Source organism: Enterococcus sp. 3H8_DIV0648 (assembly GCF_002140655.1).
GTDB classification, from domain to species: domain Bacteria; phylum Bacillota; class Bacilli; order Lactobacillales; family Enterococcaceae; genus Enterococcus_A; species Enterococcus_A hulanensis.
The window spans coordinates 1,308,566-1,359,886 of record NZ_NGLG01000002.1; the positions used below are offsets into that span (position 1 = coordinate 1,308,566).

Genomic DNA, 51,321 nt, shown 5'->3' on the forward strand with positions numbered 1-51,321 from the left:
AGTAATAAGGCAAAGGGGGAGAACATATGAAAGTAAAAGTCATCGAAAGAAGTTTAAAGTACCCGCCAAAGAGATGATAAAGGAGCATTGGGCATGGTCATTAAAATTAAAACAACCATTTTATTCTTTTTTTTCGTGGTTTTTCTCCTTTCTGGCAATGAAGCTATACATGCGGAAGCTTCATTGGATCTGGTAACTAATCATGAAGAAATCATTTCATTTAAAAATTTTCCAATCAATGATACGTCTAGCTATAAAGGTATTGAAACAAGTCAAAATGAAGAAACTATCTGCGTAAAGGATTACTTCATCCAAGAAGAAACCACTATTGGTAGAGATGATAGAGAAAAAATAATTAATACTAAAATTTTCCCTTATTCTGCATGCGTCTTTGTGACAGCCACTTATCGGAGTGGTGAGACTTATATTGGTTCAGGAAGCATGATCTCGCCCGATACAGTGTTAACAGCAGGTCATGTAATCTACAATAAGAAATTAAAACAATGGCCGAGATCTGTTACTGTATATCCTGGTGTTAATGGGTCCCATGCACCATTTGGACATTCAAGCAGTTCGAAGCTGGCTTCTTTGTTGGGGTGGACCAGAAGATTTGATCCCCAATATGATATTGGAATGATTAAATTAGATTGTCCATTAGGAATAAATACCGGATGGTTTGGTTTAACAAGTATAGCTAGAGCCGGTTTGAAAGTGACAAGTACTGGCTATCCTGGAGATAAGGCGCTACAAACGATGTGGACAAATTCTGGGGAAATTTCATCCGTAACACCCAATCATGTCTATTATCGACTCGATACATTTGGAGGACAAAGTGGGAGTGCGGTCTATAATTCAGCTAATCAAATCGTTGCAGTCCACGCTTATGCACAGGATCGTCAAAACTTTGGTACGAGAACAAATGCAGCAATCATTAATTGGATCAAGAACGATTTGAAAAATATGAGCTCTTTTCCTGGGACGTATGGTCCAATTTTGGATAAGTATTTTCGCGTAGAAAGAAACCCAAAACTGAAACTATTGACAGACTCTCCGATGTAGATGAAGGGACTGACAAGTATGTTAAATAATACTTCGACTAGACTTACCATTAATGAAAAGGTGGCTGTCAAAACTATTGACGGTGTATTTCGACTAGGCACAATTGCAGCGTTTGGTGAGCACACAGTGGTTATTTCGTGTGGTGCCTATCGGTATTTAGCAAGAAAAGAAGAGTTGCTGAAACTAGGTTATAAGCTGCCGCCATATAAGAAAAAGATGGGTGAAAAGATAACTAGAGGGATAATGTGGTATTAATACGGGAGTTTTAATCGGAAAGGGAAAAAATTATATTGCTAAAAAAGAATAAGCAGTGTTTAGTGGGTCTCATCATAACTCTAATGTTTATAAAACCCAATTTCATTACGAAGACTTTTAGACTTGATACAGATGAATTTGGGCCAGTAGAAATTGAAAAGTTAACGAATGGTACAACGGAACCAGAAATTGAAGCATCGGGTACTAAAGCGACTACTGCCAGAATTCCGGTCTATCATATTTTTAATTCGAACTCAGGAGATTCTCTTTATACAACGAATTCATATGAACGAGATAACTTAACGAGATTAGGCTGGAAGGATAAGAAACCCAATCTGTATTGTACAAATTCTGGTCAGAAATTGTTTAGGCTGTTTAATACAATTTCAGGAGAGCATTTTTACACACTAAATATAGATGAACGAGATACTTTAAAGAACTATAGTTGGCGGTATGAAGGGATTGCTTGGCTAACGCCTCAAAGCGGACAACCTGTATACAGATTGTATAATGGAAATCCAAAAGGTTCAGGAGCCCATCAGTTCACAACGTTAATAAGTGAACGTGATGCATTAATAAGAGATGGCTGGCGAGATGAAGGTATTGCTTGGTTTACAGAAACAACGAAAGATTCAACTCCTGCTAATTTAAATTTTTTAGGGATTAATAGACAGCTCATAATTGACGAACTAAGTAAACATGAACGTGATAGTTATTATCTGGGAACACCATATATAAAACTAGGTACTAATGATGCTTCTAAATATATGATTCCTGAAGTAGGCATGAATTGTACTGGATTTGTAGCAAAAGTGGTTCAAAATGCAGGAGGAGATTTAACTCAAATTACTAAAAGCTCTGATAATTGGGGCGGAGCAGCGAATGCTTATAATTGGAGAAATACTTTAAATTTAAAAGTTCGGTCGTATTCATTCAATAATGTATGGGAGCTGTTGAAAAGTAATAAAGTGAAGAAGGGGGACATCATTTATTTTGAAGCCGATTATTCAGAACGCAATCACGATTGTCATATCGGCTTTTTTTGGGGAGATAGCCCCACTGACAATCAGATGTGGCACTCAGCTCCTTCGGAAAATAAAATAGGGAAGCTATATTCTCCAGCTGGATATTCAAAAATAATTGTCTATAGTATATGAGAATTTAGACACTTGATTGTTGCTGCTGTAAAAGTTTGTCGTGGGTACATGGCTTGTTATTCTATCATTTAGAATAGGCCGAAAGAAAGGATGCGGTTAAGATGAAGGGGATTTTGTTAATTAGCCAAGGAAATTTAGCCGAAGGGATGAGAGACACTCTCGAGCTTTTTTCGGGAAAAGTAAATCAACTTGATGCAGTGACGCTATTTGCCGGACAAGATATTTCCGAATTTAGTGTAAATCTCGAAAGAAAAATAAACGGGATTGATACAGGTGAAGGGGTAGTAATTTTTTGCGATCTAGCTTTTGGTGCTCCAACAAGCATTGTTATAAAATTGTTGGTAAATCTCGAACATAGAGAAAAAATTCAAGTCATTACAGGCATGAATTTACCACTAGTTTTGGCATACAGCCAACTGAGATCAAAAAAAATTGATTTCAACGATATTGTTGAAGTGGGAAAATCAGGCATCATTAATTTAAATGAGAGCTTAATTAGCTAAGACAATTATTCACTTATTAGAAAGTGATGACCTCGGATTTAAGACTAAATAAAGGATGCTGTTAAAAAGAACTGCTGCAAAGAAAAAGCAATGTTTATTGGTGAATGATAAGTAAAAAAGGGTGATAACGATGGCAATTAAACACAACAAAACACTCGTTGCGGTGAATAGCTCAGAGCAATCGAGATTAACTTTACATGGATCGTTAGCAACGGAGTATAATAAAATTTTAGTTGCAGTGGATGGTTCAGAGCAGTCAAGGTTTGCAGCACACGAAGCGATCGCAATAGCCAAAAGAAACAAAGCAGAATTGACGATAGTCACTAGTATAGATCTTTCCGCAATTTCTCATGAACCGTTGATGGTAAGAGGAATTAGTAACGCTCTGACAATAGAAGCAAAGGGGATGCTGAAAGATTTCACCAAAATCGAGGTTAAAACTCCGATTGACAAAAGAGTTCTAATAGGAGTGGCTAAACATGAGATTATCAATCATGCCAAAGAGGAAGAAATTGATCTGATTGTCATGGGCGCAACCGGTAAAGGTGCAGTTGAAAAAGTATTTATCGGTTCAACGACAGATTATGTTTTAACTCATGCGCCCTGCAGCGTTTTGGCTGTGAGGTCTTTGTAAGAGTTATCACTTTAATTATCGTGAAAAGAGGATTATGGATTTGTAAAAAGAATCAAACGATCAATAATAAGCAGAAACGAAAAAGAAATTTTTGGCTACGCTGGCTTGATCGCTTACTATTACTTATCCCATAATTGGTTATTTTATCTAGTTCATGGTTAAAAAGCTAATCATCAAGATAGCGAGCAGTAACTTTTTTTCTTACAAAAATGGTGCGATTCCACAAGTTAATTAATGCTTTTTTAAAAGAATCAAACGATCAATAATAAGCAGAAACGAAAAAGAAATTTTTGGCTACGCTGGCTTGATCGCTTACTATTACTTATCCCATAATTGGTTATTTTATCTAGTTCATGGTTAAAAAGCTAATCATCAAGATAGCGAGCAGTAACTTTTTTTCTTACAAAAATGGTGCGATTCCACAAGTTAATTAATGCTTTTTTAAATATGTTTGAAAGGAAAAGCTGCGGAGAATTTCCGCAGCTTTTTGTATGAAGTCAATTAATAATAAATTGTTTTCGATAGGTTGAGGGTGAAATAGCGAGTTTTGAATGGAAAAACTTCGAAAAATAGGAGGAAGAGGAGAAGCCTGTTTCATAGGCGATCTCGGTAATGGTTAACGAGCTTTTTCGAAGTAAGGAGCAGGCCTTTTGAAGCTTCAGATTTTGAATATACTCGCTGGGCCCGATTCCTTTATGGGTTTGGAACAGCTTATAGAGATACGTGCGATCAATGCTGTTGGCTTCTGATATTTGATTGACACTGAGATTTTCTGACATATTGTCATCGATGTAATTCAGAATGTTTTTAAAGAGGTGCTCGCTTTGTGTCGTATCATCTGTTTTTAGATTCATTCTGTCGATGGTATCGAATAGAATGAAGGAAGAGGCCATCGTGCGAAAAAGATTTTCCTTTTTAAACGATTCGTAAATATCCTGAAAGAGAACGTCTATCCGATGATCAAAGGTGTGGCTGATGACACAATTTGATTTGTCCAATTTTAGTTTAGAAAAAAATTGATCCATTAGTTTTCCAGTAAAACCGACCCATCTGTACTGCCAAGGGTCTTCACGATTGGGATAATACACATTTTTACAATTCGAAGGAATGATGAAAAAATCGCCAGCGGTGATTTTTCTTTCCGGAAAAAAAGGCGTCGAGAAAAAGCCTTCTCCTTCGATACAGTAGTGGATCACCCAATAATCGATCGGAGCGTACTCCGTAGGCTTGGTTGAGCGACATTTCTCATAGCCAACCTCGCAAATATGGAACTCTGAGCTTAAATTTTCATTGTTGATTAAAATACTAATATCGTTTGGCACCGAGCTGTACATTCCATTCCTCCTTTTAAGTAATTAATGAAGAGTCAACATTATTACAAGTATTTGGAAACATTTCTTATTTTTTATATCATGAAAGCGCTATAAAATCAATGTGTAAATAAATATTGAAAGGATGTTTGAGATGGAAAATTCTAATTCAAGACAGCGCTTGGGGTCGGTGGCATTAATGCTGATGACCTTTTCGGCAGTATTCGCTTTTCCCAGCATTGTCAACAACAGTATCCAGATTGGGTTAGCGACAATTCCCGGTTATTTGTTCGGTAGTATCTTTTATTTTTTGCCGTTCATTCTAATGATCGCGGAGTTTGCTTCTGCTAACTCTGGAAAGGAGTCAGGTGTCCACAGCTGGCTGCAATCGGTTTTGGGAGAGAAATGGGCATTTTTAGGTGCCTGGTCCTATTTTTTTGTTAATTTATTTTACTTCTGCTCTTTGCTGCCGAATACCTTGATCTACGGTTCCTACGCTTTTGGCGGCCGTAATGTCTTTCAAGGCGGGAAGAGTACGATCATTATCGCAATTATTTCGATTCTGTTGTTTTGGCTGATGACGTGGGTTTGTATCAAAGGTGTTTCTTGGATCTCTAAGGTGACAAGCTTTGCCGGCAGCGCGCGTTTATTTATGGGAGTGGCTTTTGTCGTTTTAGCCTTTATCGTTGTTTTTGGTTTTGGCAACGAACCGGCACAGGACTTTACGATGCAATCAATTACGCCTAGCTTTAACTGGACCTTCTTCATGACGATGGCTTGGATTTTGCAGGCAGTCGGAGGCGGTGAAAGTATCGGAGTTTACATCAAGGACGTGAAGGGCGGCAACAGTACCTTCGTTCGGACGATGATCGGCGCTACGATCATTGTTGGGATCATGTATGTTTTAGGTGCTGTAGCAGTTGGATTTGTCGTACCTGTCGATGTGTTAAAGGGGAATTTCTCAAATGGGATCTTCGATATCTTTAAAATTTTGGGGACTCATTTCCATATTCCAAGTGGCGTGATGGTGCGGCTTGTGGGCTTGATCTTGTTTATCGGCAGTCTTGGATCGTTAGCTTTATGGACTGCAGCTCCTGTTAAAGTTTTTTTCTCAGAGATTCCAGAAGGGGTCTTTGGTAAGTGGCTGGTGAAAACAAATGAAGAAGGAAATCCTACTAACGCCTTGATCGTTCAAGGCTTTATCGTGACGCTGCTGTTGATTATTCCGGCGTTAGGTATCGGTAACATGGACAGCTTTCTTTCTACCTTGATCAATATGACAGCGTCTACATCCTTATTGCCAGTGCTATTTTTATTGATCGCCTACATCGGCTTGCGATTGAAAAAGGATGACATGACCCGCAGTTTCCGTTTCGGCAGTCGTTCATTTGGGATTTTTGCAGGGGTCGCATTACTGTTGATTTTCATTTTTGTCTTCTTTATGTCAACGGTTCCTGATCCGCAGCTGATCATGGCTGAGATAAACGGGACACTTCCGGCAGGAGAGGCAAGTCCGATCGGAATGCTGGTCTACAATATCGTCGGACTTGTGATCTTTATGGGCTTTGCTTGGATCTGCTGGATTCGCTATGAAAGAAAATCAAAAGGATTAAACAACGAAGAAACTAATGTTGAGGTGACAGGTAAATGAAAATTTGGGAAAACTATCAAGTAGATCAGATCAATCGTTTGGAAGGACGAGCACATTTTTTATCGTTTCCAACCAAAGAGCAGGCGTTGTTAAATGAAAACAAGTATACGCATGCCTTCAAAAACTTAAATGGCATCTGGAAGTTTATGCTAGTAGATGCGCCGGAATACAGTCCAAGCAAGTTTTATGAAGCGGACTTTGATACGGCTGAAATGGCGGATATCAAGGTTCCTGGCAATTGGCAGGTGCAGGGCTATGGCAAGATGCATTATTCCGATCTTTGGTATAACTTTCCAATTAATCCGCCGTATGTGCCAACGGAAAATCCAACGGGGATCTATAAGCGGCAATTCACGATCGATGAGAGCTTTAAAGGCAAGAAAATGATTTTACGTTTTTGCGGCGTTGATTCGGCTTTTCACGTTTGGATCAACGGGCATGAGGTTGGTTACAGCAAGGGTGCTAGAAATGAAGCCGAGTTTGATATTACCGAGTTTGTGCAGGAGGATGCCGCTAACGATTTGACGGTGCGTGTCTATCAATGGTCTGACGGCACTTATTTAGAGGATCAGGATATGTGGTGGCTCAGCGGCATCTTTAGAGATGTGGAATTACTGGGCGTACCTTATGCCGGGATCAATGATTTTACGGTAGTCGCTGATTTGGATGACGATTATAAAAATGGTCTGCTAGATCTATCATTCAAATTCCGCGAAGCAAAAGAACAGCAGATTGAAGTGTATCTGCTCGATCCGTCTGGCAAACAGGTATTGAGTCAGAAAATCACTAGCGAACAGGAAAGTCTTCATGCAGAGATTCCTGATGTTAGACATTGGACAGCGGAAACGCCTGAATTGTATCAATTGCTGATATCTGTGTACGATGGGGAACATTTGGTTGAAGTCATTCCGCAAAAGGTAGGCTTTAGAAATATCCGTTTAGCGGGCGAAGTCTTCCTAGTAAACGGTGTAGCGATCAAATTTAAAGGAGTCAATCGTCATGATTACAATCCTCGAAATGGCCGTGTCGTTTCGAAGGAAGAAATCGAAAAAGATATTCTTTTAATGAAGCAGTTCAATATCAATGCCATTCGAACCAGTCATTATCCTGCATCTTATTATTTGTACGATCTTTGTGACGAATACGGAATGTACGTGATTGATGAAACGGATCTGGAATGTCACGGCTTTGAGTTAACTGGAAAATACGATTGGATCAGTAACGATCCAGAGTGGGAAACCGCGTATGTTTCCAGAATGGTCAGAATGATCCAGCGGGATAAAAATCATCCGTCGATTATTATGTGGTCCTTGGGCAATGAATCGGCCTTTGGCACTAATTTTGTGAAAATGACCGAGGTCGCGAAAGAAATGGACCCTACACGACTAGTTCATTATGAGGGAGATTTTGACGTAGAGGCTGCTGATATTTATTCCACTATGTATACCTGGTTGGAGCATCCGAGCAAGAAACCATTGATGGAAACGATCATTCAAGAGTCGAAGAAACCGCATATTCTATGTGAATATTGTCATGCGATGGGAAATGGTCCGGGAAATCTAAAGGAATACCAAGATCTCTTTTATGCACATGACAAATTACAGGGCGGCTTCATTTGGGAATGGTTTGACCATGGGATCGAGTCCTATACCGAAGACGGTGAAAAATATTACCGCTATGGCGGCGACTTCGGCGATGATCCTTCCAATAAAGATTTCTGTATCGACGGTATGCTGATGCCGGATCGGACACCTTCGCCGAGCTTGTATGAATATAAAAAGGTGATCGAACCGATCCAGACAACAGCGATTGATCTAAAAATTGGCGAGATCGAGCTGCTAAGCCGTTTTGATTTCCAAAATCTGCAAATTTTTGATTTGTATTATTCCATTTTTGAAGACGAAACATTGATTGAAGACGGAACGATCTCGTTGCCTTCGATTCCAGCACGGGAGAAAGCAACGTTAACCTTGCCGTATAACTTGGATTTTGTGCCTAACCCTGCAAGCTATTTCTTGAACATTTCCTATCAATTAAAGGCAACAACGGCTTATGCACCAAGAGGATTTGAATTGGCTTCAGCGAATTTTGAGCTTCCGATCAAAACGGCAGGCGTAGAGATCACACCAAGCGGTCGTTTGCAGGTTGAAGAGGCTGACACTACGCTGAGTATTACAGGCACCAACTTCTTGGCAACCTTTGATACAGTTAGAGGAACGCTTCAAAAGCTGATAAAAGATGGTCAGACGATCATTGAACGGGGACCGAAATTCACCATGTGGCGGGCGCCAATCAGTAATGATATGGAGATTATTGACGAAATGAAGAAACAATACTTCCTTCATTTAGAACATGAAATCGTCAATTCGTTTGACTGGAAAGAAACAGATCAGGCGGTTCAGATCACCGTCAAAACGATCAACTCAACGACAAACAGCGCATGGCATTACAAGTGTACGTATACGTATACTATCTGCGGAAGCGGCGACATTCTGTTCAACTTAGCGGGGGTTCCTAGCGGGAAGATCGATACCGCGCCAAACATGCTGCCGCGTTTAGGTGTCACGATGCATGTAAATAAGGACATGAATCAAGTGAAATATTTAGGACGCGGACCAAGAGAAAACTATGTAGATTCAAAAGAAGCCGGTTATCTTGGTGTCTATCGTTCAACGGTTGCGGAGATGTTTACGAATTATGTTGTTCCGCAGGCGAATGGCAACAGAATGGATACAAGATGGGCTGCATGGATGGATGATCGCGGGCAGGGATTATTTGCGGAAGCTGCCAAAGGCTTCAATTTCAGTACTTCTTATTACGAGGAAAGTGATCTGGATAACGCGAAGCATACCTGTGATTTAGCAGAACGCGACTATGTTGTTGTGAATCTTGATTACAAACAAAACGCCTTAGGCAGCTATTCCTGCGGACAATGGCAGCTAGAAAAGTATCGAACAACTTTTGAAGAGTTTGAGCTGTCCTTACGCTTGACTGGATTTAATGCAAAGGAAGTGGATGCTGTAGCACTGTCTCATGAAGTTGTTAAAACATCTTTTTAGGAAATAAATAGAATAAGCCGCTCAGTTTGAAGTAGAAACTGGGCGGCTTAGTTTTAGTCGTGTGAGAACGAATGATTCACTATCCCTAGCTTTATTTTATAGTGTGGGTGTCTTTAAATTACTGATCAAATCCGAAAAAGTCTTCATATGGAGTACCGACATACTGAATATGATTTTTGGTTTTTAAGTATTCCAGCAGACCTTCTGTTCCGTCTTCACGACCGATCCCGCTGTTTTTGTTGCCTCCGAATGGAGTTTCGATATTTGATTTCGACACACAGTTCATCCAAACAGTACCGGCATCTAATTTTTCAGCAACCCAATATAGTGTTCGAATGTCTTCAGACATGATCGCAGCACCCAGACCAAAGCGGGTGTCGTTGGCTAATTCGATAGCTTCATCCATTGTTTCGTAACGAGTGACTGCCAAAACAGGACCGAAGACTTCCTCTTGGAAAATCTCCATATCTCGTGTCACATTTTCAATAATCGTTGGTTGGAAATAGAATCCTTTATCATAGTCGCCTCCTGTCAGACGTTTTCCACCGATCCGTACCTTGCCACCTTCAGTAATCGCCCGATCAACAAACCCTTGGACGCTGTTCAAATGTTTTTCACTGACAAGCGAACCCATTTGAGTTTTCTCATCTAAACAATCACCGATCCGCAGACGGCTGATTTTTTCAGTCATACTTATTAAAAAGTCTTCATATAAATCATTCGGTAAAAGCAGTCGAGAGGTGGAGACGCAGACTTCACCTTGGTTGGTACAAAAGCCTTGAATCGCGGAGTTGACTGCGGCATTGAAATCACAATTAGAATCCACGATCATCGCACTTTTTCCGCCTAATTCTAATGATAATTTTTTGATTCTTTTGGCCTCGGCAGAAGCGGTCATAAAACGGCGTCCGACGCCTTCGCTACCAGTCAAAGCCACCATATCGACACTATCATTGGCAAGCAGCTCCTCACCGACGATTCTGCCAGAGCCTGAAATAGAGTTATACACACCAGCAGGAACCCCAGCTTCCAAGAATATTTCGCCTAAGATTTGAGTGGTGACCGAGGTGATTTCTGCCGCTTTGCAGACAACCGTATTTCCAGCCGCCAAGGCCGCAGCAATGGAGCGTGTAAGTAAATGAAGGGGGAAATTCCATGGGGCGATCGAACCAACAACACCAAATGGTTCATATGTGACATAGTCAAATAGGTGTTTTCCTGGAACTTTAATCACTTGTCCTTTTAAAGATTTGATTCCATCTGCGTGAAAGCGAAAGGCTCTAATGGAGAGAGGAATATCGATACTTCTAGTTTCAGAAATCGGCTTTCCTGTATCCATCGCTTCCCATTTAGCAAGTTCTTCAAACCGTTCTTCCATAATATCTGCTACTTTGTGCAAATAAGCGGCGCGTTCGTCATAATCTAAATCTGACCAGCATCCAGAATCAAAAGCCTTGCGAGCAGCTTGGATCGCGGCTTTAGTATCCTCTGTAGTTCCTGAAAGTAATTCAGCGATTACTTCGCCATTGCAGGGATTGATAGCTTGAAATGATTTGTTTCCGGTACTGTCCATCCATTGATTCCCATAAAACAACTTAAACTTTTTCATTTTATATTCCTCCTAAAAATTTTTTCATAGTTATCGAAAGAAAACGCTTACTTAAAATTGAATGTATAGATTCAGAATCGGCACAACTGAATTCAAACGATGTTTTTTCCATAAATACTCGATCAGCAACTAAAATAAGCCTGCAATGCATCAACTTTGTCTGTTTGTTCCCAAGGCAGATCAATGTCAGTACGACCAAAATGACCATAGGCAGCGGTTTGTTTATAAATCGGGCGGCGCAAGTTCAACATGTCGATGATCCCAGCAGGGCGTAAGTCGAATAGTTCACGAATCGCTTCGATCAACTTGTTTTCTGTAACCTTGCCGGTACCAAAGGTGTTGAGAGAAATAGAGACGGGAGCGGATTTTCCAATGGCATAGGCTAATTGAACTTCTACTTTGCGGGCTAAGTTGGCAGCAACAATATTTTTGGCGATGTAACGGGCGGCGTAGCTTGCTGAACGATCCACTTTCGTAGCATCTTTCCCGGAAAAGGCACCTCCACCATGACGAGAGTAGCCTCCGTAAGTATCGACTATAATTTTTCTTCCTGTTAAACCGGCATCTCCTTGAGGCCCGCCCACAACGAAACGACCAGTAGGATTAATATAATAGTTTGTCTGGTCATCCAATAAGCGTTCATCGATGACTTCCTTGATGACTTTTTCAACGATGTCATTAAAGATCGTTTCATTATCAACTGTTTCGTCGTGTTGGGCGCTGATAATGATCGTGTCGATTCGTTTTGGCTGACCGGCTTCATCGTATTCGACTGTTACTTGTGATTTTGCATCAGGTCTTAGGTAGCTGATTTGATTTGTTTTGCGCAATTTGGTTAAGTATCGAACGAGTCGATGGCTTAATGAAATCGCTAGCGGCATCAATTCCGGCGTCTCATCAACGGCGAAACCGAACATCAAACCTTGGTCTCCTGCCCCAATTTTATCAAAATCCTCCACGGTTTGTCCTTTAGCTTCTAAAGAAGTATTGACTCCTTGGGCTATATCAGGTGATTGTTCATCAATTGCTACTAGAACAGCCGTTGTTTCACAATCAAATCCGAGCCGTGCATCGTTGTAGCCAATTTCTTTCAAGGTTTGGCGAACGATTTTTTGCATATCGATATACGCATCGGTAGTTATTTCACCAAAGACTAATACCAAACCAGTTGTTACAGAAGTTTCGCAAGCGACACGGGCCATTGGGTCTTTTTCCAAGATCGCGTCTAAAATCGCATCACTGATTTGATCAGCGATTTTGTCGGGGTGTCCCTCAGAAACAGATTCTGAAGTAAATAATTTCTTTTCTGTCACAATATCCCTACTTTCCTTAAAAACGTTTTCATTTATCTTTGTTTCCTTTGATTGTATTCAATCTGTCTCTTATACACATCTAGATGTGTATAAGAGACAGCCTCTATGCATTCAACAATTGTATACAATTAATAGAAAAAGAATACAATAACCAAAAATTATAGGAGTGTGTAGCGAGTTATGATGAAACGTGACGAGCTGTCTCTTATACACATCTAGATGTGTATAAGAGACAGTTATAGGAGTGTGTAGCGAGTTATGATGAAACGTGACGAGCTGTCTCTTATACACATCTAGATGTGTATAAGAGACAGGTATTAGAGTGTGTAGCGAGTTATGATGAAACGTGACGAGTATGTAGAAAGTCTCAAAGAAAAAAACATGGACGTGTATGTGATGGGAGAGAAAGTAGAAGATACGATCACCCATCCAATTATTGAACCTTCACTAAATTCAGTCGGAATGACTTATGAGATGGCTCAAGAGGAAGAATACGAAGAGTTAATGACTGCGACTTCATCATTGACTGGCAAAAAAATCAACCGTTTTACACACATCCATCAAAGCACCGATGATCTGATCAAGAAAGTAAAAATGCAGCGATTACTGGGTCAAAAAACAGCTTCATGCTTCCAGCGCTGTGTGGGGATGGATGCAGCTAACGCGATGTTCTCAACTACTTTTGAGTGTGACCAGGCTCACGGAACAAACTATCATGAACGGTTTACTAAGTATTGGGAAATGGTTCAAGAAAATGACTGGGTAGTTGACGGAGCCATGACTGATCCGAAAGGGGATCGTGGAAAATCACCTTCTCAGCAATCTGATCCAGATATGTATTTACGCGTTGTTGAGCGCAGAGAAGATGGCATCGTCGTTCGTGGAGCGAAGGCCCATCAAACAGGAATGGTCAACTCCCACGAAGTCATGGTGATGCCGACAGTTGCTATGAAGGAAGCAGATAAGGACTATGCCGTGGCCTTTTCAGTTTCAGTTGACACCCCTGGGATTCTAATGATCTACGGTCGACAAAGTTGTGATACGAGAAAGCTTGAACCAAATGCCGATATTGATTTAGGAAATAAGCAGTTTGGCGGACATGAAGCACTGGTAGTTTTTGAAGATGTCTTTGTTCCAAATGAACGGATCTTTATGGACGGCGAGTATGACTTTTCAGGAATGCTGGTTGAACGCTTTGCTTCTTATCATCGTCAAAGCTACGGTGGCTGTAAATGCGGTGTTGGTGATGTCTTGATCGGTGCGACTGCTTTATCCGCTGAATATAACGGCGTAGCAAAAGCCAGTCACATTAAGGATAAAATTATTGAGATGAATCATTTGAATGAAACACTTTATTCCTGCGGGATCGCTTGTTCCTGCCAAGGGAAGAAGACAGCATCAGGAAATTATTATGTAGATACATTACTAGCCAATGTTTGTAAACAAAATGTTACGCGTTTCCCTTATGAGATCAGCCGTTTAGCAGAAGATATTGCAGGTGGGTTGATGGTTACACTACCAAGTCAGCTTGATTTTGATAATCCTGAATTACGTCCTTACATTGATAAATATTTAAAAGGGATTGATGGTGTGTCTACTGAAGATCGGATGAGAATTTTACGCTTGATTGAAAACATGACACTTGGTGCTGCCGCTGTAGGCTATAGAACAGAATCGATGCATGGTGCAGGGTCACCGCAGGCTCAAAGAGTGATGATCGCTAGACAGGCAAATGTTGAACACAAAAAGGAATGTGCGAAGAAAATTGCAGGGATCAAGGAAGGTAGTTAATATCCATAAGGAGTGGAAAAAGTGATTGATGAGTATCAGGTGAATTATGTGACAGCGGCGGAAGCCATTTCAGCTGTAAAGAATGGAGATCGGATTGTTATTGGTCATGCTTGTGGGGAACCGCAAGCACTGACTAGTGCATTAGGGGAACGTGTAACTGAATTAAATGATATTCAAACCTATGCGATGATTGGGATGACAGAAAGCTGCTATTGTTCTGAAGCAGCTCAAGGGCATATGCGGCATAACTCGCTTTTTGTTGGTGGAAAGGAGCGGCATGCGGTAGCTGAAGGACGTGCGGATTATATTCCTTGTTACTTCTCTCGGATTCCTTCGCTGTTTCAGGAAGAGGAAGTGCCGGTCGATGTGGCATTAGTACAAGTTTCTCTTCCTGATAAACATGGGTATGTCAGCTTTGGCGTGTCAGTGGATTATACGATGATTGCTGCTAAAAAGGCGAAGGTTCGGATCGCTCAAGTAAATCGCTTCATGCCAAGAACGTTGGGCACTTGCTTCATGCATATTTCCGAATTTGATTATGTAACTAGAGCAGATGTTCCGATGATCGAGCTTGGTCGTTCTGAGATTGGTGAAACAGATCGTAAAATTGGAGAATATTGTGCGTCGATGATCCCTGATGGTGCGACATTGCAGTTGGGAATTGGTGTATTGCCGGATGCAGTGCTGCTAAGTCTAAAAGATAAGAAACATCTTGGAATCCATACGGAGATGTTTTCAGATGGTGTAATGGAATTAGTGAAAGCCGGTGTAGTCGATAATTCACAAAAGAATATCCATCAGGGCCAAATTGTCGCTACGTTTATTATGGGTAGTCAAGCATTGTACGACTTTATTGATGACAATCCGAATATCTACATGGCTCCGGCAACGTATGTGAATGATCCTTATGTGATTGCCCAAAATGATACGATGGTTTCCATTAATTCATGTGTACAAATTGATCTGATGGGTCAGGTTTGTGCAGAAAGCGTGGGACTCAAACAAATATCTGGAGTTGGCGGACAGGTGGACTTTATTCGCGGTGCTAACCTATCTAAAAATGGGCTGCCGATTATCGCCATGGAATCAACCGCGGGAAACGGCAAGGTCTCTAAAATCGTCCCCTTCTTAAATGAAGGCGCAACAGTGACTACTAGTCGAAATGATGTAGGGATTATTGTTACAGAATATGGCATTGCTGATCTTCGCGGAAAATCTTTACGGCAACGAGCAGAGGCGTTAATTAAAATTGCTCATCCGAATTTTAGAGAAGAATTAGCAGATGAATATGAACGAAGATTCAAACAAGTGTATCCAGTACTAATAAAAATTTGAGAGGATGAGAATGATGAAACAAGAAGAATATAAAGCTTTTGCTACAGATATACGGATTGAAACGTTGGAAGCGCTTAAAGATTTGGGGTTTGGCCATATTGGCGGTGCGATGTCATCAACAGATCTCTTCGCTGTCTTATATGGCGGCGTGATGAACATTGATCCTAAAAACCCTAACTGGGAGGAACGCGATTATTTCGTTATGTCGAAGGGTCATGCTGGTCCAGGATTATATACGACTTTAGCTATGAAAGGCTATTTTCCAATGGAAGAGCTTAAAACAATTAATACAAACGGCACCCGCTTGCCAAGTCACTGTGACCGTAACAATACTCCAGGGATCGATATGAGTACAGGCTCTTTAGGCCAAGGAATGTCAACTGCGATCGGAATCGCTCACGGGTTGAAGATCCAAGATAAAGACAACTATACGTATCTTTTAATCGGTGATGGGGAATGTGATGAAGGCCAGATTTGGGAAGGTGCATTGTACGCGCCACAACAAAAACTTGATCATTTAATCGCATTTGTTGATTACAATAAACAACAATTAGACGGCTATACCAAAGATATTATGGATTTAGGTGATTTGAAACAAAAATTTGCAGACTTTGGCTGGTACGCACTAGAAGTCGATGGTCATGATACAGATGCCATCGCTGCAGCGATCGAATTAGCGAAAACTAATGTCGGTAAACCAGCCATGATTATTCTTAATACAGTGAAGGGAAAAGATTGCACGTTCGCAGAGGGTGTTTTATACAATCACCATATGACATTTACAAAAGAAGAGTGTGAAACAGCGATTAACTTGCTAAAGGCGCAAAAGAAAGCGGGGAACGTAAAATGAGTTATCAAATAGTAAATGAGTTAAAAACAGAAGAAAAGGCGATGCGAGATGTTTATGCCGCTACGCTTGCTGATCTAGCTCGAAAGGATGATAAAGTCGTTTCATTAGACGCCGATTTGATGAATTCTGTAGGATTGGTACCTGTGGCGAAAGAATTTCCGGATCGTGTGATTGATTGTGGGATTCAAGAAGCGAATATGTTTGGCACAGCTGCAGGGATGTCTGCTGTCGGGATGATTCCCTTCGTTCATACCTTTGCTTGCTTTGCCAGCCGTCGAATTGCAGATCAAGTCTTTGTTTCCGGCGCCTTCGCAAAAGCAAACGTTCGAATTATCGGAAGTGACCCCGGAATCACCGCGGCCTTTAACGGCGCAACTCACATGCCATTTGAAGATATTGGCATTATGCGTGGAATTCCAGAAGTAACAGTGATTGAACCCACGGATGCAGTAATGTTGGAAGACATCGTTCGTCAAACGAAGGAACAAAAGGGCATCTTCTATATTCGGATGTCACGCAAAAATGCTATCCAAGTCTATCAAAAAAATTCTTCATTTGAAATTGGTAAAGCCGCATTAATCAAAGAAGGAACCGACGTGACATTGTTCGCTTCAGGGATTTGTGTTGCTGAATCAATGAAGGCCGCTGAACAATTAGCTGAAGAAGGAATCTCAGCAGAAGTGATTAATGTCTTCACGATCAAACCAATCGATGTCGATTCAATCGTTGCTTCAGTTGCTAAGACGGGTGCTGCTGTGACTGCAGAGAATCATAATGTTATCAACGGATTAGGTAGTGCAGTCAGTGAAGTTTTAGCGGAAAACCAGCCAGTTCCATTAGAACGAATCGGAGTCAAGGATCGTTTTGGTGAAGTGGGTTCGGTCGATTATTTAAGAGAAACCATGAAGATGACGGCAAAAGACATTGTCGAAGCAGCGAAAAAAGCAATTAGTCGCAAAGGGGTATAATAATGGAAGAAATTATTTTTGAGCCGCGAATTTATCAATATGAAACTTGTGCAGAGTTTGTTGAACACGTATCACCAGCTGCGACAGATTTCATTTTGACGAATCAATATATTTATGAACCATTTTTCAAGGACTTCAAATTACCAGCAACAGTCGTTTACCAGGAGCAATATGGTCAAGGTGAGCCGACCGATGAAATGGTTAGCAAGTTGATGACTGAAATCCGTAAAGGTGACTATCAACGAGTGATCGCGATTGGCGGAGGAACGATTCTGGATATCGCAAAGATTTTATCCGTAACCGACGATCGTACCTTAGACGAAATGTATGATCAAAAGGACTCAATAAAAAGACAGCGTGATCTTTTAGCGATACCGACAACTTGCGGTACCGGAAGTGAAGTAACAAATATTGCAGTGGTCAACCGTTTGAGCTTAGGAACGAAGATGGGGCTGGTATCACCGGAAATGTTCCCGACCGATGCCATTTTGATTCCAGAATTATTGACTACGCTGCCTGAATATGTGTTTGCGACTAGTTCGATTGATGCCTTGGTCCATGCGGCAGAATCTGCAGTATCACCAAAAGCGACAGAATTTACCAAACTATTTTCTTATGCAGCGATCCGCAAGATCATCACAGGCTATCAAAAAATAGAGGCTGAAGGAAAGGAAGTATTGCCTTCTTTAATGAAGGAATTTTTAACAGCCAGTACTTTTGCCGGTTTAGCGTTTGGTACTGCCGGTTGCGGTCCGGTTCATGCGATGAGCTATCCTTTTGGCGGAACGTATCATGTGGCTCACGGAGAAAGCAATTTTGTGATCTTTACCGGGGTGTTCAAACATTACGCTGAACAAAAGAATGAAGGAGCTCTAATTGAGCTTAACTCAGTATTAGCAGAATTATTGGATTGTCCGATCGAAGAGGTTTATCCCGCATTGGATCAGTTATTAGATAAAATGCTTCCAAAAAGAGCCTTGAAGGATTATGGTGTGAAGCAAATCGAGTTGCCGCAATTTGCAAAAAACGTGATTCAGGAGCAACAACGTTTATTAGGGAATAGCTTTATTCCGTTAGACGAAGCACAGGTGCTAAAAATTTATCAATCTATTTATTAAGGGCATTTGCTACCTTTAATAATATATACCTAGTGGAGATCGCTAGTGTCATTTCTCCTTATGAAACCAGAAAAAAACAGTGCTTTCACTGTTTTTTCTGGTTTCATTTCATTTTGTCAGCAGCATCTTGAAATAATTGATGAGCGATGATCATTTTTTGAACTTCTGAAGTGCCTTCGTAGATCTCGGTGATTTTTGCGTCCCGCATCATTCGTTCGATAGGGAAGTCCTTTAAGTACCCATTGCCGCCATGGAGCTGCAGACATTTCGTGGTGACGGACATGGCCGTCTTTGAGGCAAATAGCTTGGCGATACTGGCCTTTTCAGAAAAGTGGTCATCTGTCGTCGGAAAGGTAGCTGCTTGATAGACGAGCAGCCGCGCTGCTTCGATTTCTGCTTGTAGCTCTGCCAGGGTGAACTGGATATGCTGCTTATTGGCTAGCGGCTGTCCGAACTGTTCACGCTGTTGAACATAGACGGTCGTGCTGTCAAATGCGCCTTCAGCGATGCCTAGCGCTTGAGCGGCGACACCAATTCTGCCAAAGTTCAAGGTTTCTAAGGCGATTTTGTAACCATGATCAAATGTGCCTAAGAGATTTTCTTGCGGAATACTGCAGTTTTCAAAAGTAAGAGAAGCGGTAGTAGAGCCGCGGATGCCCATCTTAGATACTTTTTCTGAAACCGTCAAACCCACAGTGTCGCTTGGCACTAGAAACACCGACAGTTTTTTCTTTGGAGTTGCGGCTGTCTGTGCAAAGACTAAGTAGATATCAGCGATACCAGCGTTTGTAATAAATTTTTTCTGCCCGTTCAGAATATAGTGATCATCTTTTTTTTCTGCAGTTGTTTCGATTGCTAGAACATCCGTCCCAGCTTGCGGTTCAGTTAATGCGAATGCACCAAGCGAACCATTAGAAAAAGCAGAAAATAGTTGAGCTTTTTGTTCTTGGCTACCGTATTTAAGGATAGGGAGGCAAACTAGCAAACTTTGAGTAGAAACAATAATACTGGTAGCGGCACAGTGTTTGGCTAGCTCTTCAATCAACAGAATTGAACTGAGGAGCTCTTCAGCACGCCCGTTATAGCATCGTGGGATCGAAAGTAGCATAAGCTGCTCAGCTATAAGCTTATCCATTGTGACTGTGGGAAAGCATTCCTCAGCATCAATTTTTGCAGCTAGTGGTGCTGCATAGGTCTGAGCAAATTGAGAAAATTCCTTTTGCAGCAGCTGGTGGTGTTTCGATAAAAGAAAATTCATTTTCAATCATTCCTCCGTTTTAAAATAGAAAAGAAGGATCAACGATTTCGTTGATCCTTCTTTTTTTACGAATAGTTGTAGAAGCCAACGCCGTTTTTGCGGCCTAATTTATTTCCTCTGACCATTTTTCTTAATAATGGATGCGGGCGATATTTGGGATCGCCAAACTCTTCGAAAAGGACTTCCATAATAGTTAAACAAACGTCTAATCCGATCAGGTCCGCTAAAGCCAATGGGCCAATCACATGATTTGCGCCAGCTTTCATCGCTACATCGATATCTTCGACAGAAGCGATTCCATCAGCGTAGATCCCAACGGCTTCATTGATCATTGGAATCAAGATGCGGTTGACAACAAAGCCAGGGGCTTCATTTACTAAAACCGGCTTTTTATCTAGCGAATGGACAATTTCAGTTACAGCATGAGTTGTTTCCAGCGCAGTATTTTCACCATTGATGATCTCGACTAACGACATCACCGGTGCTGGATTGAAAAAGTGCATCCCGATGATATCTCGGCTTAAATTTTGACCGATCGCTGTAATTGAAAGGGAAGAGGTATTGGTAGCAAAAATCGTGTTTTCACCACAGACTTTATCTAAGCGTTCAAACAGCTCTTGCTTGATTTTCAAGTTTTCAATCGCAGCTTCAAGGATTAAGCCGCTTTCTGTTGGCAGATCCTCTGTTTTTGCTGGAGTAATCCGATTAAGGATATCTTGTTTTTCTGTTTCAGAAATTTTTTCTTTTTGGACCAAACGATTCAGATTTTTTTCAATTAACTTTTTGCCTTTTTCGGCATTTTCTTTTGTAAGGTCACATAAGGTTACTGTGTACTGGGGAACTTGAGCGAAGGCTTGGGCAATGCCGCTGCCCATCGTACCGGCTCCGATGATTGCAATTTTCATTTAGTTAACAACCTTTCTTGAAGTCTAGGCATTTTGAAATGGACGATGATCTCGATTTTCAACAAAAGCGGCCATGGCTTCTTTTTGATCTAACGTGTTGAAGCAGTCGGAGAACTGTTCAATTTCACTGGCGATCCCTTGTTCAAGGGCGACGCTGTCCATGATCGCCTTTTTAGACGAACGAACCGCACAAGGGGCATTTTGGCAAATTTCCGCGGCTAATTTTTCTGCCTCAGTCAACAGCACTTCTTTATCAACGATGCGATTAATCAAGCCAATGCGGTAAGCTTCTGCGGCATTGATTTTTCTGCCTGTAAAGATTAATTCTTTCGCTACAGCGATCCCGACTAATAGCTGCAGGCGCTGAGTTCCTCCAAAGCCAGGTGTGATCCCCAGTCCAGTCTCAGGCATCGCGAAAATCGCTTTTTCAGAAGCTAAGCGAATGTCACATGCCAACGCCAATTCACAGCCGCCGCCAAGGGCAAAACCATTAACGGCTGCAATTGTTGGAATCGGTAGGGTTTCGACCTGCTGCATGACAGCATTTCCTTTGCTTGCATAGGCAGCGGCTTCTGATTTAGTCATATTCATCATTTCAGAAATATCCGCACCAGCTACAAAGGAACGTTCTCCGGCGCCAGTTATTATTAAGGAGTGAATATCCTCTTGCTTGATTTGTTCCAAGACACTGTGTAGCTCATCTAGTACTTGACTGTTTAAGGCGTTAAACTGCTTTGGACGGTTGATCGTCAGCAGTCCATAGCCGTCTTTTTTGGTATACAGAACCAATTCCATCGAAGTCACCTCTTTTTTATTGATCCATCCCTTGAAGGATAGTAGTAATGCCCATCCCGCCGCCGATACATAAGGTGGCTAGGCCGTAATTAGCATTTCGTCGCTGCATTTCGTGGATCAGTGTTACTAAAATTCGACAGCCTGAAGCGCCGACTGGATGACCTAAAGAAATGGCACCGCCATTCACATTGACTTTTTCAGGATTCCAGTCTAATAGTTTTCCGACAGCCAAAGCTTGTGCCGCAAAGGCTTCATTTGCTTCTATTAAGTCTAAATCGTCGATGGTCAAATCGGCTAATTTTAAGGCTTTCTTAGTTGATGCAGCGGGGCCGATCCCCATGATAGCAGGATCAACCCCAGCAGAAGCACCGACAACCCAGCGGGCTAGCGGTTTAATGCCTAACTCATTCGCCTTCTCTTCACTCATTAGAATGACTGCGGCGGCACCATCATTGATTCCAGAAGCGTTCGCCGCGGTGACCGTTCCATCAGGCTTGAAGGCAGGGCGTAATTTCTGTAATGATTCAACAGTTGCTCCTGCACGTGGATACTCATCCGTATCGAAAAGAATCGTTTCTTTTCGATTTTTGATGGCTAACGGAACGATCTCATCCTTGAATTTCCCATTGGCTTGGGCGGCCGACGTTTTTGCTTGGCTCTCTACGGCGAACGTATCCTGTTCTTCACGAGTAATTCCATATTTTTCCGCCACATTTTCGGCAGTGATCCCCATGTGATAATCATTGTAGACATCCCATAAGGCATCTTGGATCATTGTATCGATCAATTTCCCATGGTTCATTCGATAACCAAAACGAGCGCGATCAAGGGCAAATGGCGCAGCGGACATATTTTCCATTCCGCCAGCCACTACGATCTCAGCTTGTCCGGAAAGAATGGCGCTGGCAGCTGAATTAACGGTTTGCAAGCCTGAGCCGCAGACGACATTGATCGTTTGTGCGGGTGTCTCAATGGGAAGTCCGGCTTTGATCGCCGCTTGACGGGCTACGTTTTGGCCTAGTGAAGCCTGCAAGACACAGCCGAGCAGCACTTCATCGACTAATTTTGGATCAAGATCAACTTTTTTGATGGCTTCTCCCACAACATGGGCACCTAACTCAACAGTCGCTACGTCTTTTAAGGAACCACCCAATTTTCCAATAGGGGTTCTAACAGCACTGACAATTACAACACTTTTACTCATGATTTCCTCCTAATTAATCGATTGAAACCAATGTTTTAAAATGGTTCGTATCGTTAATGCAATAATCAAGGGCTTCCTTGATCTGATCTAGCGGGTAGACTTTATCATCTAAAATTTTGTAAAGATCTTCATCTAATGCACCGGAATCTAATAGAGATACCGCACGTTCAAAGGCATACTGTGAATGGACTCGTACACCTAAGATCGTAAGTTCTTTTGAGTAGGTATCATTCGTGCTGAAAGGTAAATTGTCTTTAGCAACGCCGATGATCACAACCGACCCGCGAATTTTTACAGCGGCCGTTGAAGCCAATACAGCGCTTGCAACACCAGATGTTTCAAAAACGGTATCAAATCCACTGCCGTTGTTTACATTTTTCGCATAATCAACTAATGAGGTATCGATCGGATTCACTGTATCAAAGCCCATATCCTTTGCATAGTTCAAACGATATTCACTGACTTCGCTGACAGTAACATTTGCACCCGTGTGTTTGGCAACGATTGCGATCAGCATGCCGATCGGTCCGCCACCGGAAACAAGAACCTTATCACCTAACTGTGTTTTCGCAGTCATAACGTCATGGACTGCAACGGCTAAAGGTTCTGCCATAGCAGCCAGCTTCAGATCAATATCCTTTCGAACCTTATACATTTTTTTGATGGGCACCTTTACATATTCAGAAAATGTTCCATCGACGTGAATCCCTAAAATCTGCAATTGCTCACAGACATTGTCATAACCAGTGATACACGGTTGACACGTTCCGCATGAAAAGAAAGGTTGGGCGACAACGTAGTCTCCTTTTTCGATTCCAGTTTTCATCTTTCCTTTAAAATCTACCAGCTCGCCGACAAATTCGTGTCCCGGTATTCTCGGGTAGGTGGCAGTGGCATGGTGACCTTGGTAGACATGGACATCTGAGCCGCAGATTCCTGCATAATGAACTTTTATTAACGCCTCATTGCTTGATAGTTCCGGTAATTCTTGATTGGTGACGGTGACCTCATTTTTGTTTGGAAATAGAGCGCTTTTCATTTTTTTCACATCCATTTTTTTGATAAGCAAAATCGGTAAATACACTTTTAGTTAATTGTATACAATAAATATATATTAAATACATATACTAGTCAATATGATTTTTTCGGCTAAACTGCAAATTGCTGCTCTTTAGCGCCTGTGATATACTTTGAACAAAGATTTGATAAGGTGAAGTGGATGAAGAAAAAGTATGCAACTTTAAAGGATGTAGCGGAAAAATCTGGTGTATCCATCAGTGCCGTCTCAAAAATCCTGAGCGGAAAAGCTGACTTTAAAGAAGAAACGAAAAATAAAGTTTTTTCTGTAGCAAAAGAAATCGGTTATGCGCCTAATGCGTTGGCAAGAAGTATCCAAAAAAATAGCGGCTACCAAATGATTGGTTTTTTTATTCCTAATATAATGAACCCTTTTTTCGCTGAGTTGGTGAATGAGGTTGAGAAGCGTTTAGCAAGACATGGTTTTATTTTGACGCTGTGTATTTTTAACGATAGTCAGGAAAAATTAAAACGCTTTCTGAAGATGCTGGTAGAAACGCGGGCGACTGGCTGTATCATTGCGGGAACCAGAGAAGATGAGTGTGAAGAAGATTTTCAAGCGGCCAAGCGCTTTTTAAGTATGGTCTCTATTCAAGCAGATGTAGAAAACGTTGACCGAGTAGATGTAACCGATGAGGCAGGAACCTATGAGATTGTCTCGTATCTGATCAGCAAGGGACATAAGAAGATCGCCTTTTTAGGGTATCGGTTCGATATCTCTATTTTGAAAAATCGTTTAGCCGGCTATTATCGTGCGCTGTCGGAGCATCACATTGAGGTTCAAGATAACTATGTGATTGAAGGCAAACATGATCCAAAGGAAATCTATGAACGTGCGCATCAATTATTGTCCAGTCCCGATAGACCGACGGCGATCCACTGTATCAATGAGCTTGTGGCTAGCAATGTTTATTTGGCTGCTAAGGATATAGGCTTAAGAATCCCAGAAGATATTTCTGTCACGGGCTTTGACGGCATCTCGATTTCTAAATTACTAACGCCTCAATTAACAACTATTCAAGATCCAGTTGATTTGTTGGCACAAATTGCTGTTGATATGCTGATGGAGCAAATTGAACACGTTAATGACGTGAAAGAAGTCAAACAAATCTATATTCAACATCGCTTTTTAGAAAGAGAGTCGGTTAAGGAAATAAAATAAAGAAGCTTTTTTCGTCAAGTATTTGATGGAGAGAGCTTCTTTATTTGGCAAAACACCTGTTTAAGACACCTTTTCTGTAAAAATTCTACACCTTTGGTCAAACGTTTGAATTTTATTTTGTAGAAAAATATTCTAAAACTGGTTGACTATTCCTGTACCCCCTTTTATAATATGTGAAAGCAAACGGTTTCAAATATTTTTTTAAGTTAAGTTGTATACAATTATGTAAATATGAATTATAAAATAGATTGGTTCTACTTTTATAGTTCAAACGTTTGAAAAGGGAAGGGGTATAAAAAATATGAAGATGCTTATTGCAGGTAAAGAGCAAAATTCTTCGAATGACGAAGTGATTTATGTAGTAAACCCTGCGACTCAAGAGGTAGTGGATTCAGTCCCTGCAGCTACTTATGAGGATATACAAGCAGCTCTGGACTTTGCACAAGCATCCAAAAAGAGTTGGAGTAAGGTACCTACGTATGAACGCTCGAATATTTTAATTCGATTTACAGAATTATTGAACGAACACAGACGTGAAATTGCTACGACTGTATGTTTTGAATCCGGAAAAACCTTGGATTCTTGTTTCAATGAACTGGATTCATGTATCAATGTTTTTCGCGCATATGCAGAAAAAATCCGATCATTTACTGGTGAGGTTGTCCCAAGAGATTCGGAAGAACGGGTTACCGGAGATTTGATTTTCAATTATACAGAGCCTATGGGTGTTGTGGTTTCGATCGTTCCTTATAATTATCCAATCGAATTATTCGCGCATAAAGTAGCACCAGCTCTAGTCACTGGAAATGTTGTGCTTGTCAAGCCAGCAACGGAAACACCGTTAGGCAACCTGATGATGAGTAAACTTCTATTAGAAGCAGGCGTTCATCCAGGAGCATTGCAAGTCATTACTGGACATGGCAGTGAAATCGGAAATTGGTTAAGTGAAAGTCCTAAGATCGATTTAATTAGTTTGACTGGTAGTACCCGAGTGGGAATCGAGGTTGCAAAAAAGGCAGCAGATAATTTGACTCATGTACTATTGGAGCTTGGGGGAAATGATCCCTTCCTGATCTTTGAAGATGCTGATCTAGATGAAGCCGTGCAAGAAACACTTGCAGGCAGAGCCAGCAATGCTGGACAAACGTGCTGTGGAAGCAAACGTTTTATTGTAAGCAACAAAATTAAAGAAGAATACCAAAATAAGTTAGTAGCAGAATTGAAAAAAATCAAAGTAGGCAACCCGCTTGAATCGGATACCTATTATGGACCGGTAATCAGCGAACGCGCTGCCAAGGGAATAGAGGAGCAAATCTTGTTAACGATTGATCAAGGTGGAGAATTACTGTATGGGGGCAAGCGCTTTGATAGAACATTTATTGAACCTACAGTGATCACCAATGTGACCAAAGAGATGGATGTTGCCAAAGACATGGAGATTTTTGGTCCAGTTTTTCCTATTATCGGCTTTGATACGGTGGAAGAAGCAATTGAGATCGCGAATCAATCCTGCTATGGATTATCCAGCGGGGTTCTCACAAAATCAATGGATATTGCGATGAAGGTAGCCAATGAAATCGAGGCAGGAACTTGCGTGATCGGGGGATCAGGCAACTATCGTTCTGCTCATATGCCTTTTGGCGGATGCAAGATGACCGGAATCGGTCGTGAAGGAGTCACAGTTACATTAAGCGAATATACGCAAGTAAAAAATGTTGCTTTAAAAGGGTTTGGAAAGTAAACAGGAAAAGGAAAGGTGAAAAATGGATAGTAAGTTAGTGAACGATGAAGAAATTGTAGAGAAGCAGACGAAGATCAAATCTTGGCCGATTTCAATGTTTTTAATCTTATTGTATTTGATTGTAGCGATGAGCGATAACTTTAAAGGAATCTTTGTTCCTTCCTTTAAAGCAGAGTTCATGGTGAACAATACACAAATTGGCTTTATCATGACCGCCAGCTTACTGGCTTATGCAGTTTTTCAATATATAGGCGGTATCCTGATTGAAAAATTCGGTTATAAGAAAGTCTTGATGTTAGGTTTCATATTAAGCGCTTTGGCGATTCTTTGTTTGGTCAATTGTATTAATTTTATGATGCTGATCATCAGTATGTTTTTGCTGAATACAGGAATGGCGATGTTTAACATCAGTGTAAATACTTTAGGCCCAGCATTGCCGATCGCCTCAACCGCGATTTTAATGAATGCGATCAATGGCTCTTATGGAGCGGGAAATACTGTGCTGCAAATTATTTCAGGAAAATTATTAGCTAGCGGGATCAACTGGCGCTCATTTTTCTTCTTTATGTTAGCCGTTGTAGTTGTTATGTTCATCTACTTATTATTTTTAAAGATTCCTTTAGAGCCTGTCGTGAAAGAGGGCGGCAAAGGAAGCGAAGTGATGAAGTCTCCGATCTTATATCTTTTCATCGCAGCTGCCGGTTTTTATCTTGCGGCAGAGTATGGCATCGGAAACTGGTTCGTTAATTATATGAACGAATCATTTGCTATGACTTCAGATCAAAGTGCGCTATATATTGCCTTATTCTTTGGATGCAAGACATTAGGTTTGATGGTTGGCGGATTTGTGGCTGACAAGATTGGTTATTTCCGCTGTATCTTGATTTATGGAGTGGCAGCTACTGCAACATCGTTCTTAGGTGTTCTTTTAGGACAAAGTGGCCTTATTATTTTTGCGATTGGCGGTTTTGCATTTTCTGCGATCTTCCCTACGATCATTACGACGATCAGTCTGTTTTTCAAAGACCGTGCTTCCTTAGCAACAGGCTTGATTCTAATGTTTGGAACCTTGATTGCCATGGTCGTGAGTCAGTTAGTTGGCATCTTAAATGATGTAATCGGTACGCAGTCTGCATTTTACGTTGTAGCTGTTTCAATTATGTGTTGTACATTCTTCTCTTACCTAATTGGTTTGAAGGATAAGAATAAAGAGTAAAAAATGGAGGTATGGAAATGTTATCACCAAGATTAAAAAGAATTAAGCGTCGGATGTTTGAAGAGGAATTTGTCGATCCAGGTACTTGGTATTTCAAAGATGTGAATATCGTAACGGATGAAAATCGCAATGAGCCTCTAGTAGTCAGAAAAGGAATGGCTTCTCGCTATATTGGAGAAAATTTACCAGCGTACATCAAACCTGATGAATTGATCGTGGGCAATCCTAATATGAATAGTGTCGGGTTTGGTTCAGTCTTACCCATTTATGCAACAGAAGAGGAAGAAAAAAAGGCTGAAGAGTACAAATTAAATGAAAAATCAATTTGGGGTCATCATCCGCCAATGTGGGATAAGGTAATCAAAATTGGTTTTAAAGGAATCATGGATGAAATAAACACAAAACTAGCTGAAGAATTTAAAAAAGAATCTGCTGATGAGGAAGCGGTCAATGAATACCGCGCAATGCTGATTGCTATTGAAGGAGCATTATCCTTTGCGAAACGTCATGCTCAAGAAGCATTAAAAATGAGTCTGACGGAAAGCGATCCAGCTCGTCGCAAAGAATTATTCAGTATTTATGAAGCTGCTAGTAAAGTGCCTTATTTACCGGCAGAAAGCTTCCAAGAGGCGTTACAGTCATACTGGTTTACTTATTGTATGGTAAATAGCGGGGGCGAATTCGTTCCGTTAGGTCGAACAGACCAAATTGTTTACCCATACTATGAAGCAGACATCAAAGCTGGCGTGATTACCGAAGAAGAAGCAACCGATTTAATTGGTTCGTTCTTGGCGAAATGTAATGAACGTATTTGTACGGATACGAAAAAATGGGAAAATCATTACGACTTTGGGTTGTTCTCTCAAGGTGTTCCGCCTAAATTTGGTTCAAATATGGAAGAAACTGGCGGTCACGAAGCTGGAGGATATGATATTCGCGGGTTAGGCTGGCAGGAAGACGAAGATGAAGATAGCGAAGCAAACTTCAACTTCGGTCAATCAGGGAATGACTGGTTAATGAATATGATCGTTGGCGGTCTGCGTCCTGATGGTGAAGATGGAACCACCCAAGTAACAAGTGAAATGGTTCGTTTACGTTTTGAAATGGATCTTTTGATGCCAACCTTATCTGCTCGTGTGTCTTCAAAAACACCAGAGTGGTTCTGGAAACAGTTGGCAGAATGCTTGAAGAAAAATGATGGGGAACCAGCGATCTACAACGATGATGCAATCATCCCAGGTTTTGTTGAAATGGGAATTTCGGAAGAAGATGCGCGTGATTACAGTAATGACGGCTGTTGGGAATGTTTGATCCCAGGTAAGAGTCACTTTACTTACGCCCATGTCATGAATACTCGAGCGTTGGAGTGGGTATTCACTCAAGGAAAAACGTTATTGACTGGTGATCAGGAAGGGTTAGATTTAGGACCAGTTTCTCAGTATGAAACGTATGAAGACTTCTACCAAGCTTACTGCCAACAGGTAAATCTGCAAATCGATGAGCAGGTGGAAAAACGTTTAGAAAACTTAGGATTGTCTAAAATGATTGCACCCGATCCATTGATCTCAACGATCTTTGACGGCTGTATCGAAAAAGGACGCGATTTGACAGATGTTAATACAGTTCCTTATACCTTCCATTTACCATTGATTACAGGTTTATCAAATGTCGTGGATTCATTAGCAGCTATAAAGAAAATCGTCTTTGAGGATCAAGAAGCAACATTAGAAAACTTCAAGAATGCTATCGAAAATGATTGGATCGGCTATGAAGAATTACAATTGAAAGCACAAAACCGCGTACCGAAATTCGGAAACGACGATGATTATGTGGATGAAGTTTTGGTTCGTGTCATGGAAGATTTTGAAAACCATGTTTACACTTGGAGAGAAAAGCAAGACAAATTATTATTACCGTGCGGGATCGGAACCTTCGAAAACTATGCCGCTTTAGGCCGAAACTTATCTGCAACACCTGACGGCAGAAAGAGTGCGGAACCGTTAGCACCAAATTATTCACCAACTGCTGGGGTGGACGTTGAAGGGACGACTGCTGTTATCAAGAGTGCGACGAAGCCAGACTTATTACGCTACTTCTGCGGCTGCCCAATGGACTTATCATTAAATGCCAACGACTTCTCAGGAGACATCGGAACGCAACGAATGGAAGGAATCCTTCGTTCATTCTGCGATCTTGGCGGACAAATCGGAACTTTTACAACAACAAGTCTTGAAGAACTTGAAGATGCTCGTATCCATCCTGAAAAACATAAAGATTTGAAGGTTCGGATGGGCGGCTTGTCAGCATACTTTATTGCGATGGCACCGGCACAACAAGAAAATGTTATTCAACGTTTCAGTCGATAAAGAGAATTGGAGGAGATCATGTGGAAAGAGAACTAAGTGCTTTTGTTGCGAATATCCAAAAAGGGTGTATTCACGATGGCCCAGGACTTAGAACGAATGTGTTTCTCATGGGCTGCCCATTGCGTTGTAAATGGTGTCAAAACCCGGAAAATCTGAGAACGAAGCCTGTTCTCCTCTATTCATCTGAAGAATGTCGGCAATGCGGAAGCTGTGTAACTGCTTGCCCTAATGGCTGCATCACGCTCAATCCGATAACGAAAGAGATTTTATTCGATCGAACCAATTGTACTGATTGCGGTGCCTGTGCAGACGTCTGTTTAACAGGAGCAAGGAAGATTTGCGGTCGCCGCATGACACCCGATCAGCTTTTTAAAGAAGTTATGAAAGATGAAGTCTTTTTTAGAAACTCTGGAGGCGGCGTTACCTTGAGCGGCGGCGAGCCAACGGTGCATATCCCATTTCTCAAAGGGGTCTATGCAAAGTTCAAAGAAGTCGGTATTTCAACGGCTTTAGAAACCAGCGGCTATTGCAATACGAAGGTACTTTTAGAACTAGAACCCTTTGTGGATGCGTTCTTATTTGATTTCAAAGCGGAGACCGATACTGTTCATCGTGAAGTGACCGGCGTTTCCAATCGGTTGATCAAAAAGAATCTCGAAGCGCTAATCGAAACGGGGGCGCGAATCATTATTCGAATTCCCTTGATTCCGACGGTCAATGATGGTCCAGAATTTACTAAAATGATGGAATACTTGGAAACCCTTGATTTTGGCGGCGAAATGAATATTTTACCGTTTCATCAGTTTGGGATGACGAAGTATGAATTAGTGGATGAGGATTATGAATTAAAAGAGATGCCTGAATGCAGCAAAGAAAAGGCCGATCATTACAAGCAAATTGCTGAGTCGTTTAATTTTCGAGTGGATGTGGGCGGAGCAAATATTTCCGCTTAATAAGATATCAGAAATCACGCGATGAACATTAATCGCGTGATTTTTATTATAGTTGGGCAGATTGTATTCAATATTGAAAATTTGCACTTAGAAATAGGTGGTAGTATAATGTGGTGGTAAGTCTAGTAAGAAGGAGGAAGAAGAATGGCAAAAAGAAACGTAGCCTCAAGTGAAGAAAGCTACAAACATTTACTTGAAATGATATTAACGAAAAAAATTATGCCCGGTGAGAAAATACCAGAAATCGGAATCTCCGAGAAGCTGAAAGTAAGCAGAACACCGGTGAGAGATGCGATGAAGCGATTGGAGAACGAAGGGTTGATTGAGATCTTCCCCAATCGATTTGCTCAAGTAAAGGATTATTCTCTTCAGGAAATTCAAGACATTGGGGCTGTTCGGCTGGCATTGGACACATTAGCCGTTCGCTTGGCCGCATTACATGGAAGTCAATTGGACTACATGAAATTGATTGAATTGGCCAAAGAGTGTGAGAAAGCCTCGAAGGAAGGCGACCTGATTTTAAGAAGCAAGGCCGATTGCGATTTTCATATGGCGCTTTCAAATATCAGCAAGAATTCTAGTCTCATCAAGATGCAAAAGAGTTTGTATTTAAGTATCCAATTCATCATGATCCATCATCCTAATCCAAGTAATGATGAAGCCAGACATTTACATCAACATTTTGAGCTGGTTCAAGCATTATCAGAGAATAAGGAAAAGGAAGCTGTGGAGATCATTACAGATCATTTGTCTTCTTTCTATTCATTAAGAAACAATTATCCAGCAGGCTTTTTTTCAGATGAACCGGTGAATCCGATTGAACAGGCAATTGCCTGGGAAGAAAATGAATTTGGCGAAAAGGTAATGAAATAGACTTTGTTTGAATAGAATAAAAAGGCTGCAGCTTGATTCCTTAACGGAACCATAGCTGCAGCCTTTTATTGCTGATAAAGAAAAATCGGTAAAGAAAAGAGCGCAATCATCGCGGCGGGCATATCGATATGAGTAGCACCTTGATGATTTGTTACTCGTTCGAAGATCCTTCCTACAATCATGACTAAAACACCGATTAGTGCAGCTACCCAAATATTGCCTGTTGCTAAAACGGCATAGCCGGTAATCATAGTGATGTGGTGAGTGACTGGAATAGCTGCTGTCGATCCAAATTGGAAAAGCAGAGTCAAGGCGCTGATCCCCCAACCAACCGTAGCGCTATTCAAGGAAAGACAGAGCTCTGCGATTCCTAAATTCATAAAGAACACCCAAGGCACATGATATAGGAGGTCTTTCACCAAATCCTCGGACCATTTTTGTGTGCCGCTATATTTCGTTATCACAGAACTGCTTGATATCGTAAGACGAATCAAGCAGTTCAACAAAATAATCGTTAACGCAATTGCGTCGATGGGCGGAGTAAAGAGGAGAAACAGGGAGGTTAGTAAATAACCGAAACACCCGAAAAGACCACCAATCAGATAAGTACTCATTGATTGTGTAGCATAAAGCGGAGTCGAAACATTTCTGCCTATTTCGGGATTACGTTCTATTTTTCCATACCAAGCTGCCGCGGCAACACCGCCTACAAAGGAAACCTGAGGCCCAAAAAAATTGCCAAAAACGACATTATCCATAAATTGACTATCTCCTGTGCTTAAAGCAATAGTCAATCCGATGATGGATAGAAGCCCAGTGAAAATGAAGGCGATCGTTCCGCTAAAAAGTGTTCCGAAAATCCCTCCGCCAAAAGCTAGAAAGAGAGCTGTTAGTGACATGTCTACTCCTTTTCTACATACACGAGTGAATTAATTTGATGACATCTTCTCGTGTGACAGGCTTAGGGTGTGCACTAAGATCCTGTAAAAAGCCGACAAAGCACAAATCTGCCAATTCCTCGATATTTTCTTCTTTTAATCCGTATTTGCCAAAAGAAACATCAACCCCAAGATCCGTGTACAATTCATGTAAAATACGCGGAAGCTCAGCAGCTTTTTCTGCAGTGGTCAATTTTTGGTCTAATTGACTATCTAGTAATTCAGACACTTTTGCTAACTTATCTTCAGCATAAGGAAGCGTCCATTCGATGATTTGCGGGAAACACGCCGCTAATGTTCCTCCATGAGGTGCATCTGTTAATGCACCTAGAGGTTGTCCTAACGCATGTGGCAAGGTAACCCCAGCTGTTCCGATTGCTGCGCCGCCTAAACCGCAGGCTAGCGCCATTTGGTCCCGTGCCTCGACATTTGTCCCATTATGAACAGCTTCGCGAATACTCTTTGCGAACAGCTCAATAGAATATAAAGAAAGCATCTCGCTGATCGGTGTCGCGTTCACACTGATATAAGATTCTAAAGCATGGGCAAAGGTATCTAACCCAGTTAAAGCGGTAATCATTGGCGGAATAGTTTTCATGATTTCTGGATCAACTAAAGCAATGTCTGGGAAAATAGTTGGAGAAATAATAGTACATTTACGTTTTTCTGATGGATTGTTGATAACTGCAAAGCTCGTTGCTTCAGTACCTGTTCCAGCAGTAGTTGGGACAACGATCATTGGAAGGCTGGGCTTGGTTGGACGAGTAACATCTTCGCCAGCTCTTTCCGTGTATTCCCAGCAATTGCCTCCATTAGTAGCCACCAAAGCGTTCGCTTTTGCTGAGTCAATCGCACTACCGCCGCCAATTGCAACGACGACCTCGCAATGTTCTTTTACACATAATTCTGTCCCTGTATCAATCGAAGTATTTCGGGGATTGGGAGAGATGTCATTGAATTCAACAAAGTCCAAATTACTATCCACTAAATTTTGTTTGATGTTTTCTAGTGTTTGACTTCCTTTTAAAAACGGATCATACACTAAGAAGACCTTGTCACCGTATTCTTTGGCAAGTGTACCAAGCTCATTGAGACGTCCTTCTCCCATAACTACTTGGGTTGGAAATTTAAAATCGAATGCTTTCATTTTGATTGTATAGCAACAACGATTGTTGCTTACTCCTTCCTTTTTTGTGATTTGTTGATCAATTATTGTTGTATACAATTTAACACATATAATCCAATTAATCAATATAGTATTCTATTAGTTTGGTTTCCCTTTACTCTCGTTATTCTTAAGTTGAAGGGAAAAACTACTATTAGGAGAGACGGCAGCATCACCAGAAGCTGTCTCTTATACACATCTAGATGTGTATAAGAGACAGGCATTGTTGTATACAATTTAACACATATAATCCAATTAATCAATATAGTATTCTATTAGTTTGGTTTCCCTTTACTCTCGTTATTCTTAAGTTGAAGGGAAAAACTACTATTAGGAGAGACGGCAGCATCACCAGAAGGGTGGATGAACTGCTTGGTAATCGACTGATGACAGGGGACGGAAGGACTACTCGGGAAGTGAGGCCATTGATTATCTGTTATATAGCTAGTTTTGTTGCCTAAATAATTATTTATTGATTCTATTTCACTTCTTTATTGCTGTTTTTACGCAAAACAAAGCACAAAAACCAACGATATAAAGTTGGCTTTTGTGCTTTTAATCGTTCAAGAGATCATACAGCACTTGCGCATTATTGTGTTGTTCATCCTTAGCGCCATAAACTAAAGTTACATTATCGTGCGCTTGGATGACCGTTCTTAATTCTTCCAAAGCTTCGTGTTGTGTGCCGGATTGCAATTCTTTGCGATACTTCATTTGAAATTCTGTATATTTGTCAACTTCGTGATTAAACCATTTTCGCAGCTCCGGACTCGGAGCGATCTCCTTCAGCCATAGATCGATTTTTTCGGTTTCTTTTGATTTTCCACGGGGCCACAAACGATCGACTAATACTCGATAACCATCAGAATCACTGGCAGGCAGATAGGCTCTTTTGAGTTGCAGCATTTGAACACTTCCTTTGCCTTTTATTTTAGCAGGGGAGAAAAGAGAAACCAAATGAACTGTACAATTTTTTTTATTAGAAACCAAGTTGCCTTACAGGTTTCGTGATAGTAGCCAATAAAATCTGTTAGAATAATCATTGGAAACGACTTATTAATTAAAATTTATTGAATCGGAAAGGCGGCTCTCATGGTTGCATTTGCATTACTATTCAGAAGCTTATGGCATATCTTAAAAATTTTATTCCGACAGGATGAACAAAAGGCGATCATGCTGGCAGTTCTGTTTATTCTGACGATCGGAACGATTTTCTATCATAATATTGAGAAAATGAGCTATCTTGATGCTTTGTATTTTTCGGTCATGACTTTAGCTACGGTGGGGTATGGCGACCTGTCTCCGCATACGGCTTTAGGAAAACTTTTTACGATTGTCTACGTCTTGATCGGTGTGGGAATTATTACGGCGGTGATCGCAAATTTCAATCGTGCGTTGGTGGAATATCATAAAAATAAGAAACGTAGCGAAGAAAAAGCTGAAAAAAGCCGCAATTAATTGAAAAAAATAAAAGCGAAAAAGGTTATTTACTTAATCTTTTTCGCTTTTATTTTGCGTACCTGTCTCTTATACACATCTAGATGTGTATAAGAGACAGATCTACACCCAAAACGTTAATTTTTTCGAAAACTTTAGAACGAGCTTTTGCTTTCTTTTTCGTATATTTTATAAAAGAGAAAAGAAATTGGATTCATGATTGGAAAAGGAGCGAATAAGCATGGAAATCAAACAACTGACCAGACGACAACTTTTTACGATGAAGAACAGAAAGAACCTTGAGACAAAAGTACGCAAGTTTTGGGAAGCGACCAAAAATGCGGATCTAGTAGTGGAATATATCGTAGCGATTATTGTAAGGAATGCGCTAGTGGCAAGCGATTTTTCGCTGCCTTGTCAAGAGGTTGTGCGGGACCTGCTTTTTCAAGCCGAACCAAACGAAACACTAAGAAAATTCAGTCCATTTTTCAAGGACTATCTGGATGATGGCGAATGGGGCAACGTCATCAAGCGTTTGTTCAAAAATGAAAATGCGTATTATAAAGCGACTAAAAAGATGCGAATACATGAAGGCAATCTAAAAAAGCGAGGCAGTGCTGCGCTTGCTGGTAACTATGATAGCTACACTTTGGTTTCTATTTTTGAAGATACCAATGGGAAAAAACATACCTGGAAATTAAGAGATGCCGACCCCAGCAATACTCTTGAGGAAACTAGACGAATCCTCAACATTTTAACGACCTTGACGATTTTTCAAAAGGGCGACGTGCGTCAATTTGCCAAATTTTTGGATTGTGAGTTTAAAGGAACCACGACGATTTATAGTACGAAACAACCGAAAGAGCAGCCGGAGTCTGTCCAAAATTCGGTGGCAGAATCATCAAAAATGAAGGCGGATACAAACGTTGAGAAGGTTTTGGTGGATGGCATGGACCTTTCTGTGTTGACTAAGGGAGAACTTATCATGTTGCTTAAAGGAATTTTTGAGGAAGCTGAGGCGGCTATGTCGGAGGAAACTTCTGATGAGGCAGAGGAAAACTTTGAAAAATTGCCGGCAGATCTGCCTATTGGCAGTAAGACAAATATAGAATCTAGGATTGTTCTAGAGGAAAAAGGAAATCAGCAACAAAAGCCGCTATCGACGTTAGCAAAACCGAAAAATGATCTGATCCCATCTTTGGCAGCGGGAGCTATTCTTGAAGAAGACACAGAAAAGCTGCCAAAAGTTGAAACGCCTGTTAAACCAAATGGTAAAAAGCTTTCCAAAAAAGACCGAAAACTTTTGGAAAAATTTAATCAAGGGAAAAAGAAACATCGCAAATAGAGGCTAAATTCTTTGGAAAGCAAGGTTTTATTTGTCATGGATTCAGAACTTATAAAGTATGGTTCATATAGAAGAATGATGTAAGTATTAACTACAATTTAATTATTTATACAAGCAGACCTTTAGAAAAAATGACGAGTCTTTAGGTCTATTTGTCATTCAGTCGTGAAAAAAAGTTGCTTCAGCAAAATGGAAAAAGAGAAAGAACAGCGAAATTTAAACTAAAATGTTTCCAACGAATCAAAAGAGCGTTTACTTTCACTGTGGTTTACGGCAAAATGAATCGTGAGGTGAATGGAATGGCGATTTATTTAGAAATGCCCGAGTTAGATAAGGATTTTCCTTTCCGCATTTTGGTGAATGATGGGGATATTTTGACTACCCCTCATTGGCATCGGGAAGTCGAGCTGATCTATGTGACAAAAGGGACGATCTCTTTAGGAATCGATGATGTACCTTATAAGCTGAGAGAGGGCGAGATTGCCTTTATCGGCGGCGGCTTGATTCACTATGTCTTGGCTTCGCCGGGCAGTGAACGGCTGGTCTATCAATTTGACTTGAATTACTTTACAGCAGGTAATAAAGAAAATTTGGATTTGCAGAAGCTGTTTGCGGAATTACTGCCAATCAGTCCTCATTGGGAGAAAAAAGATGAAACAGCAGTTAGAAGTCTGCTTGAACAAATGAATCGTGAAATGGAAAATCAGGAAACAGGCTATCAATTTGCGTTGAAGGCGGAGCTGTTCGAACTGATTACCCGTTTGTTGCGAGACATTCCCCAGCAAGCAAAGCAGCCGAAAAAGATCAATAAGCTGGCGACACAGGATGTACTGGAGAAGCTGGATGGTATTTTCAGCTATGTGGAGGCCCATTATCAAGAAGTGCTGACTTTGCAAACTATCGCCGAGATTACGGGGTACAGTTCGTTTTATTTTACGAAGTTCTTTAAGAAGAATACGGGTAAAACTTTTTTGACTTTCTTGAATGAATATCGCATCGACAAAGCCAAATGGCTGCTGATCAATAGTGATCTGCCGGTGTCAGAGATTATCACTCAAACCGGCTTTGAAAGTGATAAAACTTTTTATCGATTGTTTAAGAGTTCAATGGCGATGGCACCGTTAGAGTATCGAAGTACGATGAAAATTGAATAAATCGGAGAAAGGCAATTACTGATTTAGTAATTGCCTTTCGACAATATTTGAGAATAATACAACAAAAATGGGGGAATGAAAAAAATATTTCCTGGCTATAATAAGAGTATCAGCACGAATGAAAACGGATACGGTTCAAAAGGGAGCAAAGTAAATGCAAAAAGAAAAACAGTTTTTATGGGGCGGAGCTGTCTCTGCCGCACAAAGTGAAGGAAATTATCTCGCGGATGGACGCAAGCCTTCGAATTTTGACTATCTGCCATTAGACGATCGTCGCCTTAAGGCAGTATATAAGAATCAAGCGGCTTCAATCTTAGATTCAACAGGAGATGAAATCTATCCTGGACGAAATGGAAATGATTTTTATCATCATTATCAAACAGATATCGCTTTGCTAAAGGAATTAGGTGTGAATAGTTTCCGTTTTTCGATTTCTTGGTCGCGAATTTTTCCGACAGGAGAAGAGCAGGAACCGAATGAAGCGGGGCTTCAATTTTACGAAAAGCTTTTAACGGAGCTGGAAAAACATCAGATGGAGCCGATCGTGACCTTGTCACATTTTGAGATTCCAATCCATTTGGTGGAAAAATACAATGGTTGGGAAAGCCGTAAAGTGGTGGATTTGTTCCTGCATTATGCCGAAACAGTGATGAAACGTTTTAAAGGGCGGATCAATTATTGGATTCCATTCAATGAGATGAATATGGTGCTGCATATTCCGTTTATCGGCGGGGGAATCTTGTTTGAAGAAGGAAAAGACAATTTATCGATCCAATACCAAGCCGGACATCATCAATTACTGGCGAATGCTTCAACGATCAAAGCAGGCAAACAGATCGATCCGGAGAATCAATTCGGCGCGATGCTGGCTGCGGGGAAAACTTATGCCTATACCTGTGATCCGAAAGATGTTTTTGCGGCCTTGCAGCAGGAAAAAGAAAACCTGCTCTTCTCAGATGTTCAGGTCTTTGGTGATTATCCTAAATTCTTTGCTCATTATATGGTGGAGAAGGGTTTGAAATTAACGATTTATCCAGAAGATCGAAAGATTCTAAAGGACAATACAGTCGATTTTGTTTCTTTCAGCTATTATTCCAGTGCTTGTACCGCGGCAGAGGAGAATGGGATCGATCGTGTGGCTACAAATGGGTATACGACCTTACGCAATCCACATTTACCAAAAGGCAAGAGCGTGTGGCAGGATGATCCGTTGGGCTTGAGAATCACGTTGAACCAGCTGCAGGATCGTTACCATAAGCCGTTGTTCATTGTGGAAAATGGAATCGGGACGCAGGATGAGTTCGTTGATGGGAAGGTCCATGATGACTATCGTATCCATTATTTGCAAGAGCACGTTAAAAATATGATGTTGGCGATGGAAGAGGATGGCATTGAGCTGATGGGCTACTTAATGTGGGGGATCATTGATTTGCCGAGTGTTAGTGAAGGAAGAATCAGTAAGCGTTACGGCGTGATCTATGTGGATCAAGATGATGAAAATAATGGTTCGCATCAACGCTTTAAAAAAGACAGTTTCGCATTTTATCAAAAAGTCATTTCGTCAAATGGTGCCGTTGTATTTGAATAGGGAGGAGTAAAAAAATGAGAAAGTATCAACAGTTAGCAAAAGAAATCATTCAAGGACTTGGGGGAGCAGAAAACGTAAACTCCGCAGTTCACTGCGCGACTCGCTTACGTTTTGATCTGAAAAATCCGGAAGCAGTTAATATCGACAGCTTAAAAGAAATCGACGGGGTAGTGGGTGTGAATCCGACACCGACACAGTTGCAGGTGATTATCGGAAGTCACGTCGGTGAAGTTTTTGAAGAAGTTATTCAGCAGGGTGTAACCAATGGCGATGCAGAAACAGGCAAACAGCCAGCTACATCAACGGCTTCAGCTAAGAAAGAAACGAGTATCTTGAACAAAGTAGTCGACACGATCACAGGCTGTATGACACCGATGATCCCAGCCTTGACTGCTGCCGGGATGATCAAAGTGATTTTATCCTTGTCAACGACCTTCAATTGGATGTCTAATGAATCCAGTACTTATCGTGTGTTAGATTTCATTGGTGATGGAGCTTTCTATTTTATGCCGATTTTATTGGCTGTCTTTGCAGCGAATAAATTCAAAGTCAATACATCGATCGCTATTATTGTTGTAGGTGTTTTCCTGCATCCTAATTTCAGTCAGTGGGTCGCTTCTGGAGATCCGATCTCTTTTCTAGGGATGCCGATCCAAGGCGTGATCTATGCGGCTTCTGTTATTCCGGCGTTATTGACGATCTGGGCAATGTCTTATATTGAACGAGGCGTCGATAAGATCACACCGCAATCATTAAAAATTCTATTGAATCCGACATTGACCTTATTGATCACCGCACCATTAGCATTGATCGTGATTGGACCGTTGGGCAACTATGCTGGGCAAGGACTAGCTTGGGTAATTAACTTGATGGAGGGACAATTAGGCTTTATCATGGTGGCTTTATTAGCAGCGGCGATGCCATTTATCGTTATGACTGGTATGCACCATGCCTTGACACCGATCTTCGTTGCTTCTTTTGCGGCAACTGGAACAGAATCGTTGATCTTAGTAGCTCAGGTTTGTGCGAACTTAGCCCAAGGCGGCGCAACATTGGCAGTAGCCTTCAAATCAAAACAAAAAAATGTGAAATCCATCGCAGCGGCAGCAGGTGTTTCTGCCATCATGGGAATTACTGAACCTGCTTTATACGGGATCACAATGAAATACAAAAAACCGTTAGTGGCAGCATGTATCAGTGCCGGAATTTCTGGCTGCTTTGCAGGATTAATGCATGTAACTTTATATGTACCGCAAAACAGCTTGATGGCCATCCTAGGTTTCTCAGGAGACAAAGGAACAAGCAATATTATCGCTGGTATAGCGATGATGGTTATGTCTGTCGTCTTATCTTTTGTATTGACGCTTGTTTTACAGAAGGATGAAAAAATCGAAGCTGCACCAACCGAAAAATCTGCTAAAGGTTTAGCAGTCAATTCATAAAATAATCAGAGTAGGATAGAAGCTTCGACTTCTATTCTACTTTTTTAAAGGACAGTTCTTAAGAACTTGATATCTCATGGGAAGAACAAAAGAGTTTTCGGTTTTCTGAAAATTCTATCATTATATAGAAACAAGGTGTATGTATGAAAATCTATTTAAACGATTATCAAACTGAAACGTTAGAAAAAGCCGAGAGTCTTTTCTTTAATGGGAATGGCCTAATCGGCTTACGAGGCAATTTAGAAGAAGGCTATTACGATCACTTTTCGACCAATCGTGAGACCTATATCAACGGTTTTTACGAAACCAAAGACATCCATTATCCTGAAAAAATGTACGGCTTTACGCCAACCGGCGAGACGATGATCAGCGTAATTGATGGACAAACTACCTTGATTACGATCGGCGGCGAGCAATTTTCGATCACAGAAGGGTCGATCAGCAAGAGCCAACGTTATTTAGATATGGAAAAAGGGATGACGGTTCGAAGTTTACTTTGGACTTCGCCGCAAGGACGTCAGACTAAAATCACGATCTCGCGATTGGCTTCTTTTCAATATAAGAATCTTTTTTCCATGAAGATCGATTTTGAACGCGTGAATCATGAGGAAGAGATCGAATTAACGACTCATTTGAACTTTTATCCAGTCCGGACGATCGATAAAAACGATCCGCGAATGAGTCACGATCTGCAAAAAATTTCTATTAAAGACATTGATTTAGCAAAAAACCGCTGTAAATTTGGTACCGAGTATTCGCAGCTAGAAGCAGAGCTGGCTTGGTCGATTGACAATCAAACATTGAGTCAGACGATTGAAGCAGAGCGAATCGTGATTCGCACCAAACTGGAAGGGAACAGCTATCAAAAAAATCTTAGTTATGCCTTTCAACAACCAGAACATGCAGGGATTGACAGCAATTTTGCCGAGTTAGTTCAGCAGCAAGAACAATTCTTAGCTGAATTTTGGCAAAGTGCTAAAGTCAAAATCAAAAGCACTGAGATGCTGGAGGAAAGTGTCAATTATAGTACCTTTGCACTGCTGCAATCGCTAGGCAGCAATGGCACTACTAGTATCGCGGCCAAAGGATTGAGCGGCAGCGGCTATGAAGGACATTATTTCTGGGATGCGGAGATGTTTGTGTTCCCGGTCTTTTTACACTTGAATCCGACGTTAGCGAAGCAGCTGCTGACTTATCGTTATCACATTTTAGACAAAGCACGGGAGAATCGTCAGCTTTTTGGGTATCAAACCGGCGCACTATTCCCGTGGCGGACGATCTCAGGAACAGAGTCCTCGCCATTTTTCGAGGGCGGGTCGGCGCAGCATCATATTAACGCCGATATCGCCTATGCCTTTATTCAATACTATCGCTACACGGATGATCTGGCATTTATGGCAGATTGCGGTTTTGAAGTTTTGCTTGAGACAGCACGCGTCTTCAGTGAAATTGGTTATCTGAAAAATGACCAATTCCATATCGACAAAATCACTGGTCCCGATGAATATACCGTATTAGTGAATGATAATTATTACACCAATCAATTAGTTGCCTATCAATTTGAATGGATCAATCGTTTGGCACAGATCTTGAAGGAACAATCTCCTGAGATTTGGGCTAAGCTGACCGAAAGATTACAATTGCAAGAAGAGGAATTACAAGAATTTGCACTCTTTGCAGACAAAATGGCGCTGCCGTTTGATAAAGAGAAAGGAATCATTGCGCAGGATCGCGATTTCTTGAATAAAGGACCTTGGCCGTATTCGCAGGAGGAAACGAACTATCCATTGCTGCTGAATTATCACCCGTTGACGATTTATCGTTACCAGATTTCTAAGCAAGCCGACGCGGTATTGGCGTTGATGCTGTTTCCAGCAGCCTTTGATCAGGTGACGATCGCCAAAAGTATTGCTTACTATGATGAAGTGACGACGCATGATTCTTCATTGTCGTACTCGACTTTTTCAACGGTTTATAGCCGTTTAGGTCAAGTGGAAAAGGGCTATGAATACTTCTTGAAAAACGCTCGTACCGATCTGGACAACAGTCATAAGAATACAAAGGACGGTATTCATACGGCTTCGATGGGCGGCACGTTCATGACGATCGTTTATGGTTTTTGCAACTTGCAGGTGATTCATGACGAATTAGTGATCGATCCGCATCTGCCGGCAGAAATCGAAGAAATCGATTTTTACACCTATTATAAAAATAAGAAATATCGGATTTATGCCAATCATCATGAGCATTGGATCGAACAAGAGACAGAAGGGGAGTAGTCATGCAGGGATTTGTTTTTGATTTAGATGGCGTGCTCGCCGATACTGCGAAGTACCATTACATTGCTTGGAAGCAATTGGCCGCTGAGATCGGCATTACGATTGATGAAGTGTTCAATGAACAATTAAAGGGTATTAGTCGACAAGAATCATTGGAACGAATTTTGGCTCACGGTGGAAAATGCAGTACCTTTTCAACAGACGAGCTAGCCAAGATGGCGGAAAAAAAGAATCAACATTATGTCGAATTATTAGAAGAGCTGACGTCAGAAGATGCTTTGCCGGGAGTGAGAGAATTATTAGCAGCAGCCCGCGAACACAATATACCCTGTACAGTCGCTTCGGCATCGAAAAATGCTCCGCTGATTCTAGAAAAATTAGTACTGGCGGATTATTTTGTGGGAATTGTTGATCCTGAGTCGTTAGCTAAGGGCAAACCTGATCCGGAAATCTTTATCAAAGCCGCACAACTGATGTCACTTGATCCAAAAGAAGTGATTGGCTTTGAAGATGCGCAGGCTGGTATCGACGGGATTAAAGGCTGTGGAATGTATGCAATCGGGATCGGAGAGGCAGAGCAATTAAAAGATGCGGATCGAGTGATTACTGATTTAACAGAAATAGCTATTGAAGAGTTGCTTCGAATATAAGAAAACGGAGACTGCCAAACGAATCGGCAGTCTCCGTTTTTGATCCACTGAAGGAGACGATTTATTTACTTGCTTTTCTTGTCTGTCTCATCAAAAGTAATGAGAAAACCAAAAGGATACCTCCAACTACGATCAACAATGGTGAGGTTTGTTCTCCTGTAATAGGATAATTCTTTTTGTTTACTCTTGAGTTGATTTCTTGGAATGTTCCCTTGTTTCCATTTGTTGGCGGGTCATCATTCGATCCTAATGGACCTGGGATCATTTTACTAGAGTCAGTGGTACTAGAATCGGCGGTGCTAGAGTCAGTGGTACTAGAATCGGCGGTGCTAGAGTCGGTAGTGCTAGAGTCGGTAGTGCTAGAGTCAGTGGTACTAGAATCGGTGGTGCTAGAGTCGGTAGAGCTAGAGTCAGTGGTGCTAGAGTCGGTAGAACTAGAGTCAGTGGTGCTAGAGTCAGTAGAGCTAGAATCGGTGGTACTAGAATCAGTGGTACTAGAATCGGTAGTGCTAGAGTCAGTCGTACTCGGTGTAGTTGAATCTTCTGTCAAAATAAATTTATTTCCGGTAGCATTTTTACCCTCATCTTTAAGTTCGTCAAAGGGTGATCTCCAGGTTGTTTTGGAAAATGCCAAAGTATAGTTTCCAGAATGACGTGCAATATCGGTTAATCTTCCAACGTTGACCTCTAGTTCTTCTTTTAATTTGGGCGTATCATCTTGAACGATCCAGCCGGTATAACCATCTTTCCGAACCTGAATGCTCAGGGCATTTTTCGTATTTGAAATGGTAAAATTTTCTCCTTCCAAATTAGAAAAACTAAATCCTCCATTTGCGTCAGTTTTTGTACTGGCGACAATAATGTCTCCAGAGTCAGTATGTTCAACTAAATCTACCCAAACATCTTCAAAAGCAGTTGATTCGGACCATGCAGGTGAATCTTCGGATGATGAAAGTTCTTGATAGTTTACTTGGCCATCAATTGTTGGCTGAATCACAAAAATATTTTGATAATTCGCAGTGGGAGCATTGTTTGGTCTTTGTGTATCCAACCAGCTTGTTAAACCGACTTGTCCAGTAAGCTGTTCAGTAGTCATTTGGCTAAGATCCAACCTAATTGAACAATTTGTCATTGCATCAAAATCAGATTTAAGTCTTTCACATGTATCAATTTTTATCATTTCGATTCGATAACCCATAAAGGTTCCTGGAAATTCATAGTAATCATCAGGATGAGCATGCTGCATCAAAAGCTCTGTTTTATCATCAAAGGTGATACCGTCATCGGTCGTATAGAAATGGAAATCAACGCCTTTTTCTCTGAAATCCTCTATTGACGAAATAGTTTGAGGGCTGTCGGGAACATTCGTATCCCGGAATAACAAGATCAGTTTAAAGGAATCTCCTTCGACACTTTGCACAACTGGTTCCTCAGTTGGAGTAAGCATTGTCCATGTAGCAAACAAATCCTCGCGATAAAAATCTCTTACTCGGTTCAAGGAATCCCGCTCCAATCGACTAGACAACGAGTTTGGAAAATAAAGAACATGTCCGAATTCATTCGTAGCTTCAGGCCCAAAAATAACTGCACTCTGAGTACTCGTAAGTGCTTCAGCCGTAGATTTCCCCAAGAGAGCCGTAAAACCAACAAGAAATACAATAGTTAGTACCTTTCTAAATCTTTTCAAAATAATCACTCCCTTATAAAAACAATTCATTTTTAAACGAATACGGTCTGTTTCAAATTTAATATAACTCGAAAATAATCGATTGGACCATCATAAATCGGTAAGGGATAAATCAATATTTGCTAACGTTTAATAAGTGATAATATTTTTTGGAGTTAAATTATATATTGGAATTATAATTACTTTAAAAATATTTTCTGGCAAATATTCGTTCGGCAAAACAGAAGTACTTTTACGTAACCAAAGACGAAATGGCCGCCCTTGGTTTATCAGACAAGCAATTAGGTTTAAGAATGGTTGTTGATAACGATAAAATAGTCTTAACACCTAAAAAAAATCATCCTGAAACAATTGATGAGCTTTTTGCTGACTATGATGGAACAGCTCTGAATGCCAACGATCGATACGAATGGGATGAGCCAGTAGGAAGGGAGCTGCTCTAGTTGGAGAAGGATAAAACATATTTTGAACTACAACAGGGCGATATCCTATTTTTAGATTTTGATCCAACATTAGGACATGAGCAGAGAGGTTACAGACCCTGTATTGTTCTAACAAAATCTATCAAATATTTAAATTATATGTTCGGGGTTGCTCCAATTACCAGTAATTCAAAGGAGTTTCCCTTACACATGTCTTTACCTAAGGAACTGAATCTCCGTGGAAAAGTACTTCTTGAACACCATCGGATGCTAGATTTAGAAACACACAAATTCAAATTCGTTGAGTCAGCTCCTCCAGACTTTACTGAAGAGTGTATCGCAAAGCTAAAAGTACTCTATTAAGTGTTTCGAGAGAGTTCTAGTAAAAAATATTAAGGTAAGGAAGGGGAAAATATGAGAAAATGATTATAAACAGATTGACAATCCTTATTGATTTATGATAACCTTTCCATAAGTTCTTGATGTTATTACTTCGGGTAAGCATGTGAGAAGCAAATAGAAAATTGTTGGATGTTATCACTTTATGTGAGCAGGACCTATTTACCGCACAGTTGTCGTGTACGTAAATGGGCTTTTTTTGTGGCTAGCGAGGGAAATATTTTATGATCATAAAACGAGTGTTAAATAATAATACCGTCATTTCTTCCAACAGCAAAGGTGTCGATGTGTTGTTGATGGGGAAGGGCATTGCTTTTGGTAAAAAGAAGGGTCAAGCGGTCGACATGGAGCAGATCGAAAAAACCTTTTTACTGAGGGATAAAGAGACTCAAAGTAAATTTACTGAATTATTGATCAATGTGCCGATGGAGCATATTTTGGTCTCTGAAAAGATTATCAATTTTGGCAAAATCAAATTAGGTAAGAATTTGAATGAGATTATCTATGTTAACTTGACTGACCACATTCATTCAGCCATCGATCGATATCAAGAAGGATTGATTTTGAAAAATCCGCTTCGTTGGGACATCGCACGTTTTTATCCCGATGAATATGCCGTTGGCGAGAAGGCTATTGAAGTTGTTCGGAACGATTTGGGAATATCCTTTGAGATTGATGAGGCAGCATTTATCGCAATCCATTTTGTAAATGCGGAGATGGATAAATCTTGGGATCTTGCTTATGAGATCGCAGAGATTACCAAAAGGATCGAGACGATCATCAAAGATCATTACCGGACAGAATTTGATGAGAATTCGTTGGATTATTATCGTTTCATTACCCATGTGAAGTTTTTTGCCCAGCGATTATTGGCAGGAGACCACTATGATGATGAAGACGAGGAATTATTAAATACATTGAAGCATAAATATGAAGGTGAATACGCCAGTGCATTAGAAATCAAAAAGTACGTGCAACAGGACTTTGAGTATGAATTAAGTTCAACCGAATTACTTTACTTAACTGCACACATTCGACGAATCACTAAAAATTTGTAACTAGGGTTGTTATCCCATCGGAGCATGACCTAGAGCTTGTCATCAAGGCAGCTTTAGGTCTTTTTTTGCGAATTCAAGGTGGTAGCAGATCAGTGATCATATTTAGAAAAGAGGAAAATAAATGAATTATCAACAAACAGCAAAAGAAATCTATAATGCCGTTGGTGGCAGTGAGAACATTCAAACAGTGACTCATTGTGTTACTCGGTTACGCTTAACATTAAAAAACCAAGGACAAGTAGACGATGAGAAAGTCAAAACCATTCCAGGTGTTATGGGCGTAATGAAAAAGGCCGGTCAATATCAGGTGATAATGGGGAATGATGTAGCGAATTATTATCGTGCATTTAGCAAGCTGGGGGATTTTGGCTCAGCACCTGTTGCTTCAACGGAAAAGAAAAATATATTTGAACATTTAGTAGAAACGATTTCCGGCTGCATGTCTCCGTTGATTCCAGCTTTGTTAGGCGGGGGAATGATCAAAGTTTTATTGATTATTTTGCCCTTATTAGGAATATTAAATGAAACATCTTCTACGTATGCAGTTCTTACTTTTTTTGGTGATGCGCCGTTTTACTTTATGCCTGTGATGCTAGCGTTTACCGCTGCACAAAAATTTGGCGTAACTCCGATGTTAGCTGTTGCGGTAGGTGGAATAATGCTGCATCCGAGTTTTGCTACGATGGTCACAGCAGGTGATCCGATAAACATTTTTGGGTTACCAATCACATTGGCGAGTTATGGTTCATCGGTTATTCCGATTTTGATCATGGTTTGGCTGATGAAATACATTGAGGCGTTTTTCAATCGCATTATTCCAGCTGTGATGAAGAATCTTTTGCAGCCTTTACTGGTTTTATTGTTATCAGGTGTAATCGCACTTGTTGTCGTTGGTCCATTAGGCACATTTGCAGGACAAGGCTTATCGGCAGCAGTGATTTGGATTCAAGCAAAGGCTGGTTGGTTAGCCCTAGGTTTAATGGCAGCTTTCATGCCGTTAATTGTTATGACAGGAATGCATTGGGCGTTTGCCCCAATCTTTTTAATTGCCTCTCCAGCCTCACCAGATGTTTTAATTTTACCAGCTATGCTTGCGGCGAATGTCGCTCAAGGTGCGGCAGCATTGGCTGTTTCAATGAAGGGTAAGGATAAAGATTTGAAACAGGTAGCCTTAGGAGCGGGAATTTCAGCTTTATTAGCAGGGGTGACTGAACCAGCTTTGTATGGTGTGACATTAAAATACAAAAAACCATTATACGCGGCGATGATTGCAGGTGGCTTATGCGGAATCTTTATGGGAATTACTGGAGTGGAATCGTACGCCTTTGCGGTGCCATCACTTGTGGCACTTCCGCAGTTTATTAATGGGAGCGTCGATGGAAACTTTATCAATGCGTGTATCGTAGCTGTTGCTTCAATCATTATCACCTTTGTGTTGACATGGTTCTTTGGTATTGATGAAGAAGTTACGACAGAAACTGCTGTTTTAGAAGTTGTCGAAAGCGGTAGCGGTGATCCAAAAAAAGTTTTAGCACCTGTGAAGGGCAGAGTCATTCCTTTAGAGAAGGTCAATGACTCAGCATTCTCCAGTAAAGTGATGGGACAAGGAATTGCAATCATCCCTGAAGAAGATACGATCGTTGCGCCTTTTGATGGAACAGTATCTGCTCTTTTCCCAACGAAGCATGCGATTGGCTTGACTAGTGAGGCGAATATGGAACTGCTGATTCATGTCGGAATTGATACGGTGGAATTGAATGGCAAGTATTTTGAAAGTCTTGTTGCAGTTGGCGATAGGGTTAAGGCAGGGCAGCCACTGTTAACCGTTGATTTTGCGGCTGTGAAAGCTGCTGGTTATGACACGGTGATTCCGATCGTGGTGACAAATAGCGATAGCTTTATTGATGTCGTACCAAAGGATGAAATGAAAACAGCAGATTATGAAGAAGCAATTCTGTACGTGATTTAAGTTGGATCAACGACTGGGGGAAGAATAAAATATGAGTAGATTTCCAAATGATTTTTTATGGGGCGGAGCAGTTGCCGCAAATCAATGTGAAGGGGCTTATTTAGAAGGTGGAAAAGGTTTAACTGTGCAGGATGTTACGCGAAAAGGCTGGCATGAAGCACCTACTGAAGCACCGATGGAAGACAATTTAAAATTAATCGGCATTGATTTTTATCACCGTTATAAAGAAGATATTCGCCTCTTTGCAGAGATGGGATTCAAAGTATTCCGCTTGTCGATCGCCTGGGCACGAATTTTTCCGCAAGGGGATGAACAAGAGCCTAATGAAGCTGGGTTGGCTTTTTATGATGCGGTTTTCGATGAATGTTTGAAATATGGAATCGAACCTTTAGTTACGCTGTCTCACTATGAAACCCCGTTACATTTAACACGGACATATGACGGTTGGCGCAACCGGAAAATGATCGATTTCTTTGAACATTATGTTCGAACAGTTTTTAATCGTTACAAAGATAAAGTCAAATACTGGTTAACATTTAATGAAATCAACTCAATTACGCATGTACCATTTCTTAGCGGTGGAATCAATACTCCAAAAGAAAAACTAACGCAACAGGATATTTTTCAAGCAATCCATCATGAGTTAGTTGCTAGTAGCCGAGCAGTCCAAGCATGTCATGAGATCATCCCTAAAGCGCAGATTGGCTGTATGATTTTAGGAGTACCGGTCTATCCGCTAACACCCAAGCCCGAAGACGTTTTAAAGACTTTGGCTACCGAGAGAGAAAACTTTTTCTTCTCAGACGTGCAGGTGCGCGGGTACTATCCAAGCTACTCTAAACGTATATTTAAGGAAAATAATATTCAGCTAGATATCCAGCAACAGGATTTGGAAGATTTGAAGCATACTGTTGATTTTGTTTCCTTTAGCTATTACATGAGCATTTGTGAATCGGATGATCCAACCAAGGTAGCTGGTGAAGGGAACATTATTGGTGGGATACCAAATCCATATTTAAAGGCGAGCGAGTGGGGGTGGCAGATTGATCCAAAAGGTCTACGCTACTACTTAAACATCTTATATGATCGCTACCAAAAACCTGTTTTCATTGTTGAAAATGGTCTAGGAGCGGTGGATGATCTAGTGACATTGGAAAATGGCAAAAAAACTGTTTTTGATGATTATCGAATCGACTATATGAACGATCACTTGGTTCAGGTCAAAGAAGCGATTGAAGACGGTGTTCCTGTAATGGGCTACACTTCTTGGGGCTGCATCGATTTAATCAGTTTCACCACAGCAGAAATAAAAAAACGCTATGGTATGATTTACGTGGATCGAAACAGCGATGGTACAGGCACACTGAAACGCTACAAAAAGAAAAGCTTTGACTGGTTCAAAGAAGTAATCGCCTCAAATGGGGATTCATTAATTAATAATTGAAGAAAAGGAATTCATCCTCTTGAGACATGAGAGGTGGATTCTTTTTTCCACTATAAAGATTCGGGTGTCAAAAGTCTTATGATAAGCGCTTTTATAGATAGAACAATGGTATAATTTAACTATCATAAAACTGCGAAAGAAGGCATTCCAATGGGGTTTAAGCGAAATGATGCCCAACAAAT

42 protein-coding genes are annotated in these 51,321 nt (G+C 40.9%); 30 read left to right on the forward strand and 12 right to left on the reverse strand.

Going from position 1 to position 51,321, the window contains the following annotated elements:
• Window positions 1–93: 93 nt before the first annotated feature.
• From A5875_RS22395 to A5875_RS22415, 5 genes are all read left to right on the forward strand, one after another.
• Window positions 94–1,059, forward strand: coding sequence for a trypsin-like serine peptidase (locus A5875_RS22395; protein ID WP_088935763.1), 966 nt, complete (start codon window positions 94–96; stop codon window positions 1,057–1,059).
• A gap of 18 nt (window positions 1,060–1,077) precedes the next feature.
• Entirely contained in the window at window positions 1,078–1,314 is a 237-nt protein-coding gene (locus A5875_RS22400; protein ID WP_088935764.1) for a hypothetical protein, read from the forward strand.
• Between the two features lie 35 nt (window positions 1,315–1,349).
• Complete coding sequence (locus tag A5875_RS22405) at window positions 1,350–2,471, forward strand: hypothetical protein (RefSeq protein ID WP_088935765.1); 1,122 nt, start codon at window positions 1,350–1,352, stop codon at window positions 2,469–2,471.
• A gap of 101 nt (window positions 2,472–2,572) precedes the next feature.
• The gene (locus tag A5875_RS22410) at window positions 2,573–2,974 is read left to right on the forward strand and encodes a PTS sugar transporter subunit IIA (protein ID WP_088935766.1); all 402 of its coding nucleotides are present in this window, start codon (window positions 2,573–2,575) and stop codon (window positions 2,972–2,974) included.
• A gap of 130 nt (window positions 2,975–3,104) precedes the next feature.
• A complete protein-coding gene (locus tag A5875_RS22415; RefSeq protein WP_088935767.1) occupies window positions 3,105–3,608 on the forward strand; it encodes a universal stress protein in 504 nt (167 codons plus the stop codon).
• Window positions 3,609–4,105: 497 nt separating this feature from the next.
• Here A5875_RS22415 and A5875_RS22420 read toward each other — a convergent pair whose 3' ends face one another.
• The gene (locus tag A5875_RS22420) at window positions 4,106–4,942 is read right to left on the reverse strand and encodes an AraC family transcriptional regulator (RefSeq protein WP_088935768.1); all 837 of its coding nucleotides are present in this window, start codon (window positions 4,940–4,942) and stop codon (window positions 4,106–4,108) included.
• A 130-nt stretch (window positions 4,943–5,072) separates the two neighbouring features.
• On the opposite strand from A5875_RS22420, the gene A5875_RS22425 reads away from it, so the two are divergent.
• Entirely contained in the window at window positions 5,073–6,569 is a 1,497-nt protein-coding gene (locus tag A5875_RS22425) for an amino acid permease (protein ID WP_088935769.1), read from the forward strand.
• Window positions 6,566–9,628: a beta-galactosidase subunit alpha gene (gene ebgA / locus A5875_RS22430; protein ID WP_088935770.1), complete on the forward strand. Its 3,063-nt coding sequence runs from the start codon at window positions 6,566–6,568 to the stop codon at window positions 9,626–9,628. Before A5875_RS22425 ends, ebgA begins: the two co-directional genes overlap by 4 nt.
• A 118-nt stretch (window positions 9,629–9,746) precedes the next feature.
• Here ebgA and A5875_RS22435 read toward each other — a convergent pair whose 3' ends face one another.
• Both A5875_RS22435 and metK read right to left on the reverse strand, forming a co-directional pair.
• On the reverse strand, window positions 9,747–11,237 hold the full coding sequence (locus A5875_RS22435) for an aldehyde dehydrogenase family protein (RefSeq protein ID WP_088935771.1): 1,491 nt from the start codon (window positions 11,235–11,237) through the stop codon (window positions 9,747–9,749).
• A 122-nt stretch (window positions 11,238–11,359) separates the two neighbouring features.
• The gene (gene metK / locus A5875_RS22440) at window positions 11,360–12,550 is read right to left on the reverse strand and encodes a methionine adenosyltransferase (protein ID WP_088935772.1); all 1,191 of its coding nucleotides are present in this window, start codon (window positions 12,548–12,550) and stop codon (window positions 11,360–11,362) included.
• Between the two features lie 336 nt (window positions 12,551–12,886).
• On the opposite strand from metK, the gene A5875_RS22445 reads away from it, so the two are divergent.
• The 5 genes from A5875_RS22445 to A5875_RS22465 are packed head-to-tail and all read left to right on the forward strand — an operon-like array spanning window position 12,887 to window position 18,612.
• The gene (locus tag A5875_RS22445; protein ID WP_088935773.1) at window positions 12,887–14,341 is read left to right on the forward strand and encodes a 4-hydroxyphenylacetate 3-hydroxylase family protein; all 1,455 of its coding nucleotides are present in this window, start codon (window positions 12,887–12,889) and stop codon (window positions 14,339–14,341) included.
• Between the two features lie 21 nt (window positions 14,342–14,362).
• A complete protein-coding gene (locus A5875_RS22450; protein WP_088935774.1) occupies window positions 14,363–15,676 on the forward strand; it encodes an acetyl-CoA hydrolase/transferase family protein in 1,314 nt (437 codons plus the stop codon).
• Window positions 15,677–15,686: 10 nt separating this feature from the next.
• A complete protein-coding gene (locus A5875_RS22455; protein WP_088935775.1) occupies window positions 15,687–16,526 on the forward strand; it encodes a transketolase in 840 nt (279 codons plus the stop codon).
• Window positions 16,523–17,494: a transketolase family protein gene (locus A5875_RS22460; RefSeq protein ID WP_088935776.1), complete on the forward strand. Its 972-nt coding sequence runs from the start codon at window positions 16,523–16,525 to the stop codon at window positions 17,492–17,494. Before A5875_RS22455 ends, A5875_RS22460 begins: the two co-directional genes overlap by 4 nt.
• Before the next feature lie 2 nt (window positions 17,495–17,496).
• Complete coding sequence (locus tag A5875_RS22465) at window positions 17,497–18,612, forward strand: 4-hydroxybutyrate dehydrogenase (RefSeq protein WP_088935777.1); 1,116 nt, start codon at window positions 17,497–17,499, stop codon at window positions 18,610–18,612.
• Between the two features lie 103 nt (window positions 18,613–18,715).
• Here A5875_RS22465 and A5875_RS22470 read toward each other — a convergent pair whose 3' ends face one another.
• The 5 genes from A5875_RS22470 to A5875_RS22490 form a co-directional block, all read right to left on the reverse strand.
• Window positions 18,716–19,870 carry an acyl-CoA dehydrogenase family protein gene (locus A5875_RS22470; protein WP_088935778.1) on the reverse strand — a complete coding sequence of 385 codons (1,155 nt, stop codon included), beginning with the start codon at window positions 19,868–19,870 and terminating at the stop codon, window positions 18,716–18,718.
• Between the two features lie 65 nt (window positions 19,871–19,935).
• Window positions 19,936–20,775: a 3-hydroxyacyl-CoA dehydrogenase NAD-binding domain-containing protein gene (locus A5875_RS22475; protein ID WP_088935779.1), complete on the reverse strand. Its 840-nt coding sequence runs from the start codon at window positions 20,773–20,775 to the stop codon at window positions 19,936–19,938.
• A gap of 24 nt (window positions 20,776–20,799) precedes the next feature.
• On the reverse strand, window positions 20,800–21,570 hold the full coding sequence (locus tag A5875_RS22480) for an enoyl-CoA hydratase-related protein (RefSeq protein ID WP_088935780.1): 771 nt from the start codon (window positions 21,568–21,570) through the stop codon (window positions 20,800–20,802).
• A 16-nt stretch (window positions 21,571–21,586) separates the two neighbouring features.
• On the reverse strand, window positions 21,587–22,774 hold the full coding sequence (locus A5875_RS22485) for an acetyl-CoA C-acetyltransferase (protein WP_088935781.1): 1,188 nt from the start codon (window positions 22,772–22,774) through the stop codon (window positions 21,587–21,589).
• A 13-nt stretch (window positions 22,775–22,787) separates the two neighbouring features.
• The gene (locus tag A5875_RS22490) at window positions 22,788–23,813 is read right to left on the reverse strand and encodes a zinc-dependent alcohol dehydrogenase (protein ID WP_176244785.1); all 1,026 of its coding nucleotides are present in this window, start codon (window positions 23,811–23,813) and stop codon (window positions 22,788–22,790) included.
• A 180-nt stretch (window positions 23,814–23,993) separates the two neighbouring features.
• Between A5875_RS22490 and A5875_RS22495 the strand changes: the two genes are divergently transcribed.
• The 6 genes from A5875_RS22495 (at window position 23,994) to A5875_RS22520 (ending at window position 32,162) form a co-directional block, all read left to right on the forward strand.
• A complete protein-coding gene (locus tag A5875_RS22495; protein WP_088935783.1) occupies window positions 23,994–25,013 on the forward strand; it encodes a LacI family DNA-binding transcriptional regulator in 1,020 nt (339 codons plus the stop codon).
• Window positions 25,014–25,314: 301 nt separating this feature from the next.
• Window positions 25,315–26,754, forward strand: a complete 1,440-nt coding sequence (locus tag A5875_RS22500) for an aldehyde dehydrogenase family protein (RefSeq protein ID WP_088935784.1) — start codon at window positions 25,315–25,317, stop codon at window positions 26,752–26,754.
• 22 nt (window positions 26,755–26,776) lie between these two features.
• A complete protein-coding gene (locus A5875_RS22505) occupies window positions 26,777–27,970 on the forward strand; it encodes an MFS transporter (protein WP_207113917.1) in 1,194 nt (397 codons plus the stop codon).
• A 17-nt stretch (window positions 27,971–27,987) separates the two neighbouring features.
• Window positions 27,988–30,336 carry a pyruvate formate lyase family protein gene (locus A5875_RS22510; RefSeq protein ID WP_088935785.1) on the forward strand — a complete coding sequence of 783 codons (2,349 nt, stop codon included), beginning with the start codon at window positions 27,988–27,990 and terminating at the stop codon, window positions 30,334–30,336.
• Between the two features lie 20 nt (window positions 30,337–30,356).
• Window positions 30,357–31,289, forward strand: coding sequence for a glycyl-radical enzyme activating protein (locus A5875_RS22515; protein WP_176244786.1), 933 nt, complete (start codon window positions 30,357–30,359; stop codon window positions 31,287–31,289).
• Between the two features lie 144 nt (window positions 31,290–31,433).
• Window positions 31,434–32,162 carry a GntR family transcriptional regulator gene (locus tag A5875_RS22520; protein ID WP_088935787.1) on the forward strand — a complete coding sequence of 243 codons (729 nt, stop codon included), beginning with the start codon at window positions 31,434–31,436 and terminating at the stop codon, window positions 32,160–32,162.
• Between the two features lie 65 nt (window positions 32,163–32,227).
• Here the strand turns inward: A5875_RS22520 and A5875_RS22525 are convergent, their stop codons facing one another.
• The 3 genes from A5875_RS22525 to A5875_RS22535 all read right to left on the reverse strand — a co-directional run bounded on the left by A5875_RS22525 (window position 32,228) and on the right by A5875_RS22535 (window position 35,171).
• The gene (locus A5875_RS22525; RefSeq protein ID WP_088935788.1) at window positions 32,228–33,061 is read right to left on the reverse strand and encodes a hypothetical protein; all 834 of its coding nucleotides are present in this window, start codon (window positions 33,059–33,061) and stop codon (window positions 32,228–32,230) included.
• A 13-nt stretch (window positions 33,062–33,074) separates the two neighbouring features.
• On the reverse strand, window positions 33,075–34,325 hold the full coding sequence (locus A5875_RS22530; RefSeq protein ID WP_141108378.1) for an iron-containing alcohol dehydrogenase: 1,251 nt from the start codon (window positions 34,323–34,325) through the stop codon (window positions 33,075–33,077).
• A 495-nt stretch (window positions 34,326–34,820) separates the two neighbouring features.
• On the reverse strand, window positions 34,821–35,171 hold the full coding sequence (locus tag A5875_RS22535; protein WP_088935790.1) for a DUF488 domain-containing protein: 351 nt from the start codon (window positions 35,169–35,171) through the stop codon (window positions 34,821–34,823).
• Between the two features lie 186 nt (window positions 35,172–35,357).
• Between A5875_RS22535 and A5875_RS22540 the strand changes: the two genes are divergently transcribed.
• From A5875_RS22540 to pgmB, 7 genes are all read left to right on the forward strand, one after another.
• Complete coding sequence (locus A5875_RS22540; protein WP_088935791.1) at window positions 35,358–35,723, forward strand: potassium channel family protein; 366 nt, start codon at window positions 35,358–35,360, stop codon at window positions 35,721–35,723.
• A 220-nt stretch (window positions 35,724–35,943) separates the two neighbouring features.
• A complete protein-coding gene (locus A5875_RS22545) occupies window positions 35,944–37,047 on the forward strand; it encodes a hypothetical protein (protein ID WP_088935792.1) in 1,104 nt (367 codons plus the stop codon).
• 299 nt (window positions 37,048–37,346) lie between these two features.
• Window positions 37,347–38,201: a helix-turn-helix transcriptional regulator gene (locus tag A5875_RS22550; RefSeq protein WP_088935875.1), complete on the forward strand. Its 855-nt coding sequence runs from the start codon at window positions 37,347–37,349 to the stop codon at window positions 38,199–38,201.
• Window positions 38,202–38,355: 154 nt separating this feature from the next.
• Window positions 38,356–39,789, forward strand: a complete 1,434-nt coding sequence (locus A5875_RS22555) for a family 1 glycosylhydrolase (protein ID WP_088935793.1) — start codon at window positions 38,356–38,358, stop codon at window positions 39,787–39,789.
• A gap of 14 nt (window positions 39,790–39,803) precedes the next feature.
• Complete coding sequence (locus tag A5875_RS22560) at window positions 39,804–41,231, forward strand: PTS transporter subunit EIIC (RefSeq protein ID WP_088935794.1); 1,428 nt, start codon at window positions 39,804–39,806, stop codon at window positions 41,229–41,231.
• A 143-nt stretch (window positions 41,232–41,374) separates the two neighbouring features.
• On the forward strand, window positions 41,375–43,510 hold the full coding sequence (locus tag A5875_RS22565; protein WP_088935795.1) for a glycoside hydrolase family 65 protein: 2,136 nt from the start codon (window positions 41,375–41,377) through the stop codon (window positions 43,508–43,510).
• 2 nt (window positions 43,511–43,512) lie between these two features.
• Window positions 43,513–44,160, forward strand: coding sequence for a beta-phosphoglucomutase (gene pgmB, locus A5875_RS22570; RefSeq protein ID WP_088935796.1), 648 nt, complete (start codon window positions 43,513–43,515; stop codon window positions 44,158–44,160).
• 61 nt (window positions 44,161–44,221) lie between these two features.
• Here pgmB and A5875_RS22575 read toward each other — a convergent pair whose 3' ends face one another.
• Window positions 44,222–45,847, reverse strand: coding sequence for an LPXTG cell wall anchor domain-containing protein (locus A5875_RS22575; protein WP_088935797.1), 1,626 nt, complete (start codon window positions 45,845–45,847; stop codon window positions 44,222–44,224).
• Window positions 45,848–46,098: 251 nt separating this feature from the next.
• Here A5875_RS22575 and A5875_RS22580 point away from each other — a divergent pair, with 251 nt between their 5' ends.
• The 5 genes from A5875_RS22580 (at window position 46,099) to A5875_RS22600 (ending at window position 51,139) form a co-directional block, all read left to right on the forward strand.
• Complete coding sequence (locus A5875_RS22580; protein ID WP_242551328.1) at window positions 46,099–46,290, forward strand: AbrB/MazE/SpoVT family DNA-binding domain-containing protein; 192 nt, start codon at window positions 46,099–46,101, stop codon at window positions 46,288–46,290.
• Window positions 46,291–46,632, forward strand: coding sequence for a type II toxin-antitoxin system PemK/MazF family toxin (locus A5875_RS22585; RefSeq protein ID WP_088935799.1), 342 nt, complete (start codon window positions 46,291–46,293; stop codon window positions 46,630–46,632).
• 260 nt (window positions 46,633–46,892) lie between these two features.
• Window positions 46,893–47,726 carry a BglG family transcription antiterminator LicT gene (gene licT, locus A5875_RS22590; protein WP_088935800.1) on the forward strand — a complete coding sequence of 278 codons (834 nt, stop codon included), beginning with the start codon at window positions 46,893–46,895 and terminating at the stop codon, window positions 47,724–47,726.
• Between the two features lie 121 nt (window positions 47,727–47,847).
• Window positions 47,848–49,695, forward strand: coding sequence for a beta-glucoside-specific PTS transporter subunit IIABC (locus tag A5875_RS22595; RefSeq protein WP_088935801.1), 1,848 nt, complete (start codon window positions 47,848–47,850; stop codon window positions 49,693–49,695).
• 31 nt (window positions 49,696–49,726) lie between these two features.
• Entirely contained in the window at window positions 49,727–51,139 is a 1,413-nt protein-coding gene (locus A5875_RS22600) for a glycoside hydrolase family 1 protein (RefSeq protein ID WP_088935802.1), read from the forward strand.
• Window positions 51,140–51,321 lie beyond the last annotated feature (182 nt).

Excerpts from the sequence above, each read along its gene's own strand:
- A5875_RS22395 (WP_088935763.1), top strand. The coding sequence starts at position 94 with ATGGTCATTAAAATTAAAACAACCATTTTATTCTTTTTTTTCGTGGTT.
- A5875_RS22400 (WP_088935764.1), top strand. The coding sequence starts at position 1,078 with ATGTTAAATAATACTTCGACTAGACTTACCATTAATGAAAAGGTGGCT.
- A5875_RS22410 (WP_088935766.1), top strand. The coding sequence starts at position 2,573 with ATGAAGGGGATTTTGTTAATTAGCCAAGGAAATTTAGCCGAAGGGATG.
- A5875_RS22415 (WP_088935767.1), top strand. The coding sequence starts at position 3,105 with ATGGCAATTAAACACAACAAAACACTCGTTGCGGTGAATAGCTCAGAG.
- A5875_RS22420 (WP_088935768.1), bottom strand. The coding sequence starts at position 4,942 with ATGTACAGCTCGGTGCCAAACGATATTAGTATTTTAATCAACAATGAA.
- A5875_RS22425 (WP_088935769.1), top strand. The coding sequence starts at position 5,073 with ATGGAAAATTCTAATTCAAGACAGCGCTTGGGGTCGGTGGCATTAATG.
- ebgA (WP_088935770.1), top strand. The coding sequence starts at position 6,566 with ATGAAAATTTGGGAAAACTATCAAGTAGATCAGATCAATCGTTTGGAA.
- A5875_RS22435 (WP_088935771.1), bottom strand. The coding sequence starts at position 11,237 with ATGAAAAAGTTTAAGTTGTTTTATGGGAATCAATGGATGGACAGTACC.
- A5875_RS22445 (WP_088935773.1), top strand. The coding sequence starts at position 12,887 with ATGATGAAACGTGACGAGTATGTAGAAAGTCTCAAAGAAAAAAACATG.
- A5875_RS22455 (WP_088935775.1), top strand. The coding sequence starts at position 15,687 with ATGATGAAACAAGAAGAATATAAAGCTTTTGCTACAGATATACGGATT.
- A5875_RS22460 (WP_088935776.1), top strand. The coding sequence starts at position 16,523 with ATGAGTTATCAAATAGTAAATGAGTTAAAAACAGAAGAAAAGGCGATG.
- A5875_RS22465 (WP_088935777.1), top strand. The coding sequence starts at position 17,497 with ATGGAAGAAATTATTTTTGAGCCGCGAATTTATCAATATGAAACTTGT.
- A5875_RS22470 (WP_088935778.1), bottom strand. The coding sequence starts at position 19,870 with ATGAATTTTCTTTTATCGAAACACCACCAGCTGCTGCAAAAGGAATTT.
- A5875_RS22475 (WP_088935779.1), bottom strand. The coding sequence starts at position 20,775 with ATGAAAATTGCAATCATCGGAGCCGGTACGATGGGCAGCGGCATTGCC.
- A5875_RS22480 (WP_088935780.1), bottom strand. The coding sequence starts at position 21,570 with ATGGAATTGGTTCTGTATACCAAAAAAGACGGCTATGGACTGCTGACG.
- A5875_RS22485 (WP_088935781.1), bottom strand. The coding sequence starts at position 22,774 with ATGAGTAAAAGTGTTGTAATTGTCAGTGCTGTTAGAACCCCTATTGGA.
- A5875_RS22490 (WP_176244785.1), bottom strand. The coding sequence starts at position 23,813 with ATGAAAAGCGCTCTATTTCCAAACAAAAATGAGGTCACCGTCACCAAT.
- A5875_RS22495 (WP_088935783.1), top strand. The coding sequence starts at position 23,994 with ATGAAGAAAAAGTATGCAACTTTAAAGGATGTAGCGGAAAAATCTGGT.
- A5875_RS22500 (WP_088935784.1), top strand. The coding sequence starts at position 25,315 with ATGAAGATGCTTATTGCAGGTAAAGAGCAAAATTCTTCGAATGACGAA.
- A5875_RS22505 (WP_207113917.1), top strand. The coding sequence starts at position 26,777 with ATGGATAGTAAGTTAGTGAACGATGAAGAAATTGTAGAGAAGCAGACG.
- A5875_RS22510 (WP_088935785.1), top strand. The coding sequence starts at position 27,988 with ATGTTATCACCAAGATTAAAAAGAATTAAGCGTCGGATGTTTGAAGAG.
- A5875_RS22520 (WP_088935787.1), top strand. The coding sequence starts at position 31,434 with ATGGCAAAAAGAAACGTAGCCTCAAGTGAAGAAAGCTACAAACATTTA.
- A5875_RS22525 (WP_088935788.1), bottom strand. The coding sequence starts at position 33,061 with ATGTCACTAACAGCTCTCTTTCTAGCTTTTGGCGGAGGGATTTTCGGA.
- A5875_RS22535 (WP_088935790.1), bottom strand. The coding sequence starts at position 35,171 with ATGCTGCAACTCAAAAGAGCCTATCTGCCTGCCAGTGATTCTGATGGT.
- A5875_RS22540 (WP_088935791.1), top strand. The coding sequence starts at position 35,358 with ATGGTTGCATTTGCATTACTATTCAGAAGCTTATGGCATATCTTAAAA.
- A5875_RS22545 (WP_088935792.1), top strand. The coding sequence starts at position 35,944 with ATGGAAATCAAACAACTGACCAGACGACAACTTTTTACGATGAAGAAC.
- A5875_RS22550 (WP_088935875.1), top strand. The coding sequence starts at position 37,347 with ATGGCGATTTATTTAGAAATGCCCGAGTTAGATAAGGATTTTCCTTTC.
- A5875_RS22555 (WP_088935793.1), top strand. The coding sequence starts at position 38,356 with ATGCAAAAAGAAAAACAGTTTTTATGGGGCGGAGCTGTCTCTGCCGCA.
- A5875_RS22560 (WP_088935794.1), top strand. The coding sequence starts at position 39,804 with ATGAGAAAGTATCAACAGTTAGCAAAAGAAATCATTCAAGGACTTGGG.
- A5875_RS22565 (WP_088935795.1), top strand. The coding sequence starts at position 41,375 with ATGAAAATCTATTTAAACGATTATCAAACTGAAACGTTAGAAAAAGCC.
- pgmB (WP_088935796.1), top strand. The coding sequence starts at position 43,513 with ATGCAGGGATTTGTTTTTGATTTAGATGGCGTGCTCGCCGATACTGCG.
- A5875_RS22580 (WP_242551328.1), top strand. The coding sequence starts at position 46,099 with ATGGCCGCCCTTGGTTTATCAGACAAGCAATTAGGTTTAAGAATGGTT.
- licT (WP_088935800.1), top strand. The coding sequence starts at position 46,893 with ATGATCATAAAACGAGTGTTAAATAATAATACCGTCATTTCTTCCAAC.
- A5875_RS22595 (WP_088935801.1), top strand. The coding sequence starts at position 47,848 with ATGAATTATCAACAAACAGCAAAAGAAATCTATAATGCCGTTGGTGGC.
- A5875_RS22600 (WP_088935802.1), top strand. The coding sequence starts at position 49,727 with ATGAGTAGATTTCCAAATGATTTTTTATGGGGCGGAGCAGTTGCCGCA.